Annotated in this window: 52 protein-coding genes and 2 pseudogenes (1 of these 54 running past the window's edge); 9 read left to right on the forward strand and 45 right to left on the reverse strand. The window is 48.8% G+C overall.

The features are described from left to right. Positions 1–7: 7 nt before the first annotated feature. The 14 genes and pseudogenes from IEY53_RS26025 to IEY53_RS26090 all read right to left on the reverse strand — a co-directional run bounded on the left by IEY53_RS26025 (position 8) and on the right by IEY53_RS26090 (position 14,985). Entirely contained in the window at positions 8–175 is a 168-nt protein-coding gene (locus tag IEY53_RS26025) for a hypothetical protein (RefSeq protein ID WP_189030194.1), read from the reverse strand. A 176-nt stretch (positions 176–351) separates the two neighbouring features. Continuing rightward, positions 352–1,830, reverse strand: coding sequence for a 2,6-beta-fructan 6-levanbiohydrolase (levB, locus tag IEY53_RS26030; RefSeq protein ID WP_373293939.1), 1,479 nt, complete (start codon positions 1,828–1,830; stop codon positions 352–354). Positions 1,831–1,982: 152 nt separating this feature from the next. Continuing rightward, a pseudogene (sacB, locus tag IEY53_RS26035) lies at positions 1,983–3,354 on the reverse strand (levansucrase). Between the two features lie 304 nt (positions 3,355–3,658). Continuing rightward, positions 3,659–4,510, reverse strand: a complete 852-nt coding sequence (locus IEY53_RS26040) for a PRD domain-containing protein (protein WP_189030198.1) — start codon at positions 4,508–4,510, stop codon at positions 3,659–3,661. Between the two features lie 35 nt (positions 4,511–4,545). Then, positions 4,546–6,126 (reverse strand): PTS transporter subunit EIIC, encoded by a 1,581-nt coding sequence (locus IEY53_RS26045; RefSeq protein WP_189030200.1) that lies wholly within the window; start codon positions 6,124–6,126, stop codon positions 4,546–4,548. Positions 6,127–6,554: 428 nt separating this feature from the next. Beyond that, positions 6,555–7,613 carry a flavin-containing monooxygenase gene (locus IEY53_RS26050; RefSeq protein ID WP_189030202.1) on the reverse strand — a complete coding sequence of 353 codons (1,059 nt, stop codon included), beginning with the start codon at positions 7,611–7,613 and terminating at the stop codon, positions 6,555–6,557. 42 nt (positions 7,614–7,655) lie between these two features. Then, entirely contained in the window at positions 7,656–8,060 is a 405-nt protein-coding gene (locus tag IEY53_RS26055; RefSeq protein ID WP_229696370.1) for a MarR family winged helix-turn-helix transcriptional regulator, read from the reverse strand. A gap of 16 nt (positions 8,061–8,076) precedes the next feature. Next, entirely contained in the window at positions 8,077–8,898 is an 822-nt protein-coding gene (locus IEY53_RS26060) for a class I SAM-dependent methyltransferase (RefSeq protein WP_189030207.1), read from the reverse strand. Positions 8,899–9,009: 111 nt separating this feature from the next. Next, positions 9,010–9,348: a protein-tyrosine phosphatase family protein gene (locus tag IEY53_RS26065; protein WP_189030301.1), complete on the reverse strand. Its 339-nt coding sequence runs from the start codon at positions 9,346–9,348 to the stop codon at positions 9,010–9,012. 89 nt (positions 9,349–9,437) lie between these two features. Continuing rightward, positions 9,438–10,361, reverse strand: coding sequence for a sensor histidine kinase (locus IEY53_RS26070; protein ID WP_229696372.1), 924 nt, complete (start codon positions 10,359–10,361; stop codon positions 9,438–9,440). A 34-nt stretch (positions 10,362–10,395) separates the two neighbouring features. Continuing rightward, the gene (locus IEY53_RS26075; RefSeq protein ID WP_189030211.1) at positions 10,396–11,193 is read right to left on the reverse strand and encodes an ABC transporter permease; all 798 of its coding nucleotides are present in this window, start codon (positions 11,191–11,193) and stop codon (positions 10,396–10,398) included. After that, positions 11,186–12,112 (reverse strand): ABC transporter ATP-binding protein, encoded by a 927-nt coding sequence (locus IEY53_RS26080; protein WP_189030213.1) that lies wholly within the window; start codon positions 12,110–12,112, stop codon positions 11,186–11,188. Before IEY53_RS26080 ends, IEY53_RS26075 begins: the two co-directional genes overlap by 8 nt. 81 nt (positions 12,113–12,193) lie before the next feature. Continuing rightward, a complete protein-coding gene (locus IEY53_RS26085) occupies positions 12,194–12,874 on the reverse strand; it encodes a response regulator transcription factor (RefSeq protein WP_189030215.1) in 681 nt (226 codons plus the stop codon). A 173-nt stretch (positions 12,875–13,047) separates the two neighbouring features. Further along, the gene (locus IEY53_RS26090) at positions 13,048–14,985 is read right to left on the reverse strand and encodes a hypothetical protein (RefSeq protein ID WP_189030217.1); all 1,938 of its coding nucleotides are present in this window, start codon (positions 14,983–14,985) and stop codon (positions 13,048–13,050) included. Positions 14,986–15,143: 158 nt separating this feature from the next. Between IEY53_RS26090 and IEY53_RS26095 the strand changes: the two genes are divergently transcribed. Next, positions 15,144–16,013, forward strand: a complete 870-nt coding sequence (locus IEY53_RS26095; protein WP_189030219.1) for a hypothetical protein — start codon at positions 15,144–15,146, stop codon at positions 16,011–16,013. A gap of 153 nt (positions 16,014–16,166) precedes the next feature. After that, positions 16,167–18,128 (forward strand): AraC family transcriptional regulator, encoded by a 1,962-nt coding sequence (locus IEY53_RS26100; RefSeq protein WP_189030221.1) that lies wholly within the window; start codon positions 16,167–16,169, stop codon positions 18,126–18,128. Positions 18,129–18,161: 33 nt separating this feature from the next. Here IEY53_RS26100 and IEY53_RS35960 read toward each other — a convergent pair whose 3' ends face one another. The 11 genes and pseudogenes from IEY53_RS35960 to IEY53_RS26150 form a co-directional block, all read right to left on the reverse strand. Next, positions 18,162–18,398 carry a glycoside hydrolase family 30 beta sandwich domain-containing protein gene (locus tag IEY53_RS35960; RefSeq protein WP_308424260.1) on the reverse strand — a complete coding sequence of 79 codons (237 nt, stop codon included), beginning with the start codon at positions 18,396–18,398 and terminating at the stop codon, positions 18,162–18,164. After that, positions 18,387–19,586: pseudogene (locus tag IEY53_RS26105) on the reverse strand (glycoside hydrolase family 30 protein); the annotation flags it as partial. The gene IEY53_RS35960 and the pseudogene IEY53_RS26105, both read right to left, overlap by 12 nt. A gap of 792 nt (positions 19,587–20,378) precedes the next feature. Continuing rightward, complete coding sequence (locus IEY53_RS26110) at positions 20,379–23,054, reverse strand: beta-glucosidase (protein ID WP_189030303.1); 2,676 nt, start codon at positions 23,052–23,054, stop codon at positions 20,379–20,381. Between the two features lie 835 nt (positions 23,055–23,889). Then, positions 23,890–24,792 (reverse strand): AraC family transcriptional regulator, encoded by a 903-nt coding sequence (locus IEY53_RS26115; RefSeq protein ID WP_189030224.1) that lies wholly within the window; start codon positions 24,790–24,792, stop codon positions 23,890–23,892. Between the two features lie 106 nt (positions 24,793–24,898). Continuing rightward, positions 24,899–25,834, reverse strand: coding sequence for a DUF4179 domain-containing protein (locus IEY53_RS26120; protein ID WP_189030226.1), 936 nt, complete (start codon positions 25,832–25,834; stop codon positions 24,899–24,901). A gap of 184 nt (positions 25,835–26,018) precedes the next feature. Continuing rightward, positions 26,019–26,774, reverse strand: coding sequence for a DUF6612 family protein (locus IEY53_RS26125; RefSeq protein WP_189030228.1), 756 nt, complete (start codon positions 26,772–26,774; stop codon positions 26,019–26,021). 138 nt (positions 26,775–26,912) lie between these two features. After that, entirely contained in the window at positions 26,913–27,566 is a 654-nt protein-coding gene (gene catA, locus IEY53_RS26130; protein ID WP_189030230.1) for a type A chloramphenicol O-acetyltransferase, read from the reverse strand. Positions 27,567–27,670: 104 nt separating this feature from the next. Continuing rightward, a complete protein-coding gene (locus tag IEY53_RS26135) occupies positions 27,671–28,465 on the reverse strand; it encodes a hypothetical protein (protein WP_189030232.1) in 795 nt (264 codons plus the stop codon). 98 nt (positions 28,466–28,563) lie between these two features. Next, a complete protein-coding gene (locus IEY53_RS26140; RefSeq protein ID WP_189030233.1) occupies positions 28,564–28,812 on the reverse strand; it encodes a hypothetical protein in 249 nt (82 codons plus the stop codon). Positions 28,813–28,905: 93 nt separating this feature from the next. After that, positions 28,906–29,703, reverse strand: coding sequence for an ABC transporter permease (locus IEY53_RS26145; protein ID WP_189030234.1), 798 nt, complete (start codon positions 29,701–29,703; stop codon positions 28,906–28,908). Positions 29,704–29,707: 4 nt separating this feature from the next. Beyond that, positions 29,708–30,610, reverse strand: coding sequence for an ABC transporter ATP-binding protein (locus IEY53_RS26150; RefSeq protein ID WP_189030235.1), 903 nt, complete (start codon positions 30,608–30,610; stop codon positions 29,708–29,710). 160 nt (positions 30,611–30,770) lie between these two features. Between IEY53_RS26150 and IEY53_RS26155 the strand changes: the two genes are divergently transcribed. Both IEY53_RS26155 and IEY53_RS26160 read left to right on the forward strand, forming a co-directional pair. Then, positions 30,771–31,520 carry a LytR/AlgR family response regulator transcription factor gene (locus IEY53_RS26155; protein ID WP_189030236.1) on the forward strand — a complete coding sequence of 250 codons (750 nt, stop codon included), beginning with the start codon at positions 30,771–30,773 and terminating at the stop codon, positions 31,518–31,520. Then, positions 31,501–32,784 (forward strand): ATP-binding protein, encoded by a 1,284-nt coding sequence (locus IEY53_RS26160; protein ID WP_189030237.1) that lies wholly within the window; start codon positions 31,501–31,503, stop codon positions 32,782–32,784. Before IEY53_RS26155 ends, IEY53_RS26160 begins: the two co-directional genes overlap by 20 nt. Here IEY53_RS26160 and IEY53_RS26165 read toward each other — a convergent pair. From IEY53_RS26165 to IEY53_RS26185, 5 genes are all read right to left on the reverse strand, one after another. Continuing rightward, on the reverse strand, positions 32,739–34,367 hold the full coding sequence (locus tag IEY53_RS26165) for an alginate lyase family protein (RefSeq protein WP_189030238.1): 1,629 nt from the start codon (positions 34,365–34,367) through the stop codon (positions 32,739–32,741). The genes IEY53_RS26160 and IEY53_RS26165 overlap by 46 nt on opposite strands. After that, positions 34,310–34,969: a heparinase II/III family protein gene (locus tag IEY53_RS35775; protein WP_189030239.1), complete on the reverse strand. Its 660-nt coding sequence runs from the start codon at positions 34,967–34,969 to the stop codon at positions 34,310–34,312. Before IEY53_RS35775 ends, IEY53_RS26165 begins: the two co-directional genes overlap by 58 nt. A gap of 30 nt (positions 34,970–34,999) precedes the next feature. Then, on the reverse strand, positions 35,000–35,869 hold the full coding sequence (locus IEY53_RS26175; protein ID WP_189030240.1) for a carbohydrate ABC transporter permease: 870 nt from the start codon (positions 35,867–35,869) through the stop codon (positions 35,000–35,002). Positions 35,870–35,884: 15 nt separating this feature from the next. Further along, positions 35,885–36,793, reverse strand: a complete 909-nt coding sequence (locus tag IEY53_RS26180) for an ABC transporter permease (protein ID WP_189030241.1) — start codon at positions 36,791–36,793, stop codon at positions 35,885–35,887. A 92-nt stretch (positions 36,794–36,885) separates the two neighbouring features. Further along, a complete protein-coding gene (locus tag IEY53_RS26185; RefSeq protein WP_189030243.1) occupies positions 36,886–38,460 on the reverse strand; it encodes an extracellular solute-binding protein in 1,575 nt (524 codons plus the stop codon). 200 nt (positions 38,461–38,660) lie between these two features. On the opposite strand from IEY53_RS26185, the gene IEY53_RS35385 reads away from it, so the two are divergent. Genes IEY53_RS35385 through IEY53_RS26195 form a run of 3 tightly spaced genes read left to right on the forward strand, consistent with a single transcriptional unit; the run spans position 38,661 to position 42,077 of the window. Then, positions 38,661–39,743 (forward strand): cache domain-containing protein, encoded by a 1,083-nt coding sequence (locus IEY53_RS35385; protein WP_229696373.1) that lies wholly within the window; start codon positions 38,661–38,663, stop codon positions 39,741–39,743. Beyond that, a complete protein-coding gene (locus IEY53_RS26190) occupies positions 39,668–40,459 on the forward strand; it encodes a sensor histidine kinase (protein ID WP_229696375.1) in 792 nt (263 codons plus the stop codon). Before IEY53_RS35385 ends, IEY53_RS26190 begins: the two co-directional genes overlap by 76 nt. Then, the gene (locus IEY53_RS26195; RefSeq protein ID WP_189030247.1) at positions 40,452–42,077 is read left to right on the forward strand and encodes a response regulator transcription factor; all 1,626 of its coding nucleotides are present in this window, start codon (positions 40,452–40,454) and stop codon (positions 42,075–42,077) included. Before IEY53_RS26190 ends, IEY53_RS26195 begins: the two co-directional genes overlap by 8 nt. Here the strand turns inward: IEY53_RS26195 and IEY53_RS26200 are convergent. From IEY53_RS26200 to IEY53_RS26240, 9 genes are all read right to left on the reverse strand, one after another. Then, positions 42,074–42,463 carry a tautomerase family protein gene (locus tag IEY53_RS26200; protein ID WP_189030249.1) on the reverse strand — a complete coding sequence of 130 codons (390 nt, stop codon included), beginning with the start codon at positions 42,461–42,463 and terminating at the stop codon, positions 42,074–42,076. The two genes, IEY53_RS26195 and IEY53_RS26200, sit on opposite strands and share 4 nt — an antisense overlap. 34 nt (positions 42,464–42,497) lie before the next feature. Next, positions 42,498–42,854 (reverse strand): glyoxalase superfamily protein, encoded by a 357-nt coding sequence (locus tag IEY53_RS26205; protein ID WP_189030251.1) that lies wholly within the window; start codon positions 42,852–42,854, stop codon positions 42,498–42,500. A 541-nt stretch (positions 42,855–43,395) separates the two neighbouring features. Continuing rightward, positions 43,396–44,106: a polysaccharide deacetylase family protein gene (locus IEY53_RS26210; protein WP_189030253.1), complete on the reverse strand. Its 711-nt coding sequence runs from the start codon at positions 44,104–44,106 to the stop codon at positions 43,396–43,398. Positions 44,107–44,122: 16 nt separating this feature from the next. After that, positions 44,123–44,716, reverse strand: coding sequence for a YkoP family protein (locus IEY53_RS26215; RefSeq protein ID WP_189030255.1), 594 nt, complete (start codon positions 44,714–44,716; stop codon positions 44,123–44,125). A gap of 116 nt (positions 44,717–44,832) precedes the next feature. Then, on the reverse strand, positions 44,833–45,600 hold the full coding sequence (locus IEY53_RS26220; RefSeq protein WP_229696376.1) for an ABC transporter ATP-binding protein: 768 nt from the start codon (positions 45,598–45,600) through the stop codon (positions 44,833–44,835). Positions 45,601–45,608: 8 nt separating this feature from the next. Next, entirely contained in the window at positions 45,609–47,948 is a 2,340-nt protein-coding gene (locus tag IEY53_RS26225; protein WP_189030259.1) for an ABC transporter permease, read from the reverse strand. A 40-nt stretch (positions 47,949–47,988) separates the two neighbouring features. Then, positions 47,989–49,257, reverse strand: coding sequence for an MFS transporter (locus IEY53_RS26230; RefSeq protein ID WP_189030260.1), 1,269 nt, complete (start codon positions 49,255–49,257; stop codon positions 47,989–47,991). Next, positions 49,254–49,916: a TetR/AcrR family transcriptional regulator gene (locus IEY53_RS26235; RefSeq protein WP_189030262.1), complete on the reverse strand. Its 663-nt coding sequence runs from the start codon at positions 49,914–49,916 to the stop codon at positions 49,254–49,256. Before IEY53_RS26235 ends, IEY53_RS26230 begins: the two co-directional genes overlap by 4 nt. A 177-nt stretch (positions 49,917–50,093) precedes the next feature. Next, positions 50,094–50,873 carry a PHP domain-containing protein gene (locus tag IEY53_RS26240; RefSeq protein WP_189030264.1) on the reverse strand — a complete coding sequence of 260 codons (780 nt, stop codon included), beginning with the start codon at positions 50,871–50,873 and terminating at the stop codon, positions 50,094–50,096. Between IEY53_RS26240 and IEY53_RS26245 the strand changes: the two genes are divergently transcribed. Further along, positions 50,859–51,533: a MurR/RpiR family transcriptional regulator gene (locus tag IEY53_RS26245; RefSeq protein ID WP_189030266.1), complete on the forward strand. Its 675-nt coding sequence runs from the start codon at positions 50,859–50,861 to the stop codon at positions 51,531–51,533. The genes IEY53_RS26240 and IEY53_RS26245 overlap by 15 nt on opposite strands. Positions 51,534–51,634: 101 nt before the next feature. Here IEY53_RS26245 and IEY53_RS26250 read toward each other — a convergent pair whose 3' ends face one another. From IEY53_RS26250 to IEY53_RS26270, 5 genes are all read right to left on the reverse strand, one after another. Then, the gene (locus IEY53_RS26250; protein WP_189030268.1) at positions 51,635–52,189 is read right to left on the reverse strand and encodes a polymer-forming cytoskeletal protein; all 555 of its coding nucleotides are present in this window, start codon (positions 52,187–52,189) and stop codon (positions 51,635–51,637) included. A gap of 92 nt (positions 52,190–52,281) precedes the next feature. Then, positions 52,282–52,680 carry an iron chaperone gene (locus tag IEY53_RS26255; RefSeq protein ID WP_189030271.1) on the reverse strand — a complete coding sequence of 133 codons (399 nt, stop codon included), beginning with the start codon at positions 52,678–52,680 and terminating at the stop codon, positions 52,282–52,284. Between the two features lie 16 nt (positions 52,681–52,696). Continuing rightward, a complete protein-coding gene (locus IEY53_RS26260) occupies positions 52,697–53,125 on the reverse strand; it encodes an immunity 22 family protein (protein ID WP_189030273.1) in 429 nt (142 codons plus the stop codon). A 193-nt stretch (positions 53,126–53,318) separates the two neighbouring features. Next, positions 53,319–54,611 (reverse strand): hydroxylamine reductase, encoded by a 1,293-nt coding sequence (gene hcp / locus IEY53_RS26265; RefSeq protein WP_189030275.1) that lies wholly within the window; start codon positions 54,609–54,611, stop codon positions 53,319–53,321. A 133-nt stretch (positions 54,612–54,744) separates the two neighbouring features. Then, positions 54,745–55,842: a winged helix DNA-binding domain-containing protein gene (locus tag IEY53_RS26270; protein WP_189030277.1), complete on the reverse strand. Its 1,098-nt coding sequence runs from the start codon at positions 55,840–55,842 to the stop codon at positions 54,745–54,747. 142 nt (positions 55,843–55,984) lie between these two features. Here IEY53_RS26270 and IEY53_RS26275 point away from each other — a divergent pair, with 142 nt between their 5' ends. Further along, entirely contained in the window at positions 55,985–56,398 is a 414-nt protein-coding gene (locus IEY53_RS26275) for a VOC family protein (protein ID WP_189030279.1), read from the forward strand. 184 nt (positions 56,399–56,582) lie between these two features. Here IEY53_RS26275 and IEY53_RS26280 read toward each other — a convergent pair whose 3' ends face one another. After that, positions 56,583–57,671, reverse strand: the 3' portion of a protein-coding gene (locus IEY53_RS26280; protein WP_189030281.1) for an ABC transporter transmembrane domain-containing protein. Its footprint extends 1,059 nt past the window's final position; 1,089 of the gene's 2,148 nt are visible here — the last part of the coding sequence; its start codon lies beyond the right edge, outside the window; it ends in the stop codon at positions 56,583–56,585.

Raw genomic sequence — 57,671 nt, forward strand, 5'->3', positions numbered from 1 at the left:
CTCACACTTAACTAAAGGTGAAATCCTGCGAATTCATGAGCCTGCGTGAGAAAACTAAATTATTTCGAGGGAGCTTAACGAAAACAAGGAGCAGTTCTGCCGTGGCATATTTCAAAATAGGATTAGCCCAATATTCGGCTCCAGTTTCTTCATCACCTATTTTTACTAAATACAATGTATACGCCCCCTCTGAACTCATAGATGGATACCATCCTAAATCCGAAATTAATCCTTTCTTTTCATTTCTAAAATAGAATATATCCTCATTAGAACAGATCCGAAGGCTGGTGACGAACACTAATCCATATCAAACAGCCTTCAGGAATCCCTTATTTTCAATCCGATGCTGTACTAGAAATGCTTGATCACTACATTGTTAAAGATCGCTGTTCCACCTTCTGAAAAAAGAGTAATTCCTTTATCCTTTAATCCCGGAAAAATCACATTGGAATAAACAATTGACCCATCATCCATAAAAACTTCAATGCTAGTTTTATCGACGAATATCTTTAAATGAACGTTTTTCTTGCTTATATCGAATGGAGCCCTGCTTTCTAGATATTTCCCACTCTTGTCGGGCTGTCCTGTAGAAGCTCTATTGACATAAGAGTACTGACCTTCTATAAAAACTCCGACATCAACATGGCGGTTGTGGTCTTTTGATTCCCGAAGTCTTAATCCTACATTCTTGATCTCTGACCAGGATATATCAGTGTCCAGCTGGTACGTATCGCCTGTTATATTAAGTGTTGTGGAGCCATTAACTTGTATTTTTTTAAAGGAATCCGTTGAATTTGTCAATTGATTCAATGCTTCGATGGGTTGTGAGACCAAACGATACGTATGATCGCCTGCTTGTTTCAGTTTAATTTGACGAACCATCGAATCCTGACCATTAAACCCCTCTCTTAATGTTGGCGTATTATGGGGATAATCCCAATTGTTCATCCAAGCCAAAGCATAACGATGATTGGTGGTGTCACTGCCTCTACCCTCTTCAAACGTTACACCGCCATACCAATCAAATCCATAATCCAACCATTGCGGTTTATTGTGATCCGGGAAAAATTCCTTTCCATCAAAGTTACCGGTCCAGTAGGCATAGGTGTTGGGTTCGCCTAATGATTTTCCATTTGCACTGGCGCCAAGAACCCATTTATAGGCCCCGTCATCCGCTCGCATTCTATAAAGATCAGGACACTCCACAAGTCCGATATCTTCTGTAAAGAAGCCGCTTGTATAGTGCCATTCTTTTAGATCAAAAGACTCATAAAAACCTATTTTCGTTCCTTCCGCCATGGTCATCACCCATTTATTAGCCTCATGATCCCGAATAATTTTTGGATCTCTAAAATCTGCTTGGCCCGGATTCGGCAGAATAGGCAGGTTGCTATAAGATTTAAACGTTGTTCCCTTGTCCGTACTGTACCATAAGTATTGTTCCTGCTTCCCGCCACCTGCAGAGGGCTGTGTCACAATGGCCACAAGAGCCCCTTGTCCAAAACCTGCTGTATTTGCATCATCCACAACGACGGATCCCGACCATGGATCGCCATTTGAGTTTGTATATTTAGGAATCGCCACTCCTTCATCTTTCCAATACACCAAATCCGTTGATGTCGCATGCCGCCACTCTGTACCATTACCTTTTGGATAGTCACGATTGTAAAGATAATAATAATGATATTTTCCATCCAAATAAATGGGCCTCTGCGGGTCATTTTTCCATTTGTCGGGAGTAGTGAAATGATAGTTGGCTCGATAGGATGGCTTTTGATGAACCCCTAATCCAATGATTATCAAACCTATGACACCTGTGAAACAAATAATGAATACACCTAATGGTTTAAAAGCTTTCTTATTTTTGTTCAAGTGAATACCTCGCTTTTTTTAACCCCTACTTCTTTCTACGTGCTTTCCCATTTTAAAAAAAGAAAATGCCAATTTACATCGGCATTTTCTTTTTGATTGGTGGTTTTTTGTTAGTTAATCGTTAACTGCCCTTGTTCAAGGATGCTATCTTTTACCACAGCAGTTTTGGATCCTTTAATGTTCAATAAGAAACTTGGCGCAAAGGTAGAATGATGGTCGGAGAAATAAGAATTACCTTCAACTTGCGGAGTCGCAAAGTGAGCGTAATTCCAGGTAATATCGTAAGGATTAAGATCCTGATGCAATACCAGTCCTGTACCGTTTAATGGCTTGTAAGGCCCGGTTAATGAATCTGACACATAACCCAACATGTAAATATCTTCTTTATCAATTCCATCGATGAACATTTTAGAACCTCTCGAACTTGTGAATAAATACCATTTACCATTCAATTCAAATACATTAGCCCGTTCAATTTCATCGGTTACTGTATTGGATGCAAGCAGCGGTTTCATTACTGATTTCAAAGTATAATCATCATTTAACTCAATGATGCCTAATGCACCGTTCGCGATAGACATGAACTTCTTGTCAGGGCTTTGCAGCAATTTCTTTTTCTCAGCTTCGAAGAAGACATTGCTTCCACCATAGTAAGCTTTATTAAAGAAAGATTCCTCTCCCTGGTAACCCGTATCTGAACCGGTATTCGCTTCAAATACAAGGTATTTACGGCCATTTTCTTCCACATAGTGAGGATCTCTTAAAGTATGATTATCGGAATAATCTCCTCCGCCGAAAGCTTGCTCAACCGTTTGATAGAATTTACCGTCTCCATCAAAGATTGATTTGAAATCTTCTACGCCGTCTACTTTCAACGTATTGGCGTCCGGCGCCGACACATTGATTTGAGCTGTTGTTAAGGTTTGCTTACCAAAAAATCCGGATTCCGCTATCCAAGGATGGCGGTTTGTATAGAACAAGCGAACTTCTCCATCAGAGGTTAAAGTTGCTGAACCTGACCATTCTTCCGCCTGATTGTTTAGAATAGGATCGTTTGGACCTAATTTGTCAGTATCTTTAAATACTCTGCCCGCAAAAAGTGTCCGATCCTCTTTTAGGGTCTCCCGCCAAACCAAAAACGATGTGGTAGCCGTTATAGTTTGCCACTGTCCCATCCGCATTTTGCAGCGGCCAGGTATCCCAAACATCCATTTCAATTTTGTTGCCCCACTCATCATACTTTATGGCAGAAGGAATGTTCTTTATTGTCGAGGCATCGAATTGTGGCACCTTAAATTGTTCGCTGTTTTGCTGCTCAGGTAATTTCAGCATGTCGGCACGTGTAATGTGGGTAAAGTCATAACTTTCTTTATAATCGTTACTGTCTTTTTCTGCTCCAAAAGCTTGAGCTCCACCTCCTACCAGCAATGTTGACATAAAGGTTACTGCTGTTGCTTGTCTGACAAACTTCTTGATATTCATAATCCTAGCTCCTTTTCCACTTCTTATTTTGTCTCCTCTTAAACAGAAAAAAGACCTAAAAATTCCTATGGGAATAATGGTGCTATCCCCAATGGATTTTTAGGTCTTGCCTGCTTAACAGTAACAATCCCAACATAATTTTGTTGTCAGGGCTATTCTATAATTTTTTAACAGAGGATGACTATAGACCAAAACTCTCATTTTATTTAAGCCTATAGAAGGATATGTATTCCCTGTAAATCCTCATTAATACCAGTTATTTTTAAACATATCAAGGGACTAAATACCTATAATAAACTATTAATTACAATAAAGTAAAATCCTTTAACCGTGTGTTTATCCGGTTGATCTCCATTGCGATATTTACCAGCTGGCTGTCAGTGAACGTATATCCGTAGTCCTCTTCCACCTGATCGCCGATCTCTCTGGCTTGCGAGTAGGCCAGGGCGTAGCGCTCTTTGGCGATCAACACAATTTCCGGGTTCAACTCGTTGCGAAGTTTCCCCGCTTCATCGGATTGCAGAATATTTTCGAGCTGGGTCACCAGACGCTCATAGCTGGCAGAGCCCCGGTCCAATACAACCCCGGCGGTTTGCCCCACTCCATCGGTAATATCCCGGATCATTGCAGTCATATCTATATCCGTCCCGTAAGTTCCAGCATTATTCCAGGCCGTGTGGATATGCATAGCGATGTATCCTACCTCATCCTCGGGAATTTCGATCTGCAGTTTCTCGAGAATAATCCTTTTCGCATGAAGTCCGATCTGGAACTCTCGCGGATACAAAATGCGAATTTCATTCAGCAGCGTATTCTGAATCACCATTCCTTTGTTGATCCGCTCCAAGGCGAATGAGAGGTGATCCGTCAACGCGATATGAACATGTTCATTAAACGTTACTTCCAATTCGCGTTCGGCAAATGAAATAATTTGCTCGGACACCGCAATCTCCTCTTCGGGCAGTGTCCGCAGCATTTCCTCCAGGTGGCCATACTGATCCGGATCGTCCATAATGAACACTTTCTCAATAAGGGACGGATCAATAATATCATTTTTCCTTTTCTGAAAGGCAATACCGGAACCCATGACAATCTTCTCTTCTTCAAGGTCGTGTACCACAACCGCGTTATTGTTCAGAATTTTTTTGATTTTCATGATATTCTCCTATGCATTTACAAAAGTATTTTCGATCAGTGCTTCTTCTGAAACGGTTTGTCAACTCCAAGTATCCAAGTAACTGCAAAGGCGGTACCCGCCGCAAGCAGAAATCCGATCAAATAATGGATTAGATTAACCTGTCCAGGCAGGACGATAAAGGCAATCATCGGAATTCCCGTCAAACCGAACGAATTGGCCACCACGTGATGGAAAGCAACATAAGCCCCTCCTACGGCGCCGCCCGCCGCAGCTCCCAAAAAGGGATAGCCCAGCTTCAGGTTGACGCCAAAAGCGATCGGTTCCGTGATGCCGAGAAAGGCGGTGATCGAGGCCGGCAACGCTACTTTTCTCAAGGCGTCATCCCGGGTTCGGGCATACACCGCAAGTCCGGCCCCGCCCTGCGCAATATTCGCCATCGACCAGATGGGAAGCAGAAAATTGACGCCGATGTCCGGATTGGAAATCAGTCCAATTTCAACGGCCTGAATTCCATGATGCAGCCCGGTCACCACGATGAAGCTGTAGACTCCCCCAAGCAGCAGCCCGAACACCGTACTCCCGTAATTGAACACCTGTTCCAGCACACTGCTAAGAGAGCCGCCCAGCTCCGCCGCGAGGGGGCCTATAACAATAACGGCTAGGCTGCCTCCAACGGCAAAGCTTAGAAAGGGAATCAGCATTATAGCAGCTGACGCCGGAATGATCCGGCGTAATCCCTTTTCGATAAAAGTCATCAGCACAACCGCAAGAATAATCGGAATTACAGTTCCTTGATATCCGAACTGCGGCGCTAAATCTGCCGAGCTTAAGACGCCTCCGCCGGAGCCTGTTCTTCCTACAAATCCGGGTCGGGTCATTACAATCCCGATCGCAGCGCCGAGTACAGGAGTGCCCCCAAATCGCTTGGCCGTATGGTAACCAAACATCACGGCCATAATCTGAAAGGCCGAGCCAGTCAACATTGACAAAGTCCGAAACCAGACGCTGTCCCGTGGCGCCCAGCCGAAGGCCTCCATCATTCCAAGCAGGCCAAGCAGCAGGCCGACCGCGACAAATAGCGGAATAATCGGCACGACGATATCGGAAAAGAAAATTACCGCATCCATAACGCGGCGGAGTACGCCCGGTTTTTCCAGGCCTTCCTGTTTCAGTGCTGACGAAGCAGCGCCGCTCTGCAGAGTCCTTCGTTTCCATACCTCCGACAGGGATGGGAACAGGGTACGGCCGGGCCCGTCGATGCTGCCCACTTTTTCCGGTTCGGACGATCCGTTAAGGTTCTCCGCTTCCTGTTTCTGATTCGGCCCGCTGTCCTGAAGGATGCGGACAACCTGACGGTGTACCTTAAAGACGATTGCCGGTCCTAGTACAATTTGCAGGTGCCCGGCTAGAACAAACACACTCTGAACACACTCCATGCTGGAAAGACCGGTTTGATCTGCCTGAGCAGTGTTTTGCAGCCTAAGGCGGATCCGTGTCGTGCAGTGAGCGGCTTCCAACACATTGTCCGGTCCCCCGGACAGCTCAACTAGACGCACGGCCAATTCCCTTGCCGTACTGCTGATCTCCTTCGCGCTCTGCCCTTCCTGATCCGGGCGGATATTCCCTTGCGGCATTTCAGCCCCTCCTACCGACACTCTTTACCAAGCCAGACATCCTTGTAAACATAAAAAAAGACCTTAAAAGGGTCAGATAAAGGTAACATTTTCGTAATATATAGTGGTAATCTTATTGTGACAATGATCGATTATAAAATCAATGGTTAGTAATTACCACCTTATCAGGAGATAAAACAGGCCTTGCGGCTTAGTTTGAAATACTTCTTGATTGGTTACACGATATTTTGAACTTTATTGCTTTGGTAAAGACCTTGCCGCTGCTTTCTGGCAGTATGGTGGAGTTATATCAGATCAGTAATATGACGCACCATTTATTGGAGCCGTTCGACGGACATCCTATAAAATTGCTAACCCTTTTGATCAGCCAGTGCTTTGAACTTTTGTTCATAGTTAGCAAAAAGCAATATTAGTAAAAGGGGGATCCGTCATCTTTTCAAAAAACGCTTAATTTTCTGCACGACATATTTTGCATCTGGCCCGACTCCGCGAACCGTTGCTGACGCAAAGGAACGCTGATTAGATAATCCAACGTAATAAAGTCCAGGAACTTCTGTACTGGCACCGGCAACATGCAGTGGTCTGCCATCTGATGCAAGTGCACCTGTCCCACTCAGAAAGGGGACATTAGGACGATATCCTGTAGCGAATATCACAACATCAACTGGTTCCCGTTCCCCATTCGCCCAAACGACACCTTCTGGATAATAACCGGAAAACATGGTTCTTTGATCCGGATTGCCGTTGTCCATTTTCTTACGGTAACCGCCAAGGTCGAACACAGAAATCGGACTGGGCGGTTGTTTTCCAATTCGGTAAAAAGGGAACGTGTCAATACCTGTGATTTTCAACCAGAAGTGAAGATCAAGTCCCAGTATGCGCTGGGGCGTAAATCGAACCTGGTGTTGAACAGCTAACGATACGTTGGCATAATCGGCAAGCTCAACTGCAATCTGCACACCTGAATTCCCTCGACCGACAACGATAACTCTCTTCTCCAGGAATGGTTTCGGATGTTTATATTCGGATGAATGAAGAATTCTGCCTTGGAATATATTCGCTCCTGGAAGACTCGGAAGATGGGGACGATGAAACGAGCCCGATGCGCTAATGAGTGTTTTTGTCCGAAATCTATCTCCTGTTAGAGTTATAACATTAAAGCCGCCGTTTTCGACGTCTATTCGTTCTACTTTTTGCTTTACCTTTATCGGAAGCTGGAATTTCTCCGCATATTCACGTAAATAAGCGATGACCTCATCTCGCAGCGGATACTCGTTTGGACCTTTTGGGAAAGGGTATCCTGGCAATGATGAATACTGGGCGGGAGAAAACAACTTTAAACTATCATAATATTGTGGCCATGATCCCGTGGGCTGATCACTGGCTTCCAGGATCATAAAGTCTAGCCCAGCCTTTTGCAAATGATATCCAGATGCAAGGCCAGCCTGACCCCCTCCTATAACCAGGGTATCGAAAATTTTCTGCATGTAATCATTCGCCACCTTATCCTCTTCGAGTGTTATCAATGTCTAACAGCAGTTATTCTTATTTAGTGCATTGATTAACAGTTCCAAGCTCTCTGCAACCTGCTCCCTTTTGTTCTCTGGAATATCCTTCATAATATTTCTGAAATAAGCGTTCAGAACAGAGCTGATTTGTTCATGGAGTACCTGCCCCTTTTGGGAAAGCATCAGCTTTACATAACGCCGGTTTTCCGGATCTGTAATCCGTTCAATCCATTCATTCTCGACAAGAGCGTTGACCGTTCTACTCATTGTGCTTTTATCGAGATTAAGTACATTGGCCAGATCAATGAGTGAGATTTGCCCGGCGAGCCCAATCTCCATTACCGCATGACATTGTCCGATCGTTGCACCACAGCAGGCAAGCTGAGTTTTTTCCAAAGCTCCAATATTTTTATCAAAAGCTCTCATTAAATTTCGTAGTAGATCAACGGTTTCCATGGATATCACCTTTAACCCCTCTATACAGGCCATAGCCTATTTTGCCATCCAAGACGGCATTAAAGAAAATCTTCTCATTCTCCATGACCTTGGTTACACCACTGATCCCATGCTTCTGCAAAATCCGTTTTAGGGTCACTACCCTTTCCGGAAAAGTAAGCAGCTTTGAATAATGAATGACTTCACGGTCTTTTCGTACCTTCCAGAACCTTTCGGGCTTTGACCACTCTTCATGCTCCGCTGTAATGTTAACGGCTCCTGCCTTCTGCAACATATGATTCCATTCTTCAAGCTCCAAGGGAGTCGTTCCATACCTTTCAGACAGTTCTTCCTTTTCCATGTCCGATATCCGCTTCTTCCAGATGGACTCATGGATCACTACTGTACCTCTCGGCTTTACTACGCGCACCATTTCATTAAGCACTTGCTGGGAGTCATCGGGAATTCCGACCGCGCACTCGTTAATTACGGCATCAAAGGAGTTATCGCTGAAAGGTAAAGCCTGGGAGTCTCCCAGTCGAAATGAAACACGATTTGTATTACCTGACCTTTGAGCTGAGTCTGTAGCTGATTGGATCATCTTTTCAGAGATATCTATACCCGTTACTTGTACTCCGTAGTTCTCCGCATAGAATATCGCTTGTGTTCCTCTTCCGCTGGAGACATCCAACACCCGCATTCCCGGCTTAAGCTCTGCAACCTCTGCTGTTCGCCTCGTTAAATCAAACCCTCCAGGATGGAGCGTTTCGATTCCACTGATTTCAATTGCATCCTCAATTGTGGGTTTATGTATCCCTTTTCTTTTCATCATCATCCCTCCGCCATTAGAATGTAACACACAACTGTTGTATTTTGCAACTCAATAACAAAAAAAACTACCTCCATTAGGAAATAGCCCTTTTGAATATGCGTTTTAATTTTATTTGGATGGATAAAAGCCCTTCAGTACATCACGCATATCCTGCTTGATGTTGATATCTGGACGTTTTTCTTTGGCCAAGGCCTCAGCCTCTTCTACAGTTGTAACATGGCCTAATTCAAGCAGTACGCCAGTGGCAACCGTTCCTGTACGATTCCGTCCGCCAGCGCAATGGAAATAGACAGTCTTCCCGCTATTCACTGCTGCTGATACCGCCTGGATCGCTGCTTGAACTGAACCTTCTTGGCCGCTCTCATCTTCCACAATGGGAAAATGATGACGGGTTACCTTGGCAGGAAAGCCTTCTGCTTGGATACCGGTATCTCTTAAATCAAACAGATCAGAAACTTCTTATAGGGGTACCGCCAACAAATGTCCCATGTCTGGTCTGAGCCTGAGCAGGTGTCTGTCCTTGCGACAGTTTTGCATCATTCCGGATCGACTGATTCGATCTTCTTCAATGATTGTTCTCTTTCTGGTTCTCTCTGTAATTGAACGCTTATTTCCAGGAACCCATCCTGCAGCGATGCGCTTGCGCCGCCGCCCAGCTGGTCGGCCAGCAGCTTCACGATGGCGAGTCCCAGACCTGTGCTTCGGCCCTTTGCTCTATCCGCTGTATAAAAACGTTCAAACAGCCGCTCCGGCTCAAGCTCCGCAGCGTTCTTCACACGATTCCTGAACAGGATGAACGCATGCTGCGCCGAACCTAACCGTACTTCAACATCTCCGGCAGAATGCATGGCACAATTCCGGACTAAATTCTGAATCATGCGGGTCGCCATTTCTTTATCGGCCCAGGCAAACACCGGCGCATGCTCCACCATATGTACCATCAGCTCTTTTGCTTCAAAAACTTCGATGGACGCCGCAAGACATTCCGTGACCAGATTCGTCAGATTAATCCGCTCCAGCCGGGGCTGCGGCTCTAAGTTAATATAATAGGAATACTCAAAAAAGTGTTCAATCAATGCGCCCAGTTCATTGGCATGCTTTTGGGCAATCCCCAGCTTGTGCCGCTGATCGTCTGACAATTCCTTGCCCGCGATCAGCTGCTGGTATCCTTTAATCGCCGTAAGCGGAGTCCGCAGATCATGCGAGAGATTCGCAATCAGTTCCTTGAACCGTTGTTCCTCCCGTATACCGTCAAGCCGGAGATTCTCCTCCGCCTTCAGGCATCTGTTGATATTGGCCGTCAATCGATTCAGATCCCGGTTGATTAATTCAAGGGTAAGCGGCTGCCTTGTTTTATTCTTCAAACGTTTCTCAATCTGCCGGTTGATGCTGCGGAATTGCACCTGGAGAAAGATGATGTACCCGGCGAGCACAAGCACTATAACAGTCAAAATACTCACCGTGATTAACAAAGCACCTTCACCAGCCTTTCACCTATTTGATTTCCGCTCTTCTAAAAGCACTGTACGCGAGAGCCAGCATGACAACGATAAATATCAGACTAACCGAAAGGGCCTGAAAAAGCTCACCCATTCCCGTATCCAAGGTTAGCAGCGTGTAGTTGGCACCGAATGGAGTGCCGGCCATGATATTTTCCAACACATGTGAGCGCTCCCCCAGAGCCGCTAGCTGCCCGCAAACAATGCTGAATCCATAATAAAAAGCAACCACAAGAACCGGTTTCTTCAGCACAAGGGCAAGAGGAACCGTAATGCTGAGTTGTGCTGCGTATACGACCATCAAGGTCAGCATTACAGCTAGCAGTCTGGCTGTCTCCGGTATAGACAAACCTGTTCCTGCTTCTGCAGTCAGCACATGCAGAAACCCTAAGGAGACGGAGCCCATTCCGAACTTGGAATCTGTGCTTAACGCAATCCCGGTAATGACGGCATAGGGAAGCAATAGCACAACCAGGGCAATGCAAGTTACGGCTGCTTTGCTGAGAATGACTGCCCCCCTGCTGCGTCCGGTGGCAATAGCATCGTGAATGGTTTTATTCTCGAAATCCCCGCATATCAAAAGTCCTGCGACCACAGCGCCAAGAATGCTGATTACGTTCATATCAGAGAAGAGGAACCCGATTCCGCTCATGCTGCCGTCCATCTCACCCTGGGCGATCAGATAGGCTATCCACGCCATCAAGGACGCGCTTGCGACAGTGATCCCGACCAGTACTTTAATGGCTGTCGATTTACGCAATTTGAACAGGTCGGCCCGTAGCAGATTATACATGGCTCTTTGCACCTCCAACCACAGTCATGAAGTAGTCTTCCAGCGTATCCCCGGCAACGGAAAGGTTGGTAACCCTAATCCCATTATCATACAGAACCCGGGAGACCTTCTCATTGTCGTCCAGATAATCATAGAGCTTGACAGTATGATCAGGCAGCACCTTGTAATGGGTTGTATTCAGCTTCATCTCCAGTACACTTGCCAATTGTTCAGGCTGCCCGCTACTGATGAGGATATGCCGTTTACAGCGTTCTTCCAGCTGCGCCAGCGTAAGCGTCTCTTTCACCTTGCCTTGATGGATGATGATATAATCCGACGCGGTCTGATACAGCTCCGGCAGATTATGGCTGGAGAGCAGAATGGTCATCTGGCGTTCATCGCACAATTTCTTGAGCAGTTTCCGAATTTCTACTACGCCAACCGGATCAAGGCCATTGACTGGCTCGTCCAGGATAAGCATTTCAGGATTCCCGAGCAGTGCAACCGCAATCCCCAAACGCTGCTTCATGCCCAGGGAGAAGTTTTTGGCTTTCTTGCTTCCGGTATCCGAAAGTCCGACAAAAGCCAGCAGTTCCTCTTCCACTTCCTCATTCGGGATGCCCCGCAGAATCCGGTGGAGTCTGAGATTATCCCTTGCGCTCATGCCGGGAGTCAGGCTCGGATGCTCAATCATACAACCCAATCTTTTCCGTTCCACCTGCAAAGCCTTCTCGCCCCTGGCTCCAAAAAGCTCGATACTGCCGCTTGTGGGAAAACCAAGACCCGCCACCAGCCGCATAAATGTCGTTTTCCCCGCCCCGTTTTGTCCAATCAAACCATAGATTTTACCGGCTTCGAGTGTCAGGGACACTTCGTGCAGCGCATGGCTGCTCCGGTAGCTTTTTGTCAGGCTGTCTGTTCTGAGTACATAACGTGTCATTTTGCTCACCTGTCCTTTCTAATTGAAGTCTAAGTGCCAAAGGTTTAGAAAAGGTTAAGGCAGCAAAAAAAAGCCAAACTTTTATCGTTTGAATAAACGGTAGCCGAGTCCCCATACTGTTTCGATATATTCCTTATGGGGACTGGCTTTTTTCAGCTTGTTGCGCAGATTGCTGATATGCGTCTTGACCGCATTGTCGTCTCCAAGATATTCATCCTGCCAGACCGATTCATACAGATTCGCTTTGGTAAAGACCTTGCCGCTGTGTTTCAGCAGCAGCTCCAAGATCATATATTCCTTGGCGGTCAACTCTATTTCATGGTTGTCTATACTCACCCGTTTGGAGCTGACATCCAGCAGCAAATCGTGATACCGCATCAGTGTGCTTGCCTGCTTCTGTATATGGGTACGCCGCAAATTGGATTCAACCCGGGCCACCACTTCCCCCAGATCAAAGGGTTTGGTGATATAGTCATCCGCCCCCAGCTTAAGCAGATCAATCTTTGTGCCGACTTTCTCCTTGGCCGAAATGACAATGACCGGAATGTCGGAGAATTCCCGCAGCTCCTGAAGAAGTTCATCCCCGTTCTTGAAGGGGAGCATGATGTCAAGCAAGACCAGATCAACGCTGTGATCCCTGATGACCTGAAGTTCCTCTACACCACCAAACGATGATTTCACTGCATACCCGGCGTCAGACAAAGCTTCTGCCAGCAGGAGATTCACATCTTCATCATCTTCAATGATCAGAATCGAATGCACGATACTCTCTCCCCCTTTCGTATGGAACCTTTGCCCGGAAAAGTCCAGATTATTTTAACATAGAACGAGGGAGTTGAATATTCCGAGGATAGGATGGACCCCTGCACCTGAGCGATGCTCAGCGCTTAAGGGGATCATGAAACGGCCACTCATAAGCGCTACAGTCATCGCCTTTATACCTGATACGCCTTCCGCAATAACTTGGCATATTGCTCTGGTGGGCTTTTCTCCAGGTGCTGTATCAAATCCAGCGACTGATTCACCCATAACTCCATGCGGTCCACTTCCTGCAGCAATTTAAGGAACGGTTCGTACAAGCAGGGATTCTCAAGCACAAGCGGATGCTTCCGGTCCAGCAAAGTTGCCCACCGTAGATAGTTCCCGCAGATCAGGGGTGCGGCAGATCCTATCACAAGTTGCAGCTTGGGACAGGACTTGAGAAGCGCCGCTTCAGTTGGCCGATCTTCCTCCTCGTAGAGAGCATCCTCGTCAAGCTTTAGGCCCAGATTGCGTTCCATCCGCTTGAATGCTGCTCCGAGCTTGTCAAGATCTGCTTGTACAGCATCAGCATAACCTCCCGTGAACTCCTTCTTATTCCACGAGATTCGATTTATCTGCTGGATCGCATACTCCCGGAAGCGGTGATTCCAAACTTCCGCAGTTTTGCTGTAGACGTCGATCGGCTCTTGGCCGATTAATTTCTGCCAGCTGCCTTGATGAAAGGCTCCCCCGCCCACCTCAATAAAACCATGTTCCTTGAGGATGAATCCGCCCACACTATACAGCATAAGCAGCGGCTCATAAATGCGATATACCTCAGCCGCGATTCTATTCCCTTGCTGCGCATACTTCATATAGAACAACGTCAGCATGCAAATCGTAGGGGCAGAGGATTCTCTTAATCTTGTGATGACAGTGTAATCAGGTTCGATTTCATACTCCGCAGACAACCCCGCTGCCATAAAGGGATGAAAATACAGTGGGTGCACGTTCGCCTGATGTCCTTCTGCGAAATTGGACATCCGGCGCAAAAACTCCTGATATAACCACCGGTCCACCAGATGTTCCGCCGCTGTTCTTCTGGAGGTTAAACGGGGGGCCAGATCGGCTAAATAGGAAATCAGCTTCAGGATCTTCATATCTCCGTTCGCTGCGGTATACTGAATGAGAGCCTCATCGTAATCGGCTTCATGGATCTCAAGCTCCGGGGCTTGTGCCAAGAAGTCTCCAACCGGATGCGTGGCGGATACATCCCGTTGACCGGTTACAACCAACACCAGCTCCGTCATATTTCTCACCTTCCCCACAGTAATCCTTGAGTAATCGGCCGTCAGATATTTCCGGTGATTAAACACATAACACTCTTTGTGATTCTCTAATTCCACCGTTTCTCTATCTGGATTATAGTAGCAGGGGAAAGGAAACCCTTGAAGTGAAGCCACACCACCGTAGCCCGCCTGTGCCAAATCATCCAGATCAGCGGCATAGGCAGTCGCGGTGATCTCTCCCGCTCTATTAAGCTGAGTCCGTACATATAATCTCCCATCGTGATTCTTCCACCATTTAACGAGTCCACGGCTGGCCTCCGCCAGCAATAGCGGTGCCTTCTCTGCCGCAGCCAGCCAGGCCTTAACCTCGGACTCATAGATGGTTTTGACCACCCATTGTCTCTGCCGGCACACCATACTGTATTTAACAGCTTCATCCTCCAGAAAATGCTCGATGCTCTCCGCGAGCGGATTCAGCGTTGTTGAAATGAGTGTATATAGCCTGCCTTGGCCATCCATATAACCACTTAACTTCCAGCTGTCTCTAATCATATGGATACATTCCACCAGTTGTGTCCCTTCATGGTTCAGAACCTTGGGGACTTTTCCGCCAGCCTCACCGTTGCCCATAACATCCAGGATACAGTAGTGCTGATCCCTCATGCCAAACGAATAACATACCCCGCCATACTGCGCCTGAAAATCCAGCAAACCCGGGAAAAGGGGGACAGCATGCTGTCTGAACTCTTTTTGCAAAAGCTCTCTGTCAGTAAGCGCGGGTCTTCTGCTGCTATTTAAAACAAACTCCCTGGCCAATGCCGATAAGGGGGATGGATGATTCATATTATTCCTGCTCCTCTATCCAAAAGTTGATACCTGTGCCTAATTCTAGCATGTCCTTCCCAAAAGATGTACAAGAATGCCGCTTTGCATTAAGCGCCTGTTCCCCTTTATACTTAAATTTACCATCCTATTTTGTGTGTGAATGAAAGGGGCCTACTATGGACAAAAGTTTGCTGAAGGTACTAAAGAAACTCTATTTGCATTCCAACTACGACTACGACAGTGAGCGTGGAGTTAGCCGGTACCGGGTAGACACCCTGACTCCTCCCGAGCAAGGCTTGCTGAAGAGCAGCGGCTGGGAGCCGAATGAGCTGGAGCATATCACCCACGATGGCGTGAACCGTGAACTGCTCGCTTTGCAAAAAAATGAGCATTTGTCGTGGTCCTCGATCACGGACGCCTTTGTTGCAGGGGTCGGTGGCAGCCAGCCCCGCGGGATATCCCCGCTCATGAGTTATCACTTGATGATCCATACGAAGGAACATGCCTATGAGCAGGCCGAACGGTTCATCTGCTGCAAAGATTGCGGACTGCATAAGGATCAATGGGATAATTTGTCCTATATACGTTATGCCGTGCATCTGGGGAATTACTATGGAACGACAAGTGAGGGAGCCTATGTAGATCTCAAAGAGTTTGCTGACATTCTGAAGCAGCAACCCCTTACACCTACTGCCGAGGATATCACTATTTTCAAGCAACTGCTGCACAGCCTGGATCAGGCAGCGGATGTTGAGACCCCGGGACAATACGAGAAGCGGCTCACATCGGAAAAGCTGGTTAAAGGTACGGCAGGCATCCGCAGAGGGATTCTTCAATCGCTTGGTAGGGTCGGTGTTCTGCCGAACCGGGTTCTGCCGCTAAGTTTTGATACTTGGACGAACATCGAAGATCTCCTCAACGGGGAGCTCGAACTGAACAACACCAAAGGCCGGTCCGATATGTCTATGCCTTGGGCAGGCTGGCAGGGAAATCTCGGCGTCGATTGGGACAAAGCCCGCCAGCTGTTCGGGGCTTATCTTGAGTAGTAGTCCTTCCTAAGAAGACCATAGTGGCTTATCGCTCCCTGGTTGTCATCAGCCTAAACTATTGCAAGACTTCATCTTAAGAGGTTTATGGGGTACAATTATATTGAGAATAATTCTCAATATAATTGTACAGAGAGGAACTGATCCGCAACTATGAATATCAGCGATCATGTCCAGATTTGGAACCAGGCTGTGGTTAAAGTGCTGGATGTCAGGCATCATATACTGGAGCCTGGCGAACGCCTGCCTTCCTATACCTTTCCAGCCAGCGTATTTATATATATCACCACAGGCCGGGCACGGATTCGGCTGGATGGTGAAGTTCATTATGCCGACCGGTTCCATGTGCTTCATGGCTGTAAAGGCGCCTGCCTGGAACTGGAGGCCGAATCGGTTGTTGAATATGATCTCATCCTCTACAAGGCCTCCTTGCCACAGAACTGCCTGTATGAATTCCGCCAGCTCTTGGAGAGCGACAATCCATTCGAGCAGAAATTCGGGTTCTCCCCTATTGAGCCGATCCGTCTGCTGGAATTCACCCAAACGATGAACCAGGGCTGGAATGGGGCAGATAATCTCGCTAAACTCCAGGTTAGAGGTCTCTTCTATCAATTCGTCCATGAGCTGCTGCATCAGTTGCGGCAAGGGAAAACAGAGCGGAACCAGCATAGTTTGGCCGAGCAGGTCATGCGTTTTTTATCCGAGCATTACCGGGAACCGGTGTCCATGGAAGCCTTATCGGCGGTGCTCCGCTACAGTCCGCAACATCTGTCCCGCAAGTTCAAGGAACTTAGCGGGCTTAGCCCGATCGAATATGTCATCAAGCTGCGCATGGAGAAAGCTCAGCATCTGCTGCTGACCTCCGAGGCCACCCTTCAGGAAATCGCCCGCCGCGTGGGGTATCAGGATTGGTTTTATTTTAACCGCATGTTCAAAAAATACGTAGGCACGGCCCCGGGCCAATTCAGGAACCGGCATCCCAGCCGCCAAGACAAACATTCGAATCCTGCAAAAAAAGCGTTAAAAAACTCCATTGTAACCCCCTTCCCGCAAAGCTATAGTAATTACGATAATGAAAATCATTATCAATACATAGCAAAAGGGGATTTCAACATGAACAAAGGCTCCAAGACGGTGATGTTATCTATGATTTGGCTCTGCTTCTCTATTATGCTCAGTGCATGCGCAGCGGGAAACACTACTCCGCCCACGGCGAACAATAACGCTTCAGCTGCAACTACAGAGCCGGCAGCCGCGCCCGCCTCTTCCCCCACCACGGACGAAGCTGCTGCAAAGACCGGTACCCGAACTGTATCAACAGCATTCGGCGATGTAACCATTCCTGTGGCACCGCAGCGGGTTATGGCCGTTGACTATCTGGGCGATGTGCTTGCACTCGGAGTTACACCCCTTGGCTCCAATGATATGTTATTGAAAAGTCCTTACCTGGACGGTATGTTGACAGGTGTGGAGGCGATCGGCGACTCTTTTGAGAAAGTGCTGTCTATGGGCCCGGATCTGATCATTACGCATAACACCAAACCTGAAGCGTACGAGAAATACAGTAAAATAGCGCCTACCGTCTCGATCCCGCCCAAGACATTCACCAGTGTGGATGAGGAGCTGACCTACTTCGGGGAACTGCTCGGCAAAGAAGATGAAGCCGCTGAATGGCTGAAGACCTATGAAGCCAAAGCTGCCGCAGCCAAGGTCAGAGTGGAACAGGTTGTCCCCAAAGATGCCACCTTCTCCGTCTTCCAGGAGTATGACGGACAAGTATTCATCTTTGGCTACAAATCGGGCCGGGGAGGCCGGAACATCTATCAGGTGCTCGGTCAGAAAGCTCCCGCCTCTGTTCCAGACGGGTTGATGCAGGAAATCTACGCCGAGATCTCTCTGGAGAAGCTGCCGGAGTATGCAGGAGATTATATCGTGCTTACCTCCAACAGAACTCTTGAGGAGCTGCAAGCCGATCCGATCTGGGGTTCGTTAAAGGCTGTGCGGGAAGGGAAAGTCTATCTCTGGACAGAAGAAAACTCCTGGTACCGTGATCCGATCGCGCTGCTCGCGCAGACAGAGGACTTAGCAGACTGGATTGTCGGCCTGTCCAAGTAATCCAGTCTTGAGAGGCCCTAAGTGTAAAGCAGCTTAGTTCGCATCACTTATCCACTTATAGGTCACTGCCGACTTGGGCGGCAACGTGTAATCGAACGTTCTCCATTTCCAGCGGACCGTAAAAGCCTGCTCTTCATTACTGGTGTTGGCGGCTATCAGCACCAGGGAGGCGTCCGGATTCTCGTATGCCACGGTCTCGATCCGGCCGCTGTACTGCGTAGATTCAATCCGGACTGCGCCGGGATCAACGAACTTGCTGGCGTGTCCCAGCGCGTAATATTCAACATTTTTAGCGACATCCCCCGTCTGTGGATCAATTGTCACCACACCGCGGCAGTTCGGGCAGCCGCCATTCTCGGGACCGCCGTCCGGATCAAGCGCCAGATTCCAGAGCAGCACGGTTTTCGCCCAGTTGCGCGGTGAGCCGATGATCAGATTGGACATATCCCAGCTGAAGTTTTCGCCGAAGTCACTATTCCATTCGCCGCCGCTGCATTCGGTGAAATAAATGTTTTTATCCGGAAAAGCTTCATGCACCTGACTCATCGCATCCGGCGTTCCCGCATAACAATGATAGGCTGTCCCATCCGTATAGTCGGCGGCTCCGCTGTCTCCCTGCAAGGTGCCGGCATATTCGGCGGCCTTGTCCCAGTTATGATCGAAGCCGATCAGCTTCGTGTCCATTCCTTCTGCCGCCAAGGCCGGGCCCAAATAATCCCGTATAAAACGTGCCTACTCCTCGGCCCCCATGCTCATGCTGGGATAATCCGCTGTCGTGAAGCCAGGCTCATTCTGAATGGTCATCGCGTAGATGGGCAGACCTTTGGCTTCATAAGCCTGAATGTATTTCACAAAATACCGGGCATACGCTTCATACACCGCCGGATCGTTATAATCGAGATACCACCCGTTCAATGTCCGTTCCCCAGCGTATTTCATCCAGGCCGGGGCTGACCAGGGCGTTCCCATCAGCTTCATTTGGCTGTTCTTACGTTTAATCTCACGCAGCAGCCAAATGACATCGGCATCTTTTTCCACCGAGAAGTGCTCCAGCTCGTAGTCCTTCCCTTCCTCCACATCATCATACGTATAGCTGGCGGGCTGACCGTCTGACGTCACGGAATAATCTGATGCGCCGATGGTATGCCGTACAAAACTCAAGGAAATACCAGTATCGGTAAATAACTCTTTCATCAGCTGCTCCCGCTGCTCTGCGGACAATTGTTGCTTGATCAGGTAAGCGGATGAACCGGTTGCCGCCGCACCAAAACCATCCATCGTCTGGTATCGCTGCTCAGAATTGACGTCTATAGTCAGCTTCTGCGTATCTTCGGAGGGTGCGAAGGCAAGCGGCGTCTTGGGTGTCAACAGATTGGACTGATCCGCGGTAGTCAGCCACAGCTGCACCTTGCGGGCAGGTTCTATCTGACCAGAGTACCGGAGCATCAACAGAAGCATAAGCACTGCCGCGATAGTGCCTGAAGCAATCAGGAGCCGTATAGGTGTAGGTTTAGTTATTGTTTTCAACAGGGTGTACCGCCTTTCGGTTCGTTCAATAGAAAGGGGCTGTCTCAGAAGCCAGAATTGGCTGCCAGAGACACCTCCTCGAGTCGGATAGACATTTGCATTTGTAACCTCCGACTAGTAAAGGAATGTTCCGACTATCCCTTTTAACAATGGTTCTTGTGGAGCGCTCGACCAGTTTGACCGGCTGCCCGTTCTGGTGCATTTAGTGCAGCCAAATCGCTTCGGGAGGGGCTAGAACATCCATTCTGATGTATTTTGTACATCGAAAATATCAAAAACATCGAAATACAGGCCTGCCCTGCCTTTCCTGATGTACAAAATGCAGTCAAATCGAAAAAAAGCCAGGTTTGCCCGCGTTCTGATGCACAAAATGCAGTCAAACTAAAGACTTATCTTACTACGTAAGCTTCTTTCGTCACTACGGTGAATGTTTGGACTTTCGGCCGCTGCCCGTCTTCAAATTTCTTCAATTCAACCCCTACCTGTGGTTGAAATCCGAAGACAGGTTACGCACATTAGACAGCGGTTATGAATGGCTCGAGGTCGGATGGCTTTCGCTAGCCCATAAACGGCTAAATCAAGCCGCAAATGACCAAAAACGAGAGAGCAGCGCTGCTCCGGATAACGGGAGAAGCGCTGCTCTGCTGTCTTTTTACGGTTTTTTAATAATGAAAAAGGCTGTCTCATTCGTAAAATAGTTCATTTCGGGAACAGCCTGATGCATCAGTTCCCTTTAATTTGGATGTTTCCTTTGAGACGGATATCCTGCGAGGAGCTGCCCACATAGATCGGCACGCTGCCACTTGGCATGACCCACTCCTGCTTACTCTCATCCCAATACGAGAACGCTTTGGCATCCAGTTCCACGGTTACCCGCTGCTGTTTGCCTGCTTTCAAGTCCACTTTGGCAAATCCGGCCAGTTGTTTCTCTGGCGTCTCGACTGCTGTTGGCAGCTTGCCTGCGTACACTTGAACGACTTCAGAACCGTCTACCTTGCCGGTGTTACGCAGATTGAGTGATACTTCCAGCGTCTGGGCTTTGGTTTTGCCCGTGGTTTTGGCTTTGGCTTTGAGGTTGCTGTATCCAAAAGTCGTATAAGATAAGCCATGTCCGAATGGATAAGTTACATCCAGTTTTTCTTTATCGTAGCCACGGTAGCCAACGAAGATACCGTCAGTGTAATCCCCCACCCCATTTACGCCCGGGAACTGGGCTGCGGTTGAAATTGGGGTTGTCTGTTCATTCACCGGGAACGTTACCGGCAGCTTACCTGACGGATTCACATCGCCGAACAGGATGCTGGCTACCGCATTCCCTTGCTCTTGACCGGCATACCATGCCTGCACAACGGCTGGCACCTTATCCTGCCAGTTATCCATTTCGACAGCACGGCCGCTCATTTGCACAACAATGGTGTTCGGGTTGGCAGCCGACACTTCACGGATCAGCTGCTCCTGATTGTTCGGAAGCTCAAGGTCAGAGCGGTCAAAATAACCTTCACTGTCATACGTACGGGTTACGATAATTGCCGTGTCGGCTTCCTTCGCCGTCTTTACCGCCTTCTGAATCTGCGGGTCCACCACACCGGTTGGCGGGGTCCATCCGAAACGCACGAAGCCGCCGTTGTCGTTGCCAGTCATGTTCTCCCAATCTGTACGATATTCAATCTTCAGCTTATGCGCCTCGCCGGCAGTAAGCGAAAGTGTGAACGACGTTGTATCCATCGTCTTCCCTTCGTTCTCAAACAGAAGTTTATCATCCAGGTACAGCTGGCTGGAGCCGCGGCTGGTCAGGGAGAACTCATATTTACCTGTCTTCGGTACAACAATATTTCCTGTCCAGCGTGCGGACATCATTGCATTCAGACTAGTAGGCAATGAGTCAAGCTTTGGAGATTGAGAATTAAAGCCTTCATAGTTATAGAAACCAAGATTCATATTAACTTGTTTGTCTGTACGAACCACGGCCGGCTCGCCTTCCAGCTTCGTATTAGTGAAGTATTCACCGGTCAAACCTTCCCCGATGGTACTGGAATCTCCAGAAGGTGTGAGCAATGATGAAGGTACGGCATCGGGTCCGGCTACGATATCCCCGGCAGAAATCGGGTCGCTACCCGGTGCGTAGTTAACGGTTACTCCGTCACCCACGCGGGATTTAATACCCTCAAGCGGACTGACCGTGTAAGTCGGATTTACAAGCGAGCTTCCGCCGCCCGCAGCGGAGGCGTTATCCGCATCAGGACCGATGACAGCCACCGATTTCAGAGACGCGGCACCCAGCGGGAGTGTCGAATTGTCATTTTTCAGCAGCACCATAGACTCTTCGGCAATCTCGCGGGCAATTTCGCCATGCGCCTGTGCCGGAATCAGATTATTCTCAACAGGCTTATCGAACAGCTGTTTTCTGAACATTTGCACCAGAATCCGCGTGGCCATTTCGTCAATCTTAGCTTCAGTGATTTCACCGTTATTTACGGCTGTCAGCAACTGCGCTCCCCATTTGCCGAAAGGCTCTCCAGGCGTTTCCAGATCAAGACCGGCCAAAGCCGACTTGGTTGTTGACTGATTGGCGCCGTAATCGGACATGACGAACCCGTTGAAATTCAGCTTATTCCGCAGGACATCTGTCAGCAGCTCCGCATTGTCACAGGCTTGCACGCCATTGACGAAGTTAAACGAACACATTACAGAACCTAGGTCCGATTCCTCAATGGCCGCGGCGAACGGGCGGGTATAGATTTCCTGTATGGCCCGCTCACTGACTTTCACATCCGTAGTGAAACGCTCTGTCTCCTGATTGTTCATCAGATAGTGTTTGGCAGTAGCAATCACCGGAAAGCTCTGAATCCCTTTGACGTAAGCCGCTCCCAGTTCGGATTGCAGCAGCGGATCTTCTCCCAGCGATTCAAAGTTACGGGACCCCCAAGGTACACGGGCAATATCCAGGCCAGGCCCGAGTAGTACGTTATGCGTAGAGTTGAACGCTTCATCTCCCAGCAGCTCTCCGTATTTTTTGGCTGCTTGCGTATCCCATGATGCTGCCAGTGCAATCGGAGCTGGCATTGCGGTCGATTGTTTGTCCTGAATATCGGGATTGGCGATCCGTACCCCGGCAGGACCATCCGCCATAGTAAGTGCCGGTATACCGAACTCTTTATTGCCTGCATTATAGAAACCATAATAGTTGTTTACATTCCCCGTAATAAAATCAACGGTGTCCTGCAAATCCATGGCCTCCAGCAGCAGCTTGGTGCGGTCTTCCGCAGATAGTGCGGTGTTCATCCATGGCTTATTCCCGTTCCCGGCCTCAGCTGCGCTTGCCGTCTGAAACGGGGACAGCATAATTGCTGCCGCAAGGGTAGATTGCATGACTCGAAATGCCCATTTCCTCTTCTTCATCTTCACCAAAATCATTCTCCTCTTCCTTCGCAGTTCACAGCCTGCGGTTTTTGTCTGTATGAAGCTGTACTCCAGTTTCAATTGCAATTGCAAGGTTTGGAGTATGTATGGCTTCAGCGGGCCACTCCTGGTGCCCTTCCCAAGGCTAACGTGCCGCAGGGCAGAAAACACCCTCTAAAACAAGGTAAATATATCTTCATCCTGTCTCCATTAACTTTATTTACCTATTAATCGCAACTAATGAACCTTGAAATCGGGAGAAAGAGGACTTCACCACAGAGATTTGCCAGAACCAGGACTTTAGTTATAGCATTATGCATAAAATATGAAACTACCAGAAATAAGCGGTCATTTTCAGAAAATAAACAAGCAGCACAGGGGAACAAGGCGAATCAAGTGGCACCTCTTCTGTTCATAGCAATCACTCGGATACCTCAAAAGTCACGTCATTTGACCCTGTTTCAATGCAGGATGAACGAATCATTTTTATGGAGTAAGCCAGGATGTCATCCACTTCTTTTTAAAAACCATGCTTAAATATTGAAGTTTTAGTCATAAATTCACCGTAATTAATTACATTTTAGAAACCATTAAACTGTTATAGTTACATTTTTGTTACTTTTAGGCCCTTATACCCTCATCTTTTGCTTCATTATGTATAAAAACACAGAATTCCTTATTAACTTTGCATATGGCTGATGAGTCATTATCCTGATTAGTGAACTTGAGGATTTTTTTGACTATGCGCACACACTGTATTAGTAACATGAAAAATACCCCGGAGCTCTCCGCGACAGTGTCTGCCGGGAGATTTTCGGGGTATTTTGAGCATCTGTTAAGGCTGTAAATCAGGCGTATTTGTTGATCCTTTTGGACGAACCGGTATCCAGATCTCGCTTTTGAACGTGGGGGAAGTGAGCTCTTTGCTCTCATTCCATAAGATTTCGGGTCCTTCTATCTGTTCATAATTGGAAGAAGGGAACCATTCGGAATAGATACGTCCCCAAATTTCCTGAAGCGTGCCGGGAAAAGGTCCCACCGCTTCGAACACGGCCCATGTGGCGGCGGGAACATCCAGCTGTGAGAAATGCTTCGGGCCTTCCTGCGAGGTAGCCACACCGATGTAATGATCCAGCTCCCCTTTTTCCTCCATACGGCCTTCGGAGAAATTCGTGGATGCGCTCAGGAAACCCAGCGGCATGACATTGGACAAGCTCTTAAGCTCGGTGATGGACTGCTCATTCAGACTTGCCCACATCGCGGCAATCTCCGGATTGACGCCGTTGAACTGAATCGGCACCCTTTTGTACAACCCCACGATCCGAAACGCTTCTTTCTCTTCCATACGGTAGTTCATTTCATTTCCTCCTCTGATCGTCAACTGAAACGTCATGCGGGGAAAGGATTTGAGCGGTTGACCCTTGACTCTGGCTTCCGAAGGGGTCACGCCGTGAAAGAGCTGGAACGCCTTGGTGAAGGCATCCGGTGAACTATAGCCATAGGTGATCGCAATGTCAATGATCCGGGACTGGCTTTGCTGCAGATCAAAGGCTGCCAGCGTCAGCCGTCTGCGCCGGATGTATTCGGACAATGACACCCCCGCAAGAAATGAGAACATCCGCTTAAAATGATATTCCGAACAAAAGGCCCGTTTTGCCGCTTCTTTGAAGTCCATTTCACCGGTAAGATTCTCTTCAATGTAGGTTAAAGCATGGTTCATATCCTCAAGTACGTTCATGCTCTTCCCTCCTTTCCGCTGAACTCAGCTTATCAAAAATATCAGAGAAGGGTCCGACAGTTCGTGCCCAAGATTGACGGGTGTCAGGGGCCCCCATGTTTACTTGTTATTTAACCGCAATTTTCATTTCCAGGTCCTTGTAATAGGTTTTGGCCCACTTTCCCTGGCTGTCCTGAAATATTTTCCCGTTGGCATCTGTTGAATACGTAAAAGGCTTTACAGTAATTGACTTGGGGACAGTGGAAAAAGAGCTGTAGTTCTGTTCCTCGGTACCGCTTGTTTTGACTTTCTCAAACACCTTGCTCCATGGTGAGAACACATTCCCTTTCTCATCAACGAGGTCATATAACATCCTGACCGGCTTTGCCTTGGACTTGGCTGCTGCCGGAACTTCACCCTTAAAGCTCACCTGGAGCGACATGGTTAACGGAGTCATCTGGAAGGAAGTCACCGTATAGCTGAATTTCCCGTTCTTTTTGGAGGTACCCGGCTTCAGGCTTAAGAGGCTTTTGATCTTATTCACTTGAACGTTGAAGATAAACGGCTCTTTCACCCCGTTGGCGTAAGCCTTCAGCGTCATTTTGAATTCATCCGGTATTTGCTGCTTGATGATTCCTTTGGTCAATTGGATCAAGGCAGCGTTGTTATCTTCCGGCACCGTGCTTACGGAAGTATCGTAAAACATCTTTTTCCCATTGGCAGATACATCCACATTCTTGGAATTATCCAAAAAGGAGCCATTTTTGTCCACAGAGCCCCCTTCCTGCCTGATGCCTGCGACAAGCTCATTTCCGTCATAGATCAGGTCGGTTAAAGTGAGGGTCACGCCATCATTCGTCACCGCCTGATTCGGGGCTGAAGCCAGCCCTTTCTGGAAAACAGCTTTTAGAGTGGTGTTGTCGCTGATCGCAAACACGCTGCCAGCCTTAACGTCCTTGTTGTCAGTGACTGCGGCAGCGCTCACCGGCGCAGCGAATCCGCCGCCGGCAACTGCCATCCCCAGTGTGGCGGTTACTGCTGTTACCGCAATCATTTTTTTCATAGTATTGAAGCTGATCCTATACATTAGTTCCTCTCTCCTTTTCTTTACAACAATATACAATGTAACGCTTCCCGGATGCCATTTTGTGACAAGGACGCCAAAAAAACACCCTCCGGGTGAAGAGGGCGCTGGAAAAGTTTCCAGTATCAAAAAGAGACAACTGCTCATTTTTCCTAGTTAGTCCTTACTGCTCACTGAACGCTTCCGGCATAACAATCTCTTGAACCCCGTTATAGTTGCTTAACGTTGTTGTGAACTCACTTACGGATTCCAGCTGTAACAGTTCCGATTTGGAGGAAGCGTTGAACTCAGCCTTCACTTCTTGCGGCAAAAGAGTCTCCTTATCCAGAATATAACTCAGTTTTATCATGTCCAGCATTTCCTGCTCCAGCACTTGACGCGTAGATTCACTCGCCTTTTGTGTTGAAGTCTCTATGCTGAGCACATATTGCTCGCCTTGTTCACTAAGCTGCATACTGCCGGGATCGACAAGATAGTGATCTATCCAGTCATACGGATTGACAAATTTTTGCGCGGACAGCTTCTCTTTTTGTTGTTTCTGGGCATCCATCTTAATGAATACCCCATCTGTTACATGTTCATGATAATCTTCTTCCGATATGTATTGTTCCTTTACACGATCCTCTTCACTGTTTTTCGTTATCATATGCACAGTGAATGGACTCACGATATAGTCAGCGTTGAAAACAACAGAGACCACATTTTCCTTTCTCTCTTCTTCTGCTCCATAGGTTGTTTTCTCTTCTTTCTTGCTTTCGATCGAGTAACTCGCCTGCTTGGAGAGTTCAGCACGGGACAGCGCTAATATCTCTGCAGTACGTGTCCCCGCCGCTGAATCAACCGTTGATTCCGCATTGGCTGAGCAGCCGGTCAACACCAGCAGCATAAGAACTCCTGCATACAACAACCTTCGGAACATCTTTAAATTCACTCCTTCAATTTCAAATAGAAACTTACATTCCTATATATACCATATTAAACTATTTCGAAACAGTAGCGGGGTATAAAAAGCTCCCGTGACAAGTCACAGGAGCTTTCCATTTATTTCTCATTCTCTTTAGGATAGCCATTCCTTACAGTTGTCCGCCCGAGCTTGCAGCCCGTTAAACATGAGGCTGGCATGGTACCCGTCACAGACCGCATGGTGGAATTGTCCCGCAAAAGGCAGCAGTATTCTCCCGTCTTGCCGAAAATATTTACCTATTGTAGAAATGGGCAGTAAATACGTTCCTTCATTAAAGACATTGAGGTTAAAACCCGAGAAGCTGACCCACGGTATGCTGGATATGGGAATGGTATTGGGTGGCTCGTTTGTCTTCGCTGAAAATTGTTGAACCTTTCCGTATTTGTCCATGTCCTCAAGATAACGGTTGTAGAAATCGTGAAAATCTTCACTGTACAACGTCCAGAGGGCTGTAAAGGTCTTATCCTCCTCATGGAAAATAGTAAAGCTAGGCGACATGCTGTCCCAGTACCCTACCCTTCCCTGAGCATCAAGACAGGTCCGAAACTCAATCTGGCCGTTGACCGTTGCAGTAATCATGTGGATAAGAGCCGGGTAGAGCTTCATCCCTTTACTTTTCAACTCAGCCAGCAAGCGGGTAATGTCAATGTTTGCCGTCATGCTGTAGGTGCATCTGGTATGGTTAAGATAATGTTCATAATAGGGCTTTCTCGCCCAGTTATCCATATTTATTGGATGAAAAATCATTTGATAACCTCCTAAAATGGTTCATTCCTGCGTTTTAGGAGGTAAATTCCACTGACTTAACCATATCCTCATCACAATCCTATTTCATTATTTATATCCGGATCTTATAATCCGGCAGCAGCTTTAATTTGTGCTCTTTGGGTCATGATTAATTCCTTCAAAGTTTCTGTACCAAATGCTCCTGCTGTAAATGCATTCGCCTTTGGATAATAGATCATACGAAAAGACGTGCCATCCTGAAGGGTTACGCGCAGGAAAACTCCCGTCTCAAACCTGGCTTGCTCATAGACTTTATCAAAACCGAAATAGGGGAGCGGCAGCAGCTCACGAATGAATGCTTCGCTTGCAGCCTCACTGAAGTCGCCGATTAGACTGCCATCCATCCCGCTTTCCAAGCTAACCTTTTGTACTTTTCCTTTGATGTCGAATAATTCTTCCATCGTTGCGGCCTTCGGATTATCCTTCACTTCATAGATCTTGCCGCCTGCTACGACGCGAAACTCCGGAGTATAGCCCTTTAGTGCGTAAATTTCAGTGCCAATCGGCAGGAATGCGGCATCACCATTTTGGGTGACATGATTCGTACAAGCATGCTCATTCAACATATAAGAGACTTCACCTACCTTGTCCCCTTTCTGCTCCGCCGACACTTCCTTCGTGCCATCATAATTTTGGTAGTACTTAATATCATCGATCATCAGGAAATCAACCCATTCAATGACCGCCCCGCATGGTTCTGCGGTTTTCTCTGCAATCGGTTCCGGGACGGCCGTCGCGGCTTGAACCTCGGGCCGGGTTCCGGGCTGCACTTGCTCATTACCTGTCGCACCGCAACCCGCCAAAGCCGCCGCTCCCTGAAGCAGACCTATCCATTTCACCATATCTCCGGCTCTTTTCATATCCATCACCTCAATGCTTATAGACGTGTTATCAAGACCTAATGTTACAGACAAAAAAGACACGTCATTAGGGATGAGTGTCTTTGAGTAACGTCCGTTTATTGAAAATTACGCCAGGATAGAATCAGCGATACAACGGCCAATGCCGCAAAGATCAGGGAAATCTTGCGATTTCTGCGCATGTTAATGCCATAAGCTGTAAAAAAAACTGCGGCCGCCAGCTTGGAGCCCCCTTCGTAATACGGATGATCCGGCACGAGTGAACTGCTGAACAGAATGGATAGGAGCAGCATGGTACCCACCAGCAGCTTAAACCATAAGGGTTCGCTCAGGAAATATTTAATCATGAATTTAATTCTTGAGATAGTCTGTAACTCCTTCCTGAAACGTATTTAACTATACTTACATTCGCGGGGAATAACAGATATCCTTCCATAAATTCAGGTATGAATATCCTTTTTCCCAAATGAAATATAGATGGCTGCCAAGGAAATGATCAGGACGATCAGCGGAATCAGCAGTACCTTAACAAAGCTTTGGGCCCCGGACAGCACAATATGCTGTGAATGGATAACATAGATGCCAGAGAACTTCATAATCTGTGTAGTTAAGGTATGGTCCGAAATCAGTCGCAGCCATGCGGAGGAAGTCTCCCGGAAATAACCGCTGAGCATAAAGTCGCCAAATACGACAAGGAAGGTCGCCACTACCGCAGATGCCGTTCTTTGTATCCAAAGACTTATCAGCATGATTAACGCGGCATAGGCAGCTAAATATAGGATATTCAATCCGAGAACACGAAGAGTCACCAGCAGCTCGGCACCCCAAGGGTGATCTCCAATACCGGAACCTGTCACCAGGGCTGCCGCCAAATACAATAGGTAGAACAATCCAAAGAATAAAAGCATCCACCAGACAATCAGCTTGAGCACAGTAAGATATTTGCCGGTGACATAGGTAAATCTGCTTTGGCCTCCTGCCAGAATCACTTTGACAGAACCAAATTCAAACCCTTCCGTGGTAAAAAAACAAACATAGACCGGAATAATAAAATATAACAACAGTGATAGCTGAGTCAAAATGGTTAAAGGTTCCACCGGGTTATTCATTTCATAACCGGACTTGCTCCCCGTCCAGAATGCCAATACTGTACTTGCCAGAACGAACAACAGGGAAATCCCCCGGAACAAAGTGTCCTGCCGCAAATAATAGGCCTCTGCCTGCAGAAAATTCTTCATTTTCTCATTCCCCTATCAGATCCATATAATAATGTTCGAGGTTCGTAAGCGACAGTTGGATTCCTTCAATAGGAATCCCCTGCTTGATGAAGATAGACATGAGCTGCTCCAAATCCGTTAGATCCTTGGAGATCATCAGCTCCCCTCTCTCTGTTGCCGCAATATCATGGATATGCAGTTCATGTTCCAGCACCTTTATCGCTGCTTCCGGTTCGCTTGTCTTGATGCAAATTTGTGATTCCGCAGAGCGCAGCAGCTCTTGAGCTGTGACCTCATGAATCAGCCGGCCTTTATGTATAAACCCGAATTTGGTGGCCAGCAGCTGCAGTTCACTTAACATATGGCTGGAGATAAGGATGGTCACTCCTTCTTCAGCAACAAGCCGGGTTAATATCCTTCTCATCTCTACAATACCGGCAGGGTCGAGACCGTTCGTTGGCTCATCCAGGATCATAAAAACCGGGTTATTCAACAGCGCGATAGCCAATCCGAGCCGCTGCCGCATCCCCAGAGAATAATCCGAGGTGTTTTTGGTTCCTACATGCGCCAGTCCTACCAGACGGAGCACGTTTCCAATTCGCCCGGTATCGGTAATTCCGTACAGCTTGCAATAAAATTGCAGATTCTGTTCCGCATTCATATGCGGATAAAGAGCCGGATGCTCAATTAACACCCCTAAGCGGGCCCTGGCCTTGGATAACTCCGTTGTCCCCAGCAGTTCCAGGGAACCCTGGGTCGGATAGACAAGTCCGCAGATGATTTTCATTAATGTACTTTTACCGGCACCATTCTCTCCGACAAAACCATAAATATCGCCTTGCTCAATCTGCATATTCAGACCATCCAGAGCCGCGACTCCGCCGTAATGCTTGGATATTCCGCTCGCTTTAAAGATTATTGATTTCATGTGCATCCTCCTTCAGCCTGTTTTTCTGAGTACAAAATAACACGGCAACAATGCAGGAACACACAGATGGTAAAAAACAAGTGCTTACCTGTAATTTTTACCCCTTCGGGATGGGTTTGGATGAGTTAAGATTAAGGGAGAGGAGAAAGGAGAATTTCTGATGATTGGCATCGCGATTTGTGATGATGATATAAAGAGCACAGAATACATAGAAAGTCTGATCCTAAACAGCCCCCTGTATAACCAAGAAAAGCTGATTATATCCATCTTCTATTCGGGAGAGAGTTTTACTAAAGCGGTGCAGCCCTCATGTCCTTTCGATCTGATATTTATGGACATCGAAATGAGCGGCATGAACGGGATTCAAGCAGGGCATGTTCTGCGGGAGGACTACGACAATGATCCTGTTCAACTAATCTATATTTCCTGCTATGAACAATATCATGTTCAGCTGTTTGAGGTCCGGCCATCCGGCTTCATTAAGAAGCCGATACAGAAGGAAGCTTTTGAACAGAAGCTGCAATCTGCCATACATAGAATACAACGACTGCGTACCCACCAGAAGCCAAGGCAGCTGATCATTCAGAAAAAAGGCGTCGAAGCTCTGATTCCCACCCGCAATATTATGTATTTGGCCAGTGACCGAAGGAAGATCATTCTGCACACTGTAGAGGAAACGACCGAATATTACAGCACACTCTCGGAGGAGGAAAACAAGCTGCCTGTGGAACAGTTTATTCGCATTCACCAGTCTTATCTCGTAAACTTCTGTTTTGTGAAACAGATCTCAGCCAGGAAAGTTATATTATGCAACGGTGAAGAATTGCCAGTCAGCGAGAAGCACAATGCAACGTTGCACAAAAAGTATTTTAATTTCAGGAGGAGTTTGCTTGAATCCGCTCATTCTTGAGGAGTTTTTTTATGCCCTTACACTTACGGTCCTTCCGTACATTATTCATTATTTTTACAGCCGCTGCTTCGGCAAACGTCTGGAATCGGGACCGGCTGTTTTTTTATTATATCTTGTTTATTATGTCATCGTTCTACTGCTGCACCTTAGTCCGCTGCCAGGGGCATGGCTGCTAGGATTGAATCTGGCTTGTATTGTGCTGCTGTCTTTTCTCTATCAAGGTACAGTACGGTGGCGTATAGGCGCCGCTTTATTTCTCACCTCACTTATTTTATTGTCAGATGTCCTCCTGGGTCCGGTGTATTCAACCGGCGGTTACATCCTCAATCTGTTCCTATCGAAATTTCTGATGTTTATATGGGTACAGGCGACCTTGCGAATTACCAAATCCTTTGGTGACGGCAGTCTGAATATGTGGTATTGGATCGGACTGTTCTGTCTCCCGTTCCTGACCCTGCTTGGAATGGTTCACCTGACGGCAAATTTGACCTTTCGCGAGAACCTGTCCTTTATTCCCGTAATTTCAGGTGTAATGCTATCCGTCAACTTCTTAATCGTACTTTTAGGTGATCGCGTAATGTCCTTGCAGGCCATTCAGTACAAGAATGACCTGCTTGAACAACAAAATGCCTATTACATCAACCAGTATCTGCTGAACCGTGAACGCCAGGAAGAGGCTTTCAAGTTTCGGCATGACTTCAAGCATATTTTGCTGGGACTTCGTACCAAATGGCATGCTGGAGAACTGGATTCCGGACTAAGTGAAGTGGACCAGCTTCTTGGTTCCATGGAGGGGCAGGATACAGAATCCTGCAACAGCGGCTGCCTTATTCTGGACTCGATCCTCAATTACAAATACATTACGGCTAAGAAGCTGGGTATTGCTTGGCATCTCGATATCCATATTCCGCCTAATCTTTCACTGAACGCCTCCAGGATTAGTATCATTCTGGGGAATACGCTGGATAATGCCATAGAAGCATGTTCTCATGCTGCAATCGACAAGCCCTATGTGAATGTGAAGGCTCACTACTGGAATGAAGCCTTGTTTATCCGGATAGAGAATCCCTACCAGCACAAGATAAGCACCAATCGTCTGGGGGAATTGAATTCTACCAAAACAGGGAAAGCCGTCCATGGCATTGGCCTCAAAAGTGTTAGAAAAACCATTGAGGAGTGCGGTGGACTTTTAGATTTTTCTTATGAGAATCAGGTTTTTCAAATCGAAATCTGCCTATTCAACCTCATAATCAGATCGTCTTGATAACGGCAACCTGCGAACTCCAGCTCCTCCTGCCTGTTTATCCCCGGCAAAAGATTCTCGGTAACGATATTGCCTGTGGCGTCCAGATACGAATCCACAGGTACACTGTTATGGAATAGACAGATTTCATCCGTCCAGCCTGCCCCGGAGATCCGCAGCGCGGTCGCCTCATTAGCGGAAAGTTCGCGGCTTTGGGTGCGGACCGGTAGCCGCTGGAGCTGAATCTCCGGCCGCTTGGCTCCATAGGGAACAATCAAGGTCTCGCACACTGCCTTCCCGGTTCTTAACATCGTACGTTTCACCACCGGGTTCACATGGTATTTCCCCAGCCTGGAATCCAGCCCGGATTCCAATACAATCTGATCGTCATCTGTATCCTGGTCAGGGAACATCACCAGCACATTGCTGTCCGGATGATGGGTATGAACGCGCTGTCCCCCTTCAGCCATAACAGCTTCTCCAATCGGCAAATGAAAATATTGCTCATAGGTATGCTGCTCCTTGGCCTCCAGAATATCTACAATAAGCCAATACCGGTTCTTCACGACAATGACCTTACGGGAATGAATGACCGGATCATCGTAACGGGTATAGCCGTAATGACTGGCGAACCAATAGTCATAGGTGTCTTCGTGCCGCACATCCCATATTTTAGTGGGCGCAGTCGGCGTTGTGCTCCAATGCAGGCTCCTTACATGCTGGTCCTGCCCGTCGACGACTAGGGTATTATGCGCCCGCGTGGATACGGCATATTTGCGTTCCTTGTTCCATTCGAACAAGCCCATGCCGGTGTCCACCAGCAGCTCACGCCCTCCCGCAAACAGGATCAGACTCAGACTGTCGGCGTGTGCGTGCCCGCCGATGCCCACACCTGCACGCATTGCTGCATACATCGCATCCTGCTCCCAGCTCTGCCGGGAGAACAGATAACCACCGGCCAGGAAGCTGGCGGATGTTGCAGCCGGGGGTTCTGCCTGCAGCTGATCATAACGCCGGGCGGCTTCAGGACCCAGCCGCCAGAGCAAAGCAAACGGAAGCTGGGCATGGCCCAAATATTTAAAGTCGCCCCGCCCGTAGAGAAGTGCGCCCAGACTCATCGTGTTGCGCAGCTCATTCGCCATTTGCGGGTGCACATCGGAGTCACCAAATCTGGGCAGCAGCCCGTCAGGAGTCAGGGAGTGCATCAGCACTTCATACATTTTCTCCAATACCCCGCTGTATTCCGGGGCTTCAATACCCATCCGCTGCAGAAGCGGCACCAGTTCAAACAGGTCCCGCATCACCACATGATGATAGTTGGGACTGCCCTCAATCTGCACACCGTCGGCATAGACATTCTGCCGGACATACCCCGGCATTTCCCGGAGCGCGTAAGCCAGCCATTCCTCTGCTGCTTTAAGTTCCGGCAGCAACAGGGCGACCTGAATCAGGCCTCGCATTTGCATACACACATGATTGCCATGCGGAGCATGATAACGCCGCACATATTCCCCATGCTCCTGGAAGGATTTGATCATCATCATCTTCACTTCGGGAGTGAAAGCTGCCGATCTGTAGAAGGTGATAAAGGCTTCCGGCAACATGAACAGGCGTACCCTACTGATAACGGGTCCCAGGTACAGTGTTCCCCCCGGAACGTTCCGTCCACCGGCACCGGATTATCCAGGATGAAATCCTCCATCATATGATTAAAACAGGCGGCGTATTTCTCATCCCCGGTCAAGGTGTAGGCCCTCGACAGCCGCTTCACATAAGTGAACCTTGTCAGATGCAGCTGATATTGCGAGCTGTCGTACAGCCAGCTGTTCCAGTTGTATTTCCCGTCAGGGAGATAGACCCTTTTGTCTTTGAAAATCGGTAAATCGCCTTGGGTGATCCGGTCAGCCTCCGCAATATCCTGCAGCGCTTCCGCATCCCAGGCATACCGGCTGCGGGCCTCCTGCATCAGCCGGGGAACATCATTGATATCGAAATAATAACGTTTCACCTGTGCCGAATCCATATGCTGCAAGTAAACGTTCCGCGCCCCCTGCACATCCCCGGTGTCCAGAAGCAGCCGTACCTGCTCAAGCCCGGGTTGTCCCAGCTCCAGCACTTCGCGGAGAAACACCTCATCGGTCGGCAGCGGTTTGGTATATTTAGGATCGTTCCTTAACTCTTTGTATCCCTTAAGTTTCATTGTCATCACCTTTATCCCTCAGCGGCGGCTGCCGCTTTATTCTTTGATCGAACCCAGCATGGCGCCTTTGGCAAAATATTTCTGCAGAAACGGGTACACAATGACAATCGGCAGCATCGCGAGCAGGATCGCCGCATTCTGCACATTTGGACCCAGATTGGCGGCCAGCTGCGCGTCGAGTGCAGCGTCCGCGGAAATATTGGAAGCACTGATCGCTACCATCTGCCGCAGCAGCGGCTGTATCGGCCAGCGGTTCGTATCGTTCAGGTAAATCACGGCAGAGAAGAACTCATTCCAGAACTGAACCATAAAAAACAGGGTGAAGGTGGCGATAATCGGCTTCGAGAGCGGAATGACGACGGAGAACAGAATACGGAATTCACCCGCACCGTCGATTCTGGCCGCTTCATCCAGGCTCGGCGGCAAGCTCTGGAAGAAGGAACGGATGACCATCACGTTCCAGGCACTGGTTGCTGCCGGGAGAATAATCGCCGCATAGGTATCGATCAGACCGAGATTTTTAACCACCAGATAGCTTGGAATCATCCCGCCGTGAAAAATCATCGTAAAAAAGATCAGCAGCAAAACAGCTCTTCTGCCGGGAATCCCTTTTTTGGACAACGCGTAGGCCAGCATGATGGACACAACCAAGCTAAGCAAGGTACCCAGGACGGTGATGATAACTGAATTTTTGAGCGAGGTCAGGAAGGTCTGGGCATTCAGCAAATAATTGTAGGCATCCAGCGTCCAGTGCTTCGGCCACAGAATGAGATTGCCGGCCATCGAATCACCCGGAGGACTGAAGGATACCGCTATAATATATAGAAAAGGTACAATTACCGTAAGACTGATTAAACAGATTATCGCGGCAATCAAGCCGTCGAACCAGGTTATTTTTGCTTTCATACTGTCTCCACTCCTCTAGAATATGCCTTCTTCACCCAGCAGCCGGGCCGCATAATTGGCGCTTACTACCAGAATCAGACTGACTATCGATTTGAACATGCCGACCGTGATCGCGAAGCTGTAGTTGAACTGCTCCAGACCGATATGGTAGACAAACAAGTCGAATACATTGGACACATCCAGATTCAGTCCGTTGGACATCAGGAAAATCTGCATGAAATTTGAATCCAGCGAAGAGCCCAGTCTGAGCAAAAGCAATACTACAATGGTGCTTTTGATGCCGGGCAGGGTAATATTCCATATATTTTGAAGACGGTTGGCACCGTCCACTTTGGCGGCTTCGTACAGTTCCGGGTTGATTCCCGCCAAGGCGGCTAGAAAGATAATGGTGCCCCAGCCTGCGTCTTTCCAGATGGATTGCAGGATGACCAGCGGCCTGAACCATTCATTGCTGACGAGAAAGTTCGCCCCGCCGCCAAACCACTGTTCCAGGTAGTGATTGATCACACCCGAAGGCCCGAAAAAGGAAATGGTGATCCCATAGATAACCACCCAGGACAAGAAATGGGGCAAATATACGATGGTTTGCGAGAAACGTTTGAACGTCAACATGCGGATTTCATTAAGCATAATTGCGAGCAGTACCGTAAAGGGAAAATACACCCCAAGGTTGAGAAAGCTGATGATCAGCGTGTTTTTAAGCAAAATGACAAAGTCCGAGGTGCTGAAAAAATCCCTGAAATTCGTCAGACCCACCCAAGGGCTGTCCACAATCCCTTTGAAAGGGCTGTAGTCCTTGAAGGCCAGTACCAGTCCCGACATCGGCACGTAATGGAATACAAGAAAGTAGATAATACCCGGCGCTGCCAATACATAAAAGGGCCACAACTGCTTGAACCGGTTGAGACGTTGCGTTTTTTGCATAGTTTTGCCCTCCCTCCCCTTATTTCTATAATGGAAACCTCCGGCTGCCCATCCGGACAACCGGTGCATCCAATCCTGTTCCGGTACGAATCCTATTTATGCTCGGCCTGATATTGCTCCAGCAGCTCTTGAGTGATTGTGGCTCCCGTCCCGTTGCTCCAGGCATCGATTTCAGCCTGCACATTGTCCCAGGTTCCTTCACCCAACACATATTTGGTCATCACGGCATTCATCTTTTTGTAGCTGTCCGGATTTTTGCTGGCCGTTTCCGAACTAAATGGAAGGAACGGATTCTCAATTCCAAATTTGCTGATCGTGTCCAAAGACTCCTTTTGCTTCTTCAGAATTTCCTGATCTTTGGACGTTGCATAGACGTAAGGGTCTACCCGGTTCTCCAATACAAAAGCGCTGGGTTTATCCAGGTCGTATTGCTTAAGCTGCTCTTCTGTCTGCACAGCGACTCCATCCTTGAACTCACTGGCATGTACACCGATGACACCTGCTTTGGAGAAGGCTACGTTCTCCTCGGACGCTGTGAAATCGAGGAAATCCACGATCTGCTGAACCTTCTCCTCAGGCACCGAACTTGGAATCGCCCATAAGCCGTAGTAGCCGCCGATAACAGCAACCCCCTTGTCACCAGCCGGGCCTTCCAGCAGATCAATGATGGCGATTTCTGCATTCGGATCGGCCTGGCGCAGCTTGATCAGATTGCCTTCTCCAATATCACTGGCATTGCCCGAGAATACGCCGGCAACCCCGGCCAGGAATTTACTGCGGGCCTGCTGCTGATTCTTAAGTACAGGCGCATCCTTGTCGATCAGACCTTTGCTCCAGGAATCCTTCATCCAATCCAGGAAAGTCTTATATTCCGGGGTCTGAAAATCCCGTACCGGCGTATCGTTATCCAGCTTCCATGTATTCGGAATCCCAAAGGAGAACTGAATAGGGAGCACTCCCGCAAAAGGTCCTGGGCCCCCTGCTCCATCTACACCGAACACCGTGAGCGGAATCGTTTTGCCGCCACCTGCCGGATCGTTTTCCTTGAAAACCGTCAGAGCTTTGGTCAACTCATCCAAGGTCTTCGGGACTTCGAGATTATATTTATCCAGCCAGTCTTTGCGGATCAGCATGCTGGCTTCGCCGCCCCCGTACAATCCCCGTGGCCGCGGGATGCCGTACACTTTTCCGTCGATTTTAATGTTATTCCAAACTGCATCCTCGATCATTTTGATATTTTTGGTTTTTTCGAGATAAGGGGTCAGGTCGTAGAAAGCGCCCATGCGGACCAGGTTGCTGAATTTATCATCTTTCCCGCCGTCCATCAGCAGCAAATCGTATGAATCTCCGGCAGAGACTGCAACCGACAGCTTATCCGCATAGGCTTCCGAAGGAACAAAGGTTACATTCAGATCCACGTTTCCACGTTTCTCCAAATCCTCCAGCGCCTTGTTGTTGTCCGTGGCCGGCGGATTGCCGAACAGAATGGTCATCGCCTTAATCTGGGCAGCCTCTGCTTTGCCTGGCGCTTGATCCGTGCCTGATGGTTTGCCGGCGGCATCCCCTCCTTCATTCCCAACTCCCGAATTGCCGCCGGAGCAGCCGGCGAGTGCAGTAGCCAACAACACAGCAGTTATTGCAGACATCAGCTTGCGTTTGGATTTCATCATGTATCCCCCATTTTTCATTTGTTGTTCAGCGTTGTTTCCTGTGTACACTTCGGATTATAGGATACGCTTACATTTGTGAACATGCCGATTTCAAGCCAAAGTGTAACCATTTTTCAGATTCACGCAAATCTCTGTATCCTTCCTACAGGGGTCATACTATAATCAAATATAGAAATCTACTAATGGAAGTGTTGCTTATGCTATCCCCATTTATTAACTTTTTGACCCGGAGCTTCTACACCAAGATGATTCTCGTCATGCTCGCCATATCCATTATTCCTTTAATTGTACTCTCTTTTATTTCTGTAAGCGTATCCAGTACTACGGTCGAATCCCAGGTGAACCGGCTGAATGCCCAGTTGGTGAATCAGGTCTCCGACCGCATCGAGCTGACGATGTCGCGTTTCCGGGAATTAAGTGAACAATACTCGCGGATGTCCTCCATTCAGAATGCGCTGGTTTCTCCGTCGGCACTTTACTTTGAAGAGGTTGTCCGCAAAAAGGATCTCATCTCCGTACTCAGCACGGCTTCGGCGATCATCGGCAATGTGGAGGGGCTGCAGGTGTATTCTGCCGTTACAGGAGAAGTCCTGTCCTCGGATGCCGCCCCGGCTACCCTGGACAGTTCACCTTGCAAACCTCTGATCGAGTTTTATTTAGCTTCAGGTAAACCGGGCCTTTTTCTGGACAAACATTCCTTGCCCGATCTGGATATTCTGGATGAGTCGACTTATTATATCTCCCGGATCCCGTTTTTCCAATATGATGAGCTTAAAGGGATTCTGCTGATCTCCATGAACAATGAAGAGTATCTGCGCCAGATTCAGAATATCCAGCTCGGCTCCGAGGGGTCGATCTCTTTGGTGACCGATGACGGACATACTATTGCCACTACCAGCAAATTGACAGGCAGTGAAGACAACAAACGCATCGGTCATATTATGCAATATTGGAAAGAGCTTGGACAGCCGGGTCAATTCCGTATGGACGCTTCAATTATTTCCATCAAGCAGAACACGACTTTTGACCAGTGGGTTGTGATCTCGGAGATTCCTTCCAAGGAACTTAATCAAAGTACGGTCATTCTCCGCCGGACCATGATGTATGCACTGGCTTCGCTTGTATTTCTGGGCGCGTGTCGGTTGTTGGCTTCGGGTACCGCCTGTATCGTCCGCTGCAGGCGGTCAAACGCCAGGTTGATGCCATTAAAAAAGGCCGCTTTGAGGCCCGGGTCACCCATTTTGCCAATAATGAGATCGGCGATCTGGGCCGGATGCTGAATACTATGGCTGTGCGGATTCAGGATCTGCTGGCCGATCTGCATGAATCGGAGGATCTGAAGCGCAGACTGGAAATCCGCGCGCTGCAATCGCAGATCAACCCTCACTTCATGTACAATACGCTGAATACCATTCGCATGTTTGCCATGATGAAGGATTATGATCAGATCAATTCACTGATGGGGCGTCTTGTATCTCTGCTGCGTTATTCGATGGAGAATTACGAACAGACGGTTACCCTCCAGCAGGAGCTCGACTATCTGGAGGACTATGTTGGACTGCTCAATATGCGGTATAAATATCAGATCGCACTGCAGGTGGAGACCGAAGAACCGCTGCAGCGGCTGCAGATCCCCAAGCTTAGTCTCCAGCCGCTAATTGAGAATGCCGTGTTCCACGGTATTCTTCCGGCCAAAACGCCCGATGGTCTCATCACTATCCGGGTCTACACAGACCCGGAACAGAACAAAATGATGATGGAAATCAGGGACAACGGAATTGGGATGGAGCAAGCAGAGCTGGAGAAACTGAGAATCCACCTGCTGCGCGAGGAAATCAGTGAAAATATCGGGATGCAAAATGTCTGGATGCGGATGCGGCTTATGTTCGGTAAAACCACCCAGCTTATGTTAAGCAGTGAACCCGGCGGGGGCATGAACATCCGCTTTATCATTGAAATGGACTCGGTGCGTGTAAAGGAGGAGCCTTATGAATAACTATAAAGTCATACTGGTCGAGGACGAATACCCGGCCAGAACTGTATTTCGGGGGATGATCGGGCAACGCGGCGATCTGTTCACCTTGTGCGGGGAAGCGGAAGATGGACAAGAGGGCCTGGAGCTGTTTCTCAAGTTCAAACCCGAGCTGATTGTGACGGATATTACCATGCCCGGAATGAACGGCCTGGAGATGTTGCGCCAGATTGAGCACAGCGGTCTGCCCCAGCCGCAGATTATTATTCTGACTTGCCACCAGGATTTTCATTATGCCCAGCAGGCCATCCAGCTGAAAGCCGCCTCCTATCTGATCAAGGATGACTGTCTTTCCGACCCGGAGCTGCTGACAAGAACACTGGAGGAGCTCAGCCATAAGGTGGTCTCCCTGGACCAGTCTAGGGAGAAGCAGCTGCTGCTGGAACAGAAGGTCCGCTCAAGCGAAATTGAAATTGAGCAGAGTTTGTTTCTGGACATGCTGCGCTCCCCTGCTGCCGGCTCGAAATGGCTGTTAAGTCTGGAGGAAGCGCATATTCCCGTGCGCAGCGGCCGCTTCAGAGCGCTGCTGCTGGAGCTGGACCGCAGCTCCTTGCGGTTCTCCATGGATCAGCTGGAGGAACTGAAGCTTTGGCAGTTTGCCGGTGTGAATGTTCTGAAGGAGCTGCTCGACCTCCAGGGTGCGAATAAGGTAATCACACTGGACAAAGGCCGTTTCTTCGCGGTATATGTGGACGACTCCCGGCAGGAGGACTCCAGGCGGATTGACCTGCTGGTGCAGAGCTTTGCGGCCAACCTCAAAATGGGAGTCCTGGCTTTGGAGTACGTCTTTCATCCAGGCACGGACAGCCCTACCGAAGCGATCAAACATCTGGCTACCGCTTCCTATCCATTCTTCTACCATTCCAATCAGACCCTTAGGGACCGGCACTGGGAGAAACTGCTCCGTTTCAGCAGTATTCCCGAGCATCTAAGCCGCTTCTGGGCCAAAGTTCTCAAGGCTGCCTTCCTGGAGCCTGGTATGGGCAGCTCAGCGTTACCGGATCGGGAACGCAGTTCCTTGTATCAACAAGCGGCCGAGCAGCGCTGGGAACCGGAACAGATCAAATCGTTATACCTGAGAGTGTTCCTGGAACTTAGCCATTTCATCGCAGATACAGATGGCGGAACGGATCTGGAGGCGTCTTTTCGCAAAAAGCTGGAGATCTGCCAGACCTTCCACGCCGTACATGATACGGCCTTGTCCTACTTCCGCAAGCTTCGCCAGCTCCATGGGGAAGGAACGAAGCTGGATGCTTCCATCACAAAAATTGTGCAGCGGATACATGAGGAACTGAACTATCCTTATAAACTGGAAGAGCTGGCGGCCTCTATTAACTACAGCGTTCCTTATTTCAGCAGCATGTTCAAGCGAACAGTCGGGGAGAGCTTTATTCAATATCTGACCCGGCAGCGGATTGAAAAAGCGAAGCTGCTGCTGTTGACCACGGATCAGAAGACCTTTGAGATTGCCGAAGCCATCGGCTTTGCGAACTATCGTTCCTTTAACCGCATATTCAAAAAAGAAACCGGAGTAACTCCCTCCGATTTCAGGCGTATGGGAGCAGCTCCCGAGCAAGTCTAAATATTCACATTATAATTCAATTGCAGCTCATCCCCGGGCAAACCTCTGATCCCCCAGCTTGCTGTGGGCGTCTCAAAGATGGTGATTTCCAGATCCTCCGGGGAGATTCCCACTCCATCCCGGATACGCTCAAAGAGCAGCCGGATCAATTCTTTCTTAGAAGCGGTGGATCGTCCTTCAAAAATGCTGATTTCCAGGATCGTATACGCCGCTGTCCGCCCTGGAGCGTAATAGAAATCCTCCTGCTCCATGGGGAAAAACCGATGGAATTTCTTATCTGCAGGATACTTGAAAGCCTCTACTATGCAGGAATGAATAATATCGGACAACTTATGCTGGATAGGCTTCAAATGTTCCCTTATCCCGTAAATTTTGACTTGAGCCATGTTTCCCATCTCCTCCTAAAACCGATTTAACTACCTATATGCGGGTACAAATACGCAGCTGATTGCCATCCGGGTCGGTCACGTTCATCATCCGCAAGCCTTCAATTTGCTCATCAGGCGGCTCGATAGGTCCAATTAAGGGATTGCTCATGAACTCGCTGTACCATTCATCTACATTGGGAACGAACAAGTGAATGAGCCCCCCAACCTGGCAATCCCCGGTATGCTCCGTTAAATAGAGGGTCATTTCATCCCTTGTCAATTGGGCAAAGACCGGAAAATCCGGCTCAAACTGATGTTCCCAGTCGACCTTAAAACCCAGTCCTTGTACATAAAACTCCTTGCTGACGGAATAGTTCGTAATACGAAACGCAGGAATGATATTTTGCATAGTGTTCATCCTCCTCTATTGGACATTTAACTACAACATAACATTTTTACAGGCAAATTTGAAAAAAAGGTTACGCTCACAAAATGACCAGATCAAAGGTGCTGTGTGCCGATTTACCGCAGTCAAATGGGCCAGCGAACTTTCGGCGGATTTTGGGCTTGGAACGGTCTGTGCTGAAACACCGCTCGCTCGAATGTATTTAGTGCAGCACAATCGCTCCCGGAGCGTTAAAAAATCCATTCTGATGTATTTCGTACAGGGAAAATCCAGTAATCAAGCGTTTCCCAGCCCTTTCTGCTATTCCTGATGCAGTTAATGCAGTTAAATCGAAAAAAAGCCGGATGGACTCGCAGCCTGATGTACAAAGTGCAGTGAAAAGACTCCTTCTCTAATCCGAGCTTCATTGATCCCCTTATTGGCGGGAACGTGCTCATCATCTTTGCTTCGGCTCTGAAAGTAGCGGTACATGCAGTAAAGTGAATAGCAAAACAAGGATTCTCCCCTAACGGGTGAATCCCTGTTTTGTCTTCTGGTTCACTGATCACCCGTGGACTGCCAGTTCATCCAGCCGGACGAATTGCAGGTCCCTGGATTGCAGCTGACCCAGCACCTCCTCCAGCGCTTCCAGCATAAAATAGGGCGCATTCCGGTCAGCACCGGGCGCTTCACCGCTGTCATGAAGCACAACTACAGTGCCATCTGTAATTTGGCTTAAGAGTGTTGAACGCAGTTTGGTCCGGCAGACCCTGCTGCTCCAGTCTCCGGCGATTAACGACCATAACGCGATCCGGTAGGGCTTGCGGAGGAAGAAATCAAAGATATTGATTAAGCCCCAGGGCGGACGGTAGTAGCTCGGGCGTATTCCAATGATGGATTCAATAATATCCGCTGAACGCTCCAAATGCTCACGCCGAATGGTCCCTGGCAGCATCAGCCAGTTGGAGATATGCTCATAGTTATGAATGCCGATCTGATGCCCTTCCCGGTGCATCCTGCGGATTAACTCCGGGTACTGCTCTGCTTGGGAGCCAAGTACAAAAAAGGTAGCTTTCACTTGATGCTGCTTCAAAAGATCCAGCAGCCTGGGTGTATATTGCGGATGTGGCCCATCATCAAAAGTGAACGCTGCCCGGTGCTTCGTGTGTCCCTTGCGAAGAACCCCCCAGCCGATCATTCTTGTCAGTATACTTGGGATAAACATATACAAAGTGGCGAGGCCTAACCCCGCCCCTGCCAAATAAGCAAGTATCATATTCCTCCGCCACCCCTTAACAAGGCAGATTCGCTGCGGGAGCGAAGCGGTTCCTCAGTGAAGTCCGCGAGTGGATCAGCAGCATCGGCACCAGCTTGTCAGTCCTCCGGCCGATCCGTTCTCTTCCGTCCGGATGCATGGCGGACAGCAGCAAACGAAGATAAAGGGTTGTGATATGTTCAAACAGACCGGGCTTCATCTGCCGTTGTTCAAATCCCAGTCCGTGTATCAACCCCCGGTGGAGCAGTGTAATCCCCATCAAAGCCTTGACGTCCCTGAATTCGGCTTGCGATTCAAAAGCAACATTAATTTGCTTCATCGATTGCCGCAGCAGCCGGGCTGTCTGGAGTGCAGCCCGGTCCGCACCTTCGGATTGAATCAGCTTGAGGATGGTCCCATTGTCCAGGTGAATCTCCCCCACCCATTCCCCTTTATGGATAACTGTCGCATCCTCACAGATTATGGCCTCTCCCCGGTGTTTTTTTAGCATCACCGTACATATGCCAAATCGCGCCGTGTGCGATCCACGAAAGTGGGACAACAGGGCAAATGCTTTTTCCCACAGCATCCAGACAGACTGGATCGTACTTTTGCGTATTTTGAAGCCCATAACATTCACCTTTCTCTACAACGGTAATTGTCTTTCTATTCCCATTGTATCCAGTGAAGTTTTCTTTTTTCTTATCTGTATCTTACAAAAATCTTAAGCTATATTGCCTCCCTTTGCTAAAATCCCATCTTGAACAGCCATGCAGCAAGCTTTTCCTCCCGCTCTTTAGAGTCATCTTCAGTGCTGTTATATTTACCCAGCCGATGCTCACCTGCTATACTGCCGTCGAGCATATATAAGACACGTTCGGCCTTCGCCGCAACCTTCGTATCGTGGGTGGCCATTAGAATAGTGGTGCCTGAAAGGTTGATCTCCGCCAGGATATCCATGATTTCGCCGGCTGACTTTGAGTTCAGCGCACCGGTCGGCTCATCCCCGAACAGGATATCCGGTTCATTGATCAAAGCCCGGCAGATGGCTGCACGCTGCAGCTGGCCACCCGACACCTGTGTAATGTCACGCTCGGCCAGGGCGGAAATACCGGATTTCCTCATTAACTCAGCTGCTCTATGATTAATGGCGCTGCGGCTGCTGTTGTTTGCCTGGTAAGCGGACAAAATGATGTTATCCCGGATGTTCAGATTCTTGAGCAAATGCATTTGCTGAAAAATAAATCCCATCTTGTTCAGACGTAGTCCCGCTAATTCATTCTCGGAAAGACCTGCAAGCTCCTGTCCATTAAAAACAACGCTCCCCGCTGTCATTTCGTCCATCCCGCTGACCGTATAGAGCAGTGTGGATTTGCCAGAACCCGATGGACCCATCAGGGCAACGAATTCCCCCGGCCAGATCTGCAGGTCTATTTCTTTCAGCACCGGCTGCCGAAGATTCTGGCCTGTCACATAATCCTTGCTTAAGCCCTTCGTCTCCAAGATAAACATGATCTCTCCCCCTATGCAACAATTTGTTTCGTTATACTGGATGTTCCCCTCGACCGGCTGCTCACCAAAGTGGTAACCGTCACCACCAGCAGCAAAACTGCCGGAAGAAGCAGATAGGCCGCTGCCGGATTGACCACCAGCTGAATTCTGGAAGCCCCCATAAACGAACCCAGCAGCCCGACCAGACTTTGCCCGATTGTGCCTGAGGCCAAGATTCCAAAGAGAATGCCTGTCACTGAGATCAGCAGCAATCTTACCAAATACTGCATGCGGATATCCTGCCGTGTGAAGCCCAGACTGCGCATAATAGCCATTTGCGGGGAATCCTTGGCCAGCTGCATTTTCAGGAACAAAGAGGTTATCAAGATAGAAATCGATAAGCCAATCCCTGCCGCCAGCAGGGTAACCAGCTTGAGCTGGCTAATGGTATTGCCCAGAGTCTGGGAGAGATAGCTTTGCAGATGAGTAATTTTAGCCGGGTAAAAGGCTTCGGCATACTGGTCCATTTTCGCCTGAACCGAAACCCCGGGCAACACATCCAGCGCCACGACATACCAGAGCACACTGTTAGGATCATGGGGCAGCTGCGCCTTGGCTGTCCTGCCTCCGTTGGTGATATCCTGATAGATCCCGCTGACCTTCATTTCCTTTTCGGCTCCACCCACCAGGAGGACCAGCGTGTCCCCGACCTTTTTATCCAGTTCGCTTGCATTCAGATCTGAAAGCGCGAGTTCATTGTTATTGCCAGGAGCCGCTCCGCTTATATAGGACAATGGAAAGATCGAGAAATCCCCACTCTCCACGTTAAGATTCTCCCACACACCATCGCCGCCGAGCACCTTAAAACGTGAAGTAATCAGCGGTGAATACCGCTTGATCTCCGGGTCATTGTCAATGGCAGCAGTCAAACGTTCAAACCGTTGCTCAGTATCCTTCGACTGCTGTAAATCAATACGAATATCACTTTGGCCTACCCCCATGTACGCAACGAAACCGGGAGACTGCAGCGTATTCAACAAATTTACCGGCACAATGATGATAAATACACAAATGACATAGACGAACAACAGCAGTGTGAACGTGGAAATCCGTGCCATCAGATCCTTTAGTCCAAGAAAGGTATTTACCTTCATATATTTGCGCTTGTCGAGCTTTAACCAGCGGGCACCTGAACGCTTCTCATGAACTGTTCCTGAACGCAGAGCTTCCACTGCCGATATACGGCTCAACCTTCTCAGAATCATCCGGCAGAACAGTATAACCATTCCAAAGATCAGACACACCGCCAGAACGGGTACAGTATGCTTAAGCCAGCTGTTCGGAGCAGCTCCCAGATACAGACTGATGTTGGCTGTAAATAACCGCATCACAGCAAGTGAGATGAAATAGCCGCCAAGCGATGACAGTGCTGCTATAACGGTGTATTTGGCCAAATAAATCCGTTTGATCTCCTGCTGCGGGATGCCGATCGCTTTCATGACACCAATCTCTCTGTAATCCTCCTCCATAGTGGCAATCATCGTAAATCGCAGACATAACACGGCAATCAGCATCAGCAGAAAGCTTACCAGTATAATGACGATTGCGATAATTCCGTCGGTCAGGGCATTTAGTGTCTTGAATAAAGAATAATCAATCGCGGGCCCTTTATTCGGCATGTCCGAAGCTTGATAGGCATTGCTGAATTCACTAAGCTTGCTCAGATCGGTAAGCTGAAATTCAAGCAGATATTCGATCTCGCCGAGGTTTCCCTGAAGTCTTCTGAAATCAGCATCGTTCACCACAAAACGTTTGGAGCTGACAATGGACGGATTCATTTGCACATCACGCACAAAATGGGCAATGGTAAATTCCTGCTCAAAGGTCCCGCTTGCAATACGGACGGGATCACCAATCTTCAGATTGTGCTGCTGCATGTAATAGATAGGAACCGCAATTTCTCCCGCAGCTACCTGGATGACCTGATTATCGAGATTCAGGAGCAAATCAAAAGAAGGGTTCTGTCTTACAAAGCCGATGTCCATTACGCTGTTCTCTTCCGATTGTCCGCTCGGACCAAGGAATATATGTGAGCCGTCAATCCCGAGCATTTCCACCGTCTGCTGGTCCGCTATCAGTGGTTGCTCCGATACAAAGCGCTGAACAGTGTCCCTGTCAAGCGGTCCGGCATGCATCTGCACGTAATGGGGGGCTTTGGATTGGGCCAGCAGATGATTCAAGGAGCCGGACAGCTCCATAATCATGTGGGAAGCTGCGGCCATAAGCAGGGCTGACAGCAATATAAATACAAACAGCACCAGAGTGATGATCTTATTTCTTTGAAAATCGCGTTTTACAATTTGCAGCAGCATGAATTTGCCTCTCCTCCCGTTCTTAACTTAGAAACTGCCGTTATTCCAGAACCCGGATGGATCTGATGCGGGGAATGACGATGGCAAGCATGCCAATCAGCAAGCCGGAGACGATAAATAATAAACCAATTCCCCGGCCCTCGCCAATCCCAACCACTCTCCCTACTGTAGCAGCCAATAGTCCGCCCTCCCGCAGCAGCGGGTTAAAGACTTGATCCGCCAAAATACCGGAGAGCGCGTACGCAGCCACATAACCAAGCTGTGATAAGATGCCAATCATGCCCCACACCCTGCCTTGGGTCTCATTGGCAATATTCTTGCGGATCATAACGTCAGCGGTGGTATTTATAAAGGGGAGAGCCGCAAAAAAGCAAAAGCCTGCCAAGGTGATGAAGTAAATATTGGTGCTCAAACCGGTCAGAGAAAAGCAGATGCCGGCAAAACCCAGGCTGATAGCCAATACGCTGGTAAATTTGCCGCCGATGCTGAAAATACCGATAACCAAACTCCCGATGAGCATCCCTGCAGCGCTTATGGACATGATCGTCCCCAGCGTCCGGGAATCTGTCAAGGGAAGCAGCATCGGTGTAAACAAGGTCTGGAGAAAGCCCATATAAAAGGTAACCACGGACAGAATGAGAGTGAGGTGCAGAACCCCTTTCGCCGAGACCAGAGCCTCCCAGCCTTCCTTCAAGTCATGAATCAATGATTGCCGAGCCTTTGCTTTATGTATAATCTGCATCTTCCTTTTGACAGCAAACACGGTAAGCAATGTAACAAAAAAAGTAGAAATATCAATGATCAGAATACTCTGGATGTCCATAAATCCCAGCAGGATGCCGGCGATGACCGGGGAGAGAAGGTATTTGGAGGAGGAGGCCAGCTGAACCAGGCCACTGGCCTTGGCGAACTGCTCTTCTGTCAATAAATCCGTTATCGTAGCCTTATAAGCAGGTTCGAGCAGTGAGACAAATACCGAGCTGAACATAACCCCCAGACAGATCTGCCACAGGGCAGGCTCACCCGTCAGCACAGCCATCAGGATAAACACAAGACCACAAGCCGAGAACAGGTCGCCGATCATCATCAGCAGCCGCCGGTCAAAGCGGTCTGCCAATACGCCGCCCAGAGGACTAAGCAGTATAGAAGGGAGAAATGCACATAAGGTTACCAGTGCAACACTGGCCGCCGTCTGTGTCATTTGATAGACATAGATGCCAAGCGCAAAAGCCGTCAGGCCGCTGCCTATGCTGGATATCCACTCCCCTGTCCACAACACCAGGAATTTCCCAAAGGATTTATGGCTCAATCTCTCCTCTCGCCTCCTTCATCCTGGGGCAGCTGTGCAAACATTTGGGTGACATAAGAGAAGCTGCCCTTCTTGGCCCCCAGCGTAGTCTCCATAATGTAGATGAAGGCCTGGATCTTCTGCATCATTTCCTCGGGTGTCCAATGAAACAACCCCTCATCAAACAAGAACTGGGAGGAAATCAACAGAAACTCAATCGATTCCTGCGGATATGGGGTATGGAAGAGCTGCTCCTCAACTCCCTGTTTAATTACGCCGGTCAATACAGGAGTCAGCTGCAAAATGGTCTCCGTCAAACTTTTCTGGTGCAGCTGGGCATTGTCGGCCTCGTGGAACTGCTCGATCAGGTGACTTTTTCTGCCAGCAGCATCCGGCTTTTGCGCCATCACGATCCGCAGCAGCTTCTCATGCACAGTAAGCTTCGGGTCCATGGCAATCTGCTTGGCAGCGGCGACACCAGCCTCGATAATCCGTTGCACAACGGCATCCATTACCTCCTCCTTGGATTTGAAATAATAATAGAAGGTGCCTTTGGCAATTCCGATGGCCTGCAGCATATCGTTTATGGTTGTTTTGGTATAACCTTTACTGAAAAAAAGCAATTCTGCCGTATCTAAAATTTCATTTCGGCGTTCTTCGGGTTCTTTGGATACTCTCATCGTAACTGCCTCCACATTTATAGACTGACCGTCGGTCTACTAATATTATAGTTCAAACACTTAGGATGTCAATCACTGATTACCCGGTCAAAAGACTAAACGTGTTAGTTACAGAAGAAGCCCCTGCAGAATCACTCTGCAGGGACTTCTATAAAAGAAAAATATATAAGACTATTGCTAATTATGCACTTCATCTCTGGATGGGGCTTCGCCCAGCATCTGCTTAAGCAGCTTTTTCATCATGACGGCCCCCTTTACCTTCTCGGGAAGACAAGGAGAAACCACAATTTCATACTCGCCTTCGCGGATAACCGACTTCAGCTCCTCCACGGTTACACAGGCTGTGCGCAGACGGTTGACGACACTGCCATACTGCAGACATTGATGGCTGTCACTTCCGCCGATAACAGGAAGCCCAAGGTTCTCGGCAAAGGGCATGATAAGCTGCCGGTAAACAGATTCGCCCTGGCTGTAAATATCCTTGGCGTTGAGATCCAGCGCGTCCAGGCGACGCAGCAATATTGGGTCCAGATGATGCAGAGGGGTAGATACCCGGAACGGATGGGCACCAATCTTCCATAGGCCAAAGGCATCGGCCAGGTCCAGCAGATTCCGGAAGGAGATAAATTCACCGTCTTGGGTATGGTCCTCCAGGCGCGAGCGGACAGCCAGAATATGCTCTTTTTGCCCGATTAACAGAATATGGCCGGTCTCGGCGATATCCACCTCCATCCCCGGAAATACCATCAAACCCTCCGCGTCATAATAATGGCCGTTGTAAGGATAGGTGTTGTCCAGCGTATCATACATCCCGCAAAAATTAGCTGTATTAAAATGTTCTGTCAGGGCCAGCGCCTGCAACCCGTTCGCTTTGGCTTCGGTCACCATTTCCCGGAAATAATCGAGAGAGAAACCGGATTTCTTGGACAAGTTGGCGTGGGTATGCAATACAGGCATGCCAAGGATTTCAAAAACCGCCTGCGCTTCCGTTTGGAGTCAACACCTTCTGTGAAAATGCGTGACGCGATCGAACGAACCGACGATAATTCACTGCCACAAACCTTGCTTGATATTTGCACGCATCATCTGCAGGAAACACGCCGCTACTTAAGAGACGATCAGTTGCAGCGAGCCGTGAACATTCTGTCGGAGGCCAATACTGTTTATGTATACAGTCCCGGGCCTTGTGCCGGCTTGGCTGAATTTATGCGCTACCGCATGGCCCGCTTTGGGCTTAATCTGAAGATCATGGCCCCAAGCGGGCATGAGCTGTTGGAGTCACTGCTGCATGCGGGGGGCAAGGATGCGGTACTGATCTTCGGATTTGTTCATCTGCTGCCGGAGACAGAGGTTATCCTTGACTATGCGCGTGAAGCGGGGTATCCGGTGATCCTGATTACGGACAGGCTGGTATACCCCCGGGCTCAGGAGGCAGAAGTTGTTCTCTACGCCGGGCGGGGCGAGGTTTGGGAATTCCACTCCATGGCGGGCCCTACGTATATTATTGAGAATTTGATTCTTGGGGTGGGCCTCTCCCGCAAAGAGGACAGTCTGGGTAACCTGGACAAGCTGCAGCGGTTGAGGGTGCAGTATGGCAGCAAACTCCCACGAAATTAAAGGTCACTCCCCTTGCCTTTCATGTGGACAAAAAAAGGAGGCCCCCACCATTTACAATGGCTTGGAGACCTCCTTGTTCTCTTAAATGAGAAGAGACAATCTTATTTAACTTCGGTAGCGCCAGTCACTTTACCATCAATTACAGCAGTTGCTTTCACATCTTCGCTGGCAAAGTACAGGTTGCCGTCAATGGTTGCCGACTCATGCAGATTAAAGCCTTTGGCTTCTACGTAAACATCACCTTTGATGGTTCCGCCTTGAACTCGCAAATTCTCGCTTTGTACGGTCAACTTAGGTACAGTCAATGTGTAGCTTGCCGTGATCTTATGATCTGCATCCTGGGCATATAAGGCAATCTTGCGGTAAACATCGCGGTCCGCTGCCCCTTTATCATGGAATTCACCGGCAACTGTCACTTCTTCCTCCAAGGTTACATCGTTAAGAGTAGCAATGATCCAGGTGCCGCTTTCGCTTACCGCTTGTTTGAAGGCATCACCTTGGTTAACGATAGACGCTGTAGTCACGGCATCCACCTGTTCTGCTGCAGGAGCCGGACTGGCTGCCTGATTGGCAGTGTTCGCTTTATCATTCCCGCCACACCCCGATAATACCGCTACTGCAATTCCTGCCACAAGCAAATGTTTTGCAAATTTCATCAATAATTCCCCCTATGCTTTATGGCTTTATAATAGTTCAAAAATTTAAGATTTAATGTGATATAATTCACAATGTTTAGTTTATTTTTTAACTATTTCCGCTTCTTTTTTGCTTCTTTTTTAAGTGCAGCTTTTTCAGCGTTCTCTGCCACACGGAATTTAACGATGCGGCTGATTAATTCCAAAGGCACAGGTTGCGCAAGCGGAAATTGGATGGCCCCTTTTGAGCTTTTATAACCAGCTAGTTCCTCTTTAAAAGCTTCAATACCGCTGGGAGCCGGATAGAATCCGATGTGATTGCTATAGGCGGCAAAATGAACCAGATTCCCGTGCTGTTCAAACGTCGGCATCTGGTAACTGATTTTTTCCCGTGCCTCCGGGGCGGAATCTCTGATTCCTTGTCTTATCTCTTGCAGGATCTGTTGAACCTCGGGAGAAAAAGCGGCGATATATTCATCAATCGATTCAACATTAGTTTTGTTGTTATCCATAGGCTTCTCCTTTTCCCTATTTCTCGGGAGTCTCATAACGCACGAGGGTCTGAATGGTGAACGCCGCAGCTTCCCCGGAAAAGTCAGCATCCGTGCTGCGGAGCAAAAACTCATTAACGGGACCGTAAAGCGAATCATTACCATACAGCAAAATCACGGCATTGCCTGCAGCCAGAGCTTGGTCCATTTCCGGCGGCAGCTGGTTTCGGAAGGCTTCGTCCTGAGAATAGTCATGCCGGAGATACTCCAGCAGCTCCTTTAGTCCCTGCTCATCTTGAATATAATGAATTTCCATAAAATCCATGTCCAGCCACTCGATCCCTGTGTCCTTCATGAAATCGGAACGCACATATTCACCTTCTTCATCGTAGGTGCCATTGGTATACTCATCCAGCGCTTCTGCGCTCTCACAATCCCCTGTCCATATTGCTACAGCATGCTTCATCCTTACACTCCTTTCAAAGGTTCATAGCTTTATACCACTCTCCTGTCCATTATCGCAAATTTGATTCCGTCTTCCAACCAAAAAAAGGATGTCCCAAAGCCATGGAAACGACTGAGGGACATCCCTGTTGTTATTCGCTTGCTGCACACACCGAAAAACAAAGCAGCAGAACTCTATACTTACCGGTATCCGATTAAGACAATGCCAACATTGCGTTCATATCTTCTTCGGCATTGGTAATCAGCTTGAGTCCGAACATCTCCACCAGTACATCCAGCACGCCTTGCGAGATGAATTCGGGAGGTTTCGGTCCAATACGGATGTCCTGAATGCCAAGGCTGAACAATCCGAGCAGGATGGCCACTGCTTTTTGCTCAAACCATGACAATACGATGCTGACAGGCAGCTCATTCACGGTACATCCAAAAGCCTCAGCCAGAGCCATTGCAATCTTCACGGTAGAACCGGAATTATTGCATTGTCCAAGGTCAATATACCGGGGAATTCCGGTGTCGCCAACGGTGCCATAATCTACATCATTGAAGCGGAACTTACCGCAGGAAGTGGTCAAGATGACCGTATCGTTGGGCAAGGAAGTCGCCAGCTCGCGGTAATAGTTGCCGCCCGGACCCGGAGCGTCACAGCCTGCAATCACGAAGAAACGGCGGATATGCCCGTCTTTGACAGCCTGGATAATCTCGGGAGCCAGTCCGATGACAGTCTCGTGGTGATAACCGGTCGTAAGCACCTGTTCGGAATCAATGTCTGCCGCAGGCAGCGATAAAGCCCGTTCGATCAGTGGGGTGAAGTCGTCATTCGTAATCTTCTCGACACCTTCCAGCCCGGCAACTTCATAGGAGAAAAAGCGGTCTGCATACGTTCCTTTAATCGGCATTACACAGTTTGTTGTGGCCAGAATCGCCCCAGGAAATTTCTCGAACAATCTGCGCTGGTCGTACCAGGCCTTGCCGATATTCCCTTTCAGATGAGCGTATTTCTTCAATGCAGGATAACCATGGGCCGGCAGCATTTCGGAGTGGGTGTAGATGTTGATACCTTTCCCCTCTGTCTGCTGCAGCAGCTCTTCCAGGGCATACAGATTGTGCCCGGTGACTACGATACATTTACCTTCAATCTTATTCTGGCTGACAGTGATCGGCTGCGGAATGCCAAAACGGTCCGTATGCGCACGGTCCAGCACATCCATAATCCGTACGGCTGCGTTGCCGACCTTCATGGCCATGTCAATATGCTCTTGCGTATTAAAGTTAGAATTAGTCAGGGTCATATACAAAGCTTCGTGGGTAATCCGGTCAACCTCTGGATCACTGTATCCCAGCTGCCGGGCATGTGTAGCATAGGCTGCAATCCCTTTTAACGCAAAAATCATCGTATCCTGCAAGCTTGCTATCGTCTCATTCTTGCCGCATACGCCTACGACGGTACATCCGCCATCCGGGGTCTGTTCACATTGGTAACAAAACATAAGGTTATCCTCCATATCGCCCTAAGATATCAATCGATATCTTCAGCCTAACAGAACCCCTAATCGCAAGTTGTGATTACACACACATTTAGAGATGCCCTCACAGGTACGGACACAATTGGTTCATAAAATTTCAACACGGACTCACAATATATTTCAATATCGGCAGCCCGATAAAAGCAGCGTATCGATCAGCAGCCTGCCGTACCTGCACTTCTTTCTCGCCAAGCGGAGTGAACGGGTTGATGATGATTTCGATCCCTTTGGGTTTCAGGGTACGTTTCCAAGTCCCTGTAACTTGGCCGTCAGTCACTATCGTCGGCAGGAAGACTCCATTATTACCGGGTACAATCAGGCGGGCCGCCTCCGGTTCAAGCACGGCGCTGCGGTCTTTATAGCCCAGAATGAACTCATCAAATCCCGCCAGCAAATGTACTCCGGATGTCTCGAAAGCAGCTGTCTGCTTGATCGGGGACAAGGACATCCAATATTCGGTACCGTCGATCGTTTCACAGCCTAATTCGCTTTTGATACTATCCAGTCCGCGCCTGGCATCCGCCACCGTCATGCCCGTCCACCAGGCAAAATCCTGAACCGTTGCCGGGCCATGAGAAATGAAATACCGCCGGGCCAGCTCCGCACAGGATTCCTCGAATGAAAGCTCCCGGGTATGAGGCACCCACTCGTCCAAAAGTACAAAGGTCTGCTGCTTACCCTGTTTCGGTCCAAAGCAGATCAAACCTTGGGAGGCGCTGTGCCACAGAATGTGATAGCCTCGCTGGTGGGCTGTAGCGATCCCAGCCTCCTCCAGCAGCTGAAACAGAACACCACGTTCCACTAGGCCCCGCTCCTTCAAAGCGTTATAGATGATCTTTCTGCAGTGTTCCAGCGTCTTGTCATCCAGCTCAAGCTGCGCAAGCCTTGGTTTCGCCTGGGCCAACAGCCGCGGTGCTACAAGCTGAAGCATCCATTTTACGTCCCCGGCAGGCACAAAATGTATCGTTCCCCTCTGGACCCAAGTCAGCACTAGGGTACGCGCAGTGATAGCCGCTTCAATATCCGCCAGTCCCGCAGAAGACATCCGCGATCCGATGGCCCAGACGGCCTGCATATAATCCTGAGCTTGAAGGGCACCCATTGCCTCAACAACTTCGTGCGGCTTACCCGGCAAAGTTCCTTCTATATATTGATTGTTCAGCCGCCGTTCTCCAATTATTCTATTCGTCGTCATGCCATTCCTCCATTCGGCTATTTCTTAGTACACCGGCATATCTGCATTATGGTATATTTAAACAGGAACACGCAAATGATAGGAATGATTGATTTTCGGAACCGCAAAGCCTAATTATGATCCCAAAAAGGAGTGAGTAAGCTTGGCCATCGATGTCTATATTAATTTTAATGGAAACTGCCGGGAAGCTGTGACGTATTATGCCGAGGTCTTTGAAACAGATCCGCCGCAATTCATGACCTTTGGGGAAAATCCGCCAAATCCGGAGTTTACGCTCCCTGAAGCCGCCAAGGACTTAATTATGCACACGCGTCTGAGTATTGAGGGCAGCACTGTGATGTTCTCCGATGTCTTTCCCGGAATGGCTTTTACTGAAGGGAACAACATCAGCTTGTCCCTCGTCAGCAAGGATCTGGAATCCATTAAGAGTGTCTTCCACAAGCTGAAAGAAGGCGGGAAGGTCGGTATGGAGCTTCAAGAGACCTTCTGGAGCAAATGTTATGGCAGTCTGCGCGATAAATTCGGCATTGAATGGCAGTTCAACTACGAGAGTTAACATATAAGGTCAGCGGGCAAAGCGCTGCTCCACCCCGTGAACCTGCAGCTGTCCCCCTCTACTACCGGAGGGGGACAGCTTATTTTTATGTACTTTTGCGTCCATAAATAGGGATTTATGCGCGCTCTCCAGAAGCAATCCGCAGCGGGTTCTCGGCATGGATAATTATCGATACCGTAGATGGCTACATACGCTGCCGCAACATATCTTCCAGTGACTGCAGCATCTGCTGATAGCGGCTTAGCATCCGCTCAAATGCCTCCCGTTCCAGTGAAAGTAAGGTGGAATTGCTCAAAGCCCGTACAGTAGCTGTACGCGGGATGTTCCGCAGCAGCCCCATTTCACCAAAGTGATCCCCATCCTGCAATACGGCGACACGCACCGCTTCTTGTCCGGGACAATGTTTCAGCACCTCAAACTTGCCGCGAACGATGATATAGAATTTGTTGCCTGTCTCTCCTTCACGAACCAGGCTTTCCCCCTCGCTGCAGACCTCCGTGGAGAACAATCCCGATATTTCTTCCAATAATGGACGTTCGATGCCTTCAAAGAAAGGCAGCTGGGACAAACGGCTGATGTCTACCGAAGCATGCAAGCCATCAGAAGACAAATGAAACCCATGCTGCTTCTGCCAAAGGCTGTTATAGAGACCTTCCTTCGCCAGCAGCTGGTTATGCGTGCCGGATTCGGCAATACTTCCTTCGTTGAAGACATAAATCAGATCTGCGTGCATAACCGATGCCAGCCTGTGTGTAACCGAAACCACGGTAGTCCGGCCCCTAATATTCGTTAGCAGCCGGTTAATATCCGCTTCAGTGGCGGCATCCAGTGCAGAAGTTACTTCATCCAGCAGCAGTAGGCCGGGACGTCTGAGCAGGGCTCTGGCCAATGCAATCCGCTGCCGCTCCCCGCCGGAGAGCGGTCCCCCTTCACTGCGGACCCAGGTGTCGTAGCCATCCGGCCAGCCGGAGACCACCTCATGAATCCGTGCCTCACGGGCCGCCTGAAGCATCTCATCCTCTGACAATCCTGTGTTACCCAGCATCAGATTCTCACGGAGCGTGGCCTCGAACAGAAAGGTATCCTGGGTCACGAGTGTGGCCACTTTTCTTAACGAAACTTCGCTAACCCCGCGCAAATCCTGACCGTCAATCCGCACGGTGCCTTGCTGCGGATCATAATAACGGGCCAGGAGCTGAAGGGCAGTACTTTTGCCGGAGCCGCTCGGGCCTACAAATGCAACATAACTCCCTGCCTGAATCTGCAGGCTGAC

The sequence above is a fragment of the Paenibacillus albidus genome (assembly GCF_014644435.1).
Lineage (GTDB): Bacteria > Bacillota > Bacilli > Paenibacillales > Paenibacillaceae > Paenibacillus_AQ > Paenibacillus_AQ albidus.

Bases quoted from the DNA above. Each gene is read 5' to 3' on its own strand.
- IEY53_RS26120 (WP_189030226.1), bottom strand. From the start codon at position 25,834: ATGAAAAAAATGATTGCGGTAACAGCAGTAACCGCCACACTGGGGATG.
- IEY53_RS26110 (WP_189030303.1), bottom strand. From the start codon at position 23,054: ATGAAGAAGAGGAAATGGGCATTTCGAGTCATGCAATCTACCCTTGCG.
- IEY53_RS35775 (WP_189030239.1), bottom strand. From the start codon at position 34,969: ATGACAATGAAACTTAAGGGATACAAAGAGTTAAGGAACGATCCTAAA.
- IEY53_RS26050 (WP_189030202.1), bottom strand. From the start codon at position 7,613: ATGCAGAAAATTTTCGATACCCTGGTTATAGGAGGGGGTCAGGCTGGC.
- IEY53_RS26240 (WP_189030264.1), bottom strand. From the start codon at position 50,873: ATGCCTGTATTGCATACCCACGCCAACTTGTCCAAGAAATCCGGTTTC.
- IEY53_RS26095 (WP_189030219.1), top strand. From the start codon at position 15,144: ATGGACAAAAGTTTGCTGAAGGTACTAAAGAAACTCTATTTGCATTCC.
- IEY53_RS26055 (WP_229696370.1), bottom strand. From the start codon at position 8,060: ATGAGAGCTTTTGATAAAAATATTGGAGCTTTGGAAAAAACTCAGCTT.
- hcp (WP_189030275.1), bottom strand. From the start codon at position 54,611: ATGTTTTGTTACCAATGTGAACAGACCCCGGATGGCGGATGTACCGTC.
- IEY53_RS26075 (WP_189030211.1), bottom strand. From the start codon at position 11,193: ATGTATAATCTGCTACGGGCCGACCTGTTCAAATTGCGTAAATCGACA.
- IEY53_RS26040 (WP_189030198.1), bottom strand. From the start codon at position 4,510: ATGAAAATCAAAAAAATTCTGAACAATAACGCGGTTGTGGTACACGAC.
- IEY53_RS26150 (WP_189030235.1), bottom strand. From the start codon at position 30,610: ATGAAATCAATAATCTTTAAAGCGAGCGGAATATCCAAGCATTACGGC.
- IEY53_RS35385 (WP_229696373.1), top strand. From the start codon at position 38,661: ATGCTATCCCCATTTATTAACTTTTTGACCCGGAGCTTCTACACCAAG.
- IEY53_RS26115 (WP_189030224.1), bottom strand. From the start codon at position 24,792: ATGAACGTACTTGAGGATATGAACCATGCTTTAACCTACATTGAAGAG.
- IEY53_RS26165 (WP_189030238.1), bottom strand. From the start codon at position 34,367: ATGTTGCCGGAAGCCTTTATCACCTTCTACAGATCGGCAGCTTTCACT.
- IEY53_RS26135 (WP_189030232.1), bottom strand. From the start codon at position 28,465: ATGAAAAGAGCCGGAGATATGGTGAAATGGATAGGTCTGCTTCAGGGA.
- IEY53_RS26080 (WP_189030213.1), bottom strand. From the start codon at position 12,112: ATGACACGTTATGTACTCAGAACAGACAGCCTGACAAAAAGCTACCGG.
- IEY53_RS26195 (WP_189030247.1), top strand. From the start codon at position 40,452: ATGAATAACTATAAAGTCATACTGGTCGAGGACGAATACCCGGCCAGA.
- IEY53_RS26225 (WP_189030259.1), bottom strand. From the start codon at position 47,948: ATGCTGCTGCAAATTGTAAAACGCGATTTTCAAAGAAATAAGATCATC.
- IEY53_RS26145 (WP_189030234.1), bottom strand. From the start codon at position 29,703: ATGAAGAATTTTCTGCAGGCAGAGGCCTATTATTTGCGGCAGGACACT.
- IEY53_RS26180 (WP_189030241.1), bottom strand. From the start codon at position 36,793: ATGCAAAAAACGCAACGTCTCAACCGGTTCAAGCAGTTGTGGCCCTTT.
- IEY53_RS26185 (WP_189030243.1), bottom strand. From the start codon at position 38,460: ATGAAATCCAAACGCAAGCTGATGTCTGCAATAACTGCTGTGTTGTTG.
- IEY53_RS26140 (WP_189030233.1), bottom strand. From the start codon at position 28,812: ATGATTAAATATTTCCTGAGCGAACCCTTATGGTTTAAGCTGCTGGTG.
- IEY53_RS26100 (WP_189030221.1), top strand. From the start codon at position 16,167: ATGAATATCAGCGATCATGTCCAGATTTGGAACCAGGCTGTGGTTAAA.
- IEY53_RS26245 (WP_189030266.1), top strand. From the start codon at position 50,859: ATGCAATACAGGCATGCCAAGGATTTCAAAAACCGCCTGCGCTTCCGT.
- IEY53_RS26250 (WP_189030268.1), bottom strand. From the start codon at position 52,189: ATGAAATTTGCAAAACATTTGCTTGTGGCAGGAATTGCAGTAGCGGTA.
- IEY53_RS26205 (WP_189030251.1), bottom strand. From the start codon at position 42,854: ATGCAAAATATCATTCCTGCGTTTCGTATTACGAACTATTCCGTCAGC.
- IEY53_RS26210 (WP_189030253.1), bottom strand. From the start codon at position 44,106: ATGATACTTGCTTATTTGGCAGGGGCGGGGTTAGGCCTCGCCACTTTG.
- IEY53_RS26270 (WP_189030277.1), bottom strand. From the start codon at position 55,842: ATGACGACGAATAGAATAATTGGAGAACGGCGGCTGAACAATCAATAT.
- IEY53_RS26200 (WP_189030249.1), bottom strand. From the start codon at position 42,463: ATGGCTCAAGTCAAAATTTACGGGATAAGGGAACATTTGAAGCCTATC.
- IEY53_RS26260 (WP_189030273.1), bottom strand. From the start codon at position 53,125: ATGAAGCATGCTGTAGCAATATGGACAGGGGATTGTGAGAGCGCAGAA.
- IEY53_RS26155 (WP_189030236.1), top strand. From the start codon at position 30,771: ATGATTGGCATCGCGATTTGTGATGATGATATAAAGAGCACAGAATAC.
- IEY53_RS26045 (WP_189030200.1), bottom strand. From the start codon at position 6,126: ATGCCGCAAGGGAATATCCGCCCGGATCAGGAAGGGCAGAGCGCGAAG.
- IEY53_RS26060 (WP_189030207.1), bottom strand. From the start codon at position 8,898: ATGAAAAGAAAAGGGATACATAAACCCACAATTGAGGATGCAATTGAA.
- IEY53_RS26235 (WP_189030262.1), bottom strand. From the start codon at position 49,916: ATGAGAGTATCCAAAGAACCCGAAGAACGCCGAAATGAAATTTTAGAT.
- IEY53_RS26125 (WP_189030228.1), bottom strand. From the start codon at position 26,774: ATGTTCCGAAGGTTGTTGTATGCAGGAGTTCTTATGCTGCTGGTGTTG.
- IEY53_RS26215 (WP_189030255.1), bottom strand. From the start codon at position 44,716: ATGGGCTTCAAAATACGCAAAAGTACGATCCAGTCTGTCTGGATGCTG.
- IEY53_RS26175 (WP_189030240.1), bottom strand. From the start codon at position 35,869: ATGAAAGCAAAAATAACCTGGTTCGACGGCTTGATTGCCGCGATAATC.
- IEY53_RS26090 (WP_189030217.1), bottom strand. From the start codon at position 14,985: ATGAATCATCCATCCCCCTTATCGGCATTGGCCAGGGAGTTTGTTTTA.
- IEY53_RS26255 (WP_189030271.1), bottom strand. From the start codon at position 52,680: ATGGATAACAACAAAACTAATGTTGAATCGATTGATGAATATATCGCC.
- catA (WP_189030230.1), bottom strand. From the start codon at position 27,566: ATGATTTTTCATCCAATAAATATGGATAACTGGGCGAGAAAGCCCTAT.